This window comes from Roseateles sp. GW821-FHT09H10 (assembly GCF_059415865.1).
On the sequence record NZ_JBWKOB010000005.1, the window covers coordinates 500812 to 556064 of the forward strand.

The window sequence follows — 55253 nt, forward strand, 5'->3', positions numbered from 1 at the left end:
ATTTGGCGGAGTCGACGTCGACGAAATCCACCAGCGTCTTCACGCCCTTCAGGCCGCCGGTGTACTGGGCCATGACGCCGCTGAAGACGACGATGGCGTCGAAGCCCACGCGGGCCGCCGTCTCGTCCACCCAGGCCTGCAGGCCGGCGTCGCGGTAATAGGGCAGGCTCAGGGCCTCGCCGCTCAACAGGCCGCGCAGGCTGAGCAGCTTGGCCGAGCGCGGGCTCAGGCGGGCGGCGTGCATGCTCTTGCACAGGCCCTGCACGCGCGGCAGGTGCTGCTCGTCGTCGGGATCGTCGATGAAGGTGCCCAGATGCACCTCGTGCCGCGCCGCCAGATGCTTGAGCAGATGGTAGGAGCGCACCTTGTCGCCCTTGTTGGGCGGGTAAGGCAGGCGGTGGACGAGGTAGAGGATCTTCAAGCGCGGCCTCAACCCAGGTTCTTGACGATGAAGGGGCCCAGCCAGTTCGCCACGCCGATGGGCAGCTTGCGCCACATCTTGATCATCAGCTGGTACTTGGGGTTGTTCGGGTTGTTCTGGGGAATCGCGTCACGCTTGAACAGCCGGTACTCATAGGACAGCGGCTGCGGCTCGAAGCCCCAGTTCTTCTTGAAGGCATAGGGCCCGGTGCCCTGCTTGCTGCGGCCGTAGTCGAAGACCTTGAGGCCGCGGGCGCAGGCCCGGCGCATCAGCTCCCAGTACTTGAAATCGTTCGCCGCCAGGTCGCGCGCCGCCTCGTCGTCACCGGCGTAATAAGGCAGGCATTCGTCGCGGAAGTAGAAGGTCAGCACGGTGGACAGCGGCTTGCCGTCGGGGGCGGTGACGGTCAGCACCTCGGCGTCGGGGCCGAACTCGTCGAGCAGGGACTGGAAGTATTTCTTCGGCATGGCCGGCGTGCCGTGGCGGTGCACGTTGTCGGCGTAGAGGTCGAAGAAGCGGTCGACGTTGGCGTCGATCTCCGCCCTCAGCTCGTTCTTGATGCCCTTGCGCACCATGGCCCGCTGCTTGCGCGGGATGGCCAGCATGTTGGCCTCCTCGTCGGCCAGGATCTCCTTGCGGAAGGTGACGTAGAGGTCCTGACGCGGCCAGTCGGCGTGGCGGGTGGGGCCGAGGTTGCGGTATTCGAGGTGCTCGGCGCCCTGCCCTCGCGCAATCTTCTCGGCCTCGGCTTCCAGCGCCGCGGCGGCCTCATCGTTCAGCGCGGCGACACCGCCGTAGACGCCGAAAGGCAGGCTGGACACCGAGTGGCCAAACAGCCGGCTCTTGACCTCGGCCAGGGGCAGCACGCCCTCGATGACGCCGTCACGCTCGGCATAGAGGAAAAAGCCCTTGTGGCCGAACACGTTCTCGATGATGCGCAGCCAGCCGCTGCGATGGAAGAAGGTCGACTGGGGGTGAGCGAAGACGAACTCGTCCCAGCGCGCGGACAAGGCTTTGTCTTGCGCGGCCAGGCGCGCAATGCGAAGGGCGTCCGGCATTCAGGCGCTCTGGGGTTCGGCTTGGGCGCCCACGCCACGGCCGAGGAAGATCTCGTCCATCCGGCCCCAGCGGAAATCACCTAGCAGGCGCGCGATGCGGTCGTGGGTGCGCGGGATGTTGACGTAGTGGCGGAAGCGCGTCTTGGCGTTGATGCCAGGGATGCGCGGCTGGTCTGCGTCGATCTCCCAGGGGTGGAAGTAGAAGACCGCCGGTTCGCCGTCAATCTCGTTGACGCGGCGGATCATCCAGCGCGACAGCGCATAGGGCAGCAGGCGGAAATAGCCGCCACCGCTGCTGGGCAGGTTGCGCGAGCCCATGCGCACGGTCGTGACGGGGATCTCGAGCAGGCCCTCGCGCACCGGGTAGGCGAAGCGCGGCGAGTCGGGCATGCCGTAGTGGTCGTGGGCGATGGGGTAGACGCTGGACGAGTAGCGGTAGCCGGCCTCGCGCAGGGTGTCGAAAGCCCAGAGGTTGCCCTTGCCGATGGAGAAGCTCGGGGCGCGATAGCCGACGACGGGCACGCCGCCCAGGTCTTCCAGCATCTTCTTGGCGCGCGTGATGTCGTCCAGGAAGGCGGTCGGGCTGAGGTCGCTGGCGCGCTCGTGGCCGTAGCCGTGGCTGGCCAGTTCATGGCCGCCGGCCACGATGGCCTTGACGACCTGCGGATAGCGTTCGGCGATCCAGCCCAGCGTGAAGAAGGTGGCCTTGACGTTCTTCTCGGCCAGCAGGGCCAGGATGCGCTCGATGTTGCGCTCGACGCGGCACTCCAGGCCGTTCCAGTCCTCGCGCTTGATGTAGGGCGCGAAGGCGGAGACCTGGAAGTAGTCTTCCACGTCGATGCTCATCGCATTGCGCAGGGCCGGGGTCTTGGTGGGCATCAGCATGATCAGGACTCCATCAATGCTGCTTCACGGCATCGACCAGCTTCTGCAGCAGAGCCAGCGTCTGCAGGTTGATGCGCTCCAGGCGCATCATGCTGCGCTCCAGGCGCTGCAACCTGTCGGTGTGGTGGTCGGCGTTCAGCGCCGCGATCTCGGTGGACAGGCCATCGACCTCGGCCACGCTGAGCTTGAGCTTGGACACGTCCAGCGCGCCGGGCGCGCTGTCCAGGGCCCCGGGGCGGCTGTCGGGCAGCTTGGCCGGCACGCTGTCCAGGGGGCTGGCGTCGCTGTGGCGCGGCGTCTCGCTTTCCTGGGCGATGTCGCGCAGCACTTCCTTCACGTCGGCCAGCGTCAGGTGGCTGCGGCCCTGCATGAAGCCCAGCAGCAGCAGGCGGTCGCACAGGCGGTTGATGCGGCGCGGGATGCCGTTGCTGGCCTTGTGGATGGCCGGGAAGGCGTCGTGGTCGAAGGTGGGTTTGCCGGTGGAGCCTGCGCACTTCAAGCGGTGCTCCATGTAGCGCTGGGTCTCGTCCTCGTCCAGCGGGCCGATGTGGCAGGTGGCCGCGACGCGCTGGCGAAACTGCTCCATCTCGGGCTTTTGCAGGATGCCGCGGAACTCGGGCTGGCCGACCAGGAAGGTCTGCAGCAGCGACTGGTTGCTGAACTGGAAGTTGGACAGCATGCGCAACTCCTCGACCGCGCGGGCGGTGAGGTTCTGCGCCTCGTCGACGATGAGCAGGCAGCGTTTGCCCTGGGTGACCTGGTTGACGAAGAAGGCTTCCAGCGTCATCAAGAGCTCGGACTTGGGCGCGTCCTTGACGCGCACGCCGAAGGCCGCGCCCACCATGCGCAGCGTGTCCTCGGCATCGAGCTGCGTCGTCACGACATTGCCGATGACGACATTGCTGCGGTTCAGGCTGTCCAGCAGGCCGCGCAGCAGCGTGGTCTTGCCGGCACCGATCTCGCCGGTGATGACGATGAAGCCGTCGTTGCGCAGCACGCCATAGTCCAGATACGCCTTGGCCCGGCGATGCTGCTTGCTGCCGTAGTAGAAGTTCGGGTCGGGGCTGAGCTGGAAGGGCTTGCTGCTCAGGCCGTAGAAGGCTTCGTACATGTCAGTGGCGCCCGGCCGCCCGCAGCCATTGACGCGCCCCCTCGGGGGGCAGCTGGCAAAGCAAGCGTGGGGGCTCTTTCATTTAGAACTGTTGGGTCAAGTTGGCGTAGGCCGCATTTTCGGTATACGGCGTGACACCTTCAGCGCGGCTGTGGCGCGCGCCGAGCTGCACGTTCAGGCGGGTGCCCAGGCGGTTGTTCCAGTTCGCCAGCAGGCTGGTCAGGTTGGAGCGCCGGTTGGCGGCGTCGCCCGACGTCTCCTGGCGCACCGCGGTCAATGAAATACCGGACACGGGCGTGAGCTGATAGCTCGCCGACAGCGAGAAGGAGCGCTGGTCCACCATCGAATTGCTGGCCAGATCGCCCTGGTTCAGCCCGTTGCCGAGGCGCCTTGTCACGGCGCGGCTGACCGTGGCCGTGATGTTGCTGCGCACCCCCTGCACCATGAAGCTCAGCATCTGGTTGCGCAGATGGCTGGGGCCGGTGGACAGGAAGCCCAGGTTGGCAGGCGCGTCGGGCGACAGGCCCAAGGCCGCCAGGGCGGCCCGCGCCTGCGCGTCGCGCTTCACCGGATCGGGCTCGGACGCGAACATCAGATAGAACAGGTCGTAGTTGGTGCGCACGCCGCCGATGGCGCCGGCATTGCCCACCTGAACGCTGCGGGAGTCCGCGAAGCGCCAGACCGAATTGCGCATGCGGTGCTCGAAAGTCAGGCCGTGGCTGTCGCCATAGGTGTGGCTCTGCCAGCTGCCGCCGATGCGGGTGCGCGGGGTGGGCGTCCATTCGGCGCTCACCCCGCCGGTGAAGCCGTTCTGGTTGTCGCGACCCTGGTAGTCGTTGCGCTCCTCGCCCACGTTGACGCTGGCGAGCCAGTCCGGGTTGGGCCGATAGTTCAGCCCCGCCATCGCCGAGCTGATGCGGTTGGTCGGCGCACTCTTGGGGCGGAACTGCTGCGTGCTGGCCTGCATATACCAGCTCAGCACCCCGGCGCTGAGCTGGGTGATGCGCAGCGTGCCGCCCGTGCCATGGCTGTCGCCGATGGCGCTCTCGCGCACCTCGGTCATCGAGAAGTTGCCGCGCAGATCCACGCTGGCCAGGCCGCCGAGCTGGCCGTGCAGCAGCGGCGAAACCGTCAACATGCCGGTCTCGCGCCGATTCGGATTGGCCAGGGCGGCATCCTGCGTCGGCGTGGACTGCAGGCCGAACGCCGACACGCTCTGCTGGCCGATGCTGGCCTGGACATCCACCAGCAAGGTGCGAGGAACGATCTCGGCATGGCCATTGGCCGTCAGCGCGTTCTGCACCCGCGACCCATAGCTGGTCTTCACATAGGTGACGCCGCTGAGGGAATAGTCCAGCGCGCCGCGCAGCGAACCGCTGTTGCTCACGATGCTGATGCCGGGAGAGATGGTCGTGATGACGGCCCCATCCTTCTCGTTGTCGTTCAGGCGCAGGTTGTCGGTCACCGTGACCGCGACGCCGATACGCGGCTGGATGGCGCCGCGACCGGCGCCGCCCCCTTCGCCCTGTTGGGCCTGGGCCGCCAGCGCACAGAGAGCGAGGGCCAGAGGCAGATGGCGCAGCTCAGGTCTGAGCCGAGTCATTGCTGCCATATCCGTAGCCGTAGCCGTATCCGTATCCGTAGCCATACCCGTAGCCATAGCCACCGGCGGCATTCGGGCTGGCCTGGTTGAGCAGCATCATCTTCACCGGGCAGTTCTCGATGGCGGCCAGGGCCTGCTGGACGGCGCTCTGCGCGGTCTTCTCGGCATGCACGACGATGACGATCTGCCCCATGTGGGAAGCCAGCACCCGCGATTCCGTCGTCAGCAGCAGCGGCGGCGAGTCGAAGATGATGATGCGGTCGGGATAGCGCTTGGCCATGTTGTCCAGCAGATGGCTCATCGAGTCGCTGGCCAGCAGTTCGGTGGCGCGCGGATGCGGCGTGCCGCTGGGCAGGATGGTCAGCTTCTCGACATTGGTGCGCAGCAGCACCTCGGACATGTCGACGCGCTCTTCCAGCACGTCGAGCAGGCCCGGTCCCTGGGGCAGGCCCAGCATGCGCAGCACCGAGGGCCGCGCCACGTCGGCGTCGACCAGCATGACGGTGTTGTCGAGCTCGGCCGCGATGCTGAGCGCCAGATTGATGGAGGTGAAGCTCTTGCCCTCGCCGGCCAGCGCACTGGTCACCATCATCAGGTTGGCGTGGTTGATCGTCGCGGCGCCCTTGCCCATGGCGTTCTTGATCAGGGGACGCTTGATGACGCGGTACTGGTCGCCGGTCTGGGAGCGCGGCGTGTGCGGCATCAGGAAGCCCTGGGCGGCCAGGGCCACGACGTCGAGTTCCACCCGCTTGGAGGACGGATGGTGGCCATCGTCCTGGAGCGTGATGCCGACATGGGGCCGAGGTGCGGCAGCCGGGGGGGCGGCCTCCACGGCGGCTGCGGCCACGACGGGTGCCGCCGGCGGCTCGACAGCGGCAGGCGGCGCGGCCTGCTCGTCGCCCGGCAGGACGACGCCCGCCTGACGCAGTTGCTCGAGCCGCTGGGCTGCTTGTTCAATCAGGCTCGTCATGTCAAACCACCTGCCGGCTCAGTTGCACAGCCAAGACCGTCAGTGCGACGGCAAACATCGCCAACAGCCCACCGGCCCCGGCCGAGAAACGGATCAGATCGACGCGCTGGCGCGCACGGTCCGCCTCCGTGACGAGACGGGTCACGACGCCCAGGATGGGCAGCTCGACACGGGCGCGCAGGTCGTTGGCATCATGGAAGACAGGGCGCAGCTGGCTGGCGGCGAAGGTCGTGAACAGACCCACGCCGAGGGCCGCGGCCATGGCGCCGGCCAGCAGCAGCAGGCGGTTGGGCGCCACCGGCTTGGGATTGGCGCGCGGCGGGTCGATGACGCGGAAGTCGGCCACGCCGGAGGCCACGTCAAGCTCGCCGGAGATGGCGGCCTGCTCGCGGCGCTGCACGAGGTCCTCATAGTTCTTCTTGTGGATCGCATAGTCGCGATTCAGCTGGGCGGCCTCGGCTTCCATCTGCGGCGCCGTCTTCAGCGCCGTCAGGGCCTGCGAATAGCGTCCCTGGTACTCGTCGACGCGCGCGCGCAGGGCGGCCACCTGGACCTCGGTCGTCGCCATGATGCGCACGAGCTCTTGCGTGGCCAGGCTGCCACCGCCCTGGCCGACCGATGCCGTCGGCACGTTCATGGCCGCCTTGCGCAGTTCGGCCTGCTCACGCTTGCGCTGCTCCTCGAGATCCTTGATGAGCTTACGCGTCGCGATGATGTCGGGGTGCTGGTCGGTATAGCGCTGCAGCAGGGCGTCGAGGTTGCGCCGCTGGTCCGCCAGGCGCGCATCGAGTTCGGGCGTGCTGACGACGGCGGTGGATTCCTGCATCAGGCTCTGCGTCGTCGTCTGCGTGCTGCCGCCGCGGGTCTTCTCGGCCTCCAGCTGGGCCTTGGCGGCGTCGCGCGCGTTGACGGCTTCACGGTACTCCAGGCGCGCGCGCTCCAGCTGGGCGCTCAGCTCCGCGATATGAGACGCGGAGTCCTTGCCATCGCCGGCCATGCTGGCCAGGTTCTTGAGGCGGAACTCCTTGAGCCGCGTCTCGGCCTCTTCCAGCTTGGTCTCGTAGGCCTTGATCTGCTCGTTGATGAAGGTCGTGGCCGTGGACGTGCCCTGGCGGGTCTGGCCCAGGCTGGATTCGACAAAGATCGACACCAGGGACTGCACGACGCGCTTGGCCGTTTCCGGATCGCTGTCGCGGTAGCCGAGCATGTAGAGGTTGTCGCGGCCGCTGCTCTGGATGGACAGGTTGCTCGTCACGGTCTCGATGGTCGCCTCCTGCTGGGCCTTGGACTGGTTCTTCAGGTCCAGGTCGGCCATGCGGACGAGCTTCTCGACATTGGGACGGCTGATCAGCGTGCGGCTCAGCATCGTCACCTGCTGCTCGACATTGGGCTGGACGGCCAGCCCGGACATCAGCGGCTTCAGGATGGACTGGGTGTCCACGAAGATGCGGGCGCTGGCCTCGTAACGGTCAGGCAGCACGAAGACCACCACCGCGCCGACGACGCCGGCCACCCAGGCGACGACCAGTCCGACCCAGCGGTACTTCCACATCCGCCGGACGATGATCAGAAGCTGAGCAATCAGCAATTCCATGGGAGACAGTCTCGGTTAAAGCTAAGGCTGGGACGGCGGGCGTGAGCCGCCGGTCCTTCAGGGATCAGAACAGGCTCTGAGGAATGATGAGGATGTCGCCCGGCCGCATCTCGACATTGGCGGACACGTCGCCGCGCTTGATCAGGTCCTTCAGACGCACCGAGTACTGCTTGTTGCCATCGGCCGTGCGCAGGATGGTCGCGCTGTTGCCGGCCGCGAAATCGGTCAGGCCGCCGACGGCGATCATCACGTCCAGCACCGTCATCTTCTGCTTGTAGGGCAGGAACTGCGGCTTGGCCGCCTCGCCGACGACGCGGATTTGCTCGCTGTAGGGGCCGATGAAGTTGGTGACGATGACGGTCACGACGGGGTCGCGAACGTATTTGCCGAGCTGCTTCTCGACCTCGCGGGCCACCTGGACCGAGGTCTTGCCCTGGACGACCATCTCATCCACCAGCGGGGCGGCGATCTTGCCGTCCGGGCGAACCGGCACCGACATCGACAGCTCGGGGTTGCGCCAGACCTGGATGTTCAGGTTGTCGCCAGCGCCGATGACGTAGCTGTAATCATCACTCGCCACAGCCGCTGGCGCCGGAGGAAAGTTCGTGCTGGCGCAGCCCGCCAGCACGCCGACGGCCATGACGGCCAGGGCGCGCGCCCAGAGCCCCGCTCCCCAAACCCGGGACACCTGCTGCGTGCCCCTTGCCGACGTCATTTGCGCATCACGGTTGTAAGAAGCGTTCAAGGCGGGTCCTCTTTGGGTCTGTTCATCGACGGCCCTTGCATTCATTGCAATCGAGAGGAACGGCAAAACCTGCCGTCGCCCCGGGCCAAAGCCTTGGAATGATGCCATAGGCCTACCCCCTGGCTGGCAACCTAAATCGGGGGCCTGCCGGGGCAGGCGCGGACTTTCACACGCTCAGTCGCGGGGGGCTTGAACCAAGTTGTAGCGACCCGGCGCGATCAGATTCTCCGGATCGAATACCGATTTCAACGCCCAGGCCGTGCGCCAGAACGGATCCTGGGCATCCACCACGTCTTCCATCATGTCGGCCCGGGCCCGATACACCTCCAGGCCACGGCTGCGTAAATATTCCCGGAGTGCCCGCGCGCAGGCCTGCGCGTTCGCGGTCGCCGCCGCATCGCTGCGGTCAAACAACAGATTGGCCACCGCCACCAGCGAGGTCGTCGTCTCGATATTCAGGGTGATATAGAGCTCATGGCTGAAACCCGCGGCCACCGATTTCATGCCCTCGACCACGCCGACCACCGCAGCCCCATCGGTTGGCAGCGCGGGGTTGATGAATATCAAGCCGCAGCGCGAGGCGTCCAATTCCCGACCCGGCGATTGCGGCTGGCCATAACGCCAAAGCAGATTGGTGATCGCGGCGTCGGTAGGCCGCCCGTCCGCCAAACCCTGCAAGGGCCGTATGGCGGCAATCGCCGCGGCATTGGCGCGCGCCCAGCCCCAGATATTGCGCAACGGGTCCAGCAAACGAAAACCGGCCGCCAGCTTGGCGTCATCCACCACGGTCAGTTTCGCAATCCCTCCGAGCACCCGCCTGACTTCGGCAATCGCCGCCCTCACCTGGCCGGCACTGCCCGCCACGCCTCCCAGGCTGGTCCATTCATAGGGCGCCACCGTTGCCAGCGCCCGGTCGGCCTCGGCCGCCAGATCCGAGCCCGCCAGGTCGCAGCGCGTTCGCAGGTAGTCGCTGATCCCGGACATCATGCTGGCCCGCGTGCGGGCCTGGTTGCCGACGTGGGTCACGCCACTCATGACACCCAGGCGCTTCAGCAACGCCAGTCCATCCAGGAACTCGCCTAACTTCGAGACATCGCGCAAGGCCAGCGACACCGCCACCGATCGTGCCGGCCGCGGCAGCAGCTTCAGGCAGGCGCTGGTGACGATGCCGTAGTTACCCTGGAAAAACAGGCCGTCCAGCATGGGCCCGAGCCCATAGGGATGGGCGTGCGCCAGCGGCGAATCCTCTCCGAGGCGGCGAAAACCGGTGCGCAGCAGTTCACCACGCCCCGTCACGACCTCCAGCCCGAAAACATCCTCCCGCCGCGGCCCCAGATAGCCCACGCCGCGATCCAGCGCATTGCCGAGGATGCTGGTATCGGGCGACGAGCCCGTCACATTGAAACTCAGCCCCGGGCAGGACCGGCTCAGGAACTCGTGCAACTGCCGCTGCGTCACGCCCGGCTCGATGACGGCCACCGGATTCGCCTCGGAAATCTCCGCCGCGTTCAGGATGCGGTTCATGCCACTCAGGTCGAGCAGCGCCGCGCCGGCCTGTGGCGGCGTGGCCGAACCGTAGCCCCAATTCAACCCGGTCGAGATCGGATAGAGGGCGCGCCGCTGTTGCCGCGCCAGCCTCACGCAGGCCAGCACCTCGTCGACATTCGTGGCATGCCAGCAGTCCAGCTCGCCCCGATCCCAGCCCGTCACATTGGCGGAATTTCGCCGGCTTGCCCCATGTTCACCCTCAGCCATCAGCATCCACCTCCCCATGACACCCGCCCAACCGGGTGTCGGCGGACTTTACAGCGACCACCCGGCGACTCCGAAATGACCGGCAATACGTCACCCAGAAGCACCGCAAGTCATTGTTTTTAAAGGACAACCCTCGACGCGCGGCAAAGCTGGCACGCGACCTGCTTAATACCCATCGTCCGGGGCCGCGCCCCCACCTCTAGCAAGTGAATCAAGGAGATTCAAATGAGCAAGACCCTGAAGACGCTGGTTGCTGCAGCGGCCCTCGCAGTGGCAGGCGTTGCTTCCGCAACCCCCATCGTCGGCATCGCCAACCTGACCATCGGTCAGGTCATCGTCACCAACGGCAACATCGACTGGAACAACGACCCGCTGAACATCGACCCGCCGCCGAACGGCGCCACGTCGACCAGCGGCGACTTCGCCGTCATCAACCTGCGCACCGGCTCTTTCCTGGGCGTTCCGGTCCTGAGCGCCGGCACCATCCGTGACATGGCCAACCCCGTCGTCCTGCCGGGCGAAACGGGCAATGCCTTCGCCATGGGCGTGCTGACGAACTACAGCAACTTCCTGAAGTTCGCCGCCAAGCCGAACTGGATCTTCGACGCCACCTTCCTGGTCCCCGGCCTGGGCGCTTCGCCCTTCACCGTGTCCCAAGTCGGCCCGAACGTCTCCGTCACCATGACCGTCCTGGGCAACGCCTGCGATGACACGTCTGGCGTGGTTGGCGTCTGCGACGCTTCCGACGACAAGACCAAGTGGACCGGCATTTTCAGCGCCCAGTACACCAACACCAACGTGGCTGCCCTGTCGGCAATCATCCTGGGTGGTGGCGCTCTGGACAACAACTCCTGGTCCGGCACCATCGAAGCCAGCCGCATCCCCGAGCCGGCATCGCTGGCCCTGGTTGGCCTGGCCATCGCCGGTCTGGGCGTTGCCAGCCGCCGCCGCGCTGCCAAGTAAATTCTCGGAATCTGGCGCGCAAGCGCCAGCCTGAGCAGAGCGCCCCGCCATGCGGGGCGTTTTTCATTGCGGGTCGGGATTTGTTGGATTGGGCTCCCAGCGCCACAAGGGGCTGCTGTGCAAGCGATGGCTCAGCGAGGGCGTGACGCAGCGCCTGCCGACAGAGCGGCGCCCAGCAGTGTCGCGGCGTCCCGTGCTGGAACGGCATAGCTGATGCCGCTGGGGGCACTGAGCGCGGATTCCCGCGTGCCCTTCACCAGCACCATGCTGACCACGCCGACCACCTCGCCGGACTCCAGATCCAGCACCGGACCACCACTGTTGCCCGGGTAGGCGGTTGCATCCAACTGCAGGACCTCGAAGCTCCCCTCGCGCAACTGCCTGACCGCTCGTTCGCTCAAGCCTTGCGGGCCGGCCGCTGGCGGCACGATGGCCGTGCGCGCCGACACGATGCCGCGGTGAGTGACATGCGAATACCCCAGCACCCCGCCGATCGGGAAGCCGATCAGCGCAATCGCCGTGCCCTCGCGCACCTCGGCAGTCGACAGACGCAAAGCGGGGGCCGCCGGCGCATCGAAGCTCAGCACGGCGAGGTCGCGCGGCTTGTCCATGGCCACCAGCCTGGCACTGCGCAACTGCCATTGCTGCTCGGGCGTCCAGACCTGGATGGCGATACTGCGCTCGCGGTCGATGCGATCGGGCGCCTCGGAGGGAATCACATGCGCATTGGTGATGATGTGGCGCCCGTCCGCGACGACAAAGCCGGTGCCGCGAAAACCAAAGCGCGGGTTGTCCATCAGGCCATAGCTGCCCACCAGCACGACGGAGCGCTTGGCGCGCGCAACCAGATCGGGCAGAGGCTCGGCGCCAAGGCCGCCGGCGCAGCAGGCCAGCGCTGCCGTCGTCACCAGCAGACGGCGACGCTCAGGATTCACAGGTCTCCTGCGACATGCTCGGTTTCCAGCGCGCTGACGGCACGGCGCCAGACCTCATCGGCCTCGTCCACCCGGAAACCATAGAACTCGCCGGTGTCGGCATGGTGATGGCGCATCACCCTGACGTCCAGCGTGGCCTTGTCCTGCACGCCCAGTTCCACCCAGACGGCGCCTTCCGCGCCCACCGGGATGTCCAGCTTGGACTGGGCCTGGAAGCCCGACAGCGAGATCTCGATGACGGTCATCACGATGGATCGCTCGCCGCCCTCGACGCGCACGCGCAGCTCGGCCGGGCAGCGCAGCGAGAAGCGCTGGTGCCGCCGCATCGGATGGAAGCCCGTGAGGGAGCCCCTCATCATGGGCAGAACGGCGCGGAACTCGGGCTGGTCGTAGATGGACCACAGCAAGGCCTTGCGGCGGTCATCCAGCTCCTCGAAGACCTTGCTGCGCTGGTTGAAGAAGTAGTCGAGGATGGGCGGCGTCAGGACCGGATCGTTGGTCGTGAAGTAGCGGCGCTTGGGCAGCTTGATGTGCGGCAGGCGCAGCTGGACGAAATAGTTGTGGAGGTTCTTGCGGTCCTTGCGCTTGCCGTAGACGCGCCGGAAGATCTCCTTCGCCACCGGCAGGTCCAGCGTCGCGCCGACGGCCGGCGCGCCGTTCGCGAAGTCGTAGTTGTCCACGACGGTCTCCTGCAGCCGCTCAAAAAACAGCAGGGACTCGTAGAGCTCGATCTTGTCGGGGTTGACCGCGATGACGAGGTGGCGCGTATCGAAGTACTCGGTGCAGTACTCGTACATGAACTTCATCAGCGGGAACAGGATGGCGCCGCCAGTCTTGCGGAAGTCCGGGTGCACGGCCAGCGCCGAGATCTCGGCGATCTGGCCTTGCTTGGCCCGCACGTCGCTCAGGTCGAAGACGGACTGCAGCGGGAAGCCGAACACCCCCTCGCGGATCATCGACATGGTGCCCACGACACGGCCGTCGTACTTGGCGCACAGCGTCGTCGTCGTCGGCAGCGCGTGGTACATGGTGACACGCAGGCCGGATGGCGACGGCTTCATGAAGCCGCTGGCGACATAGGCGTCGTGCAGGATGCGGAAGCAGTCTTCCAGCTCCTCCTGGGTCTCCGCCACCTTGAGCTCCAGCCGCGGATCGGGCGCGGGATCGCAATCGATCATGGCCCGGTAGATGCTGAAGCGCGTGTGCTGCGGCAGCCAGGAGAATGCCTTGCGCATCGCCTGGTGGAACCGCTTTCGGAAACTCGCTTGCTTGATCTGCATGCCGGTCGATTCTCGGAAGTTGACGGCGCCCTTCAGCCACCGCCGGCCAGGCCCCTCAGAGAGAGGCCAGGAGCTTTTTGACCTCTTCCTGCTGCGTGAAATTGCCACCCAGGGCCGACAGACGCTGCAACTCGGTACGCGCTTCCGTCTTCTGGCCGTTCTTGATCAGGTATTGCGCCAGGTGCAGCCTGTGCATGGGCTGCTCGGGGTTCAATTCCACCGCCCGCTTCTGCAGAGACAGGGCCTTGTCCAGGTGGCCGGTCGCGGCCTGAATCTCCGCCGCAGTATCGATCACGGCCGGGGTGTTCGGGGCGAGCGCCAGCGCTTTCTCGACCATGTCAAGGGCACCCGGCTTGCCGCCGCGGTGCAGCAGCCAGCCCAGGTTGTTCAGCGCGATGGGATTGCCCGGCTGGGCAGCGACGACCTTGCGGTAGCGCAACTCGGCCCGCTCGAAGTCCTGGCGCGCCATGGCCTGGTCGCCCAGGTAGAAATTGAACAGGGCCGAATCACCCTGCTTGGCCAGCACGGCGGCTTCCAGCTTGTCGGCTTCCGCGGCCAGCCCCCCGCTGAGCAGAGCGCGGTGCAGCTTGATCGCCGTGTCTTCGGCAGGCCGCTTGGCATAGCTCGTCCGCAGGGCGGCGATGGCCGCGGGCCATTTGCCCTGGGACGCCAGCAGATCGCCTTCGAAGGTCCAGCCCTGCGGCTCGTCGGGCAGCTGGGTCTGGACGGTCTTGGCCAGTGCCAGGGCTTCGGCGGACTTCCCCGTGCGCGACAGGAGCGTGATCAGGCGCACCTGGGCAGGCAGGTGATCGGGCTTCATCGCCAGCACCTTGCGCAGCTGCACGATGGCCGCCGGGATGTCCTTGCGCGCTTCATGCAGCTCTTCCATGCGCATCAGCGGCTGGACGGCGTTGGGCTGCAGGGTCGCCATCTTGCTGAAGGACTGGGCCGCCTGGTTGTAGTTGCCGGTCGCCGACTCGGCGACGCCCAGGGCCTCGTGCAGGAAGGGGTTGTCCGGGAAACGGCTGACTCCCTCGTTGGCGGCCTGGAGGGCTCCCTTGGCATCGCCGATCTCCAGCAGATGCGAGACCAGGCCAAGGCGGGGGGCCTCGACCTCGGGGAAGCGCCGGATGGCGGCCTCGAGCGCCGTACGCGTCTCGTCGGCCTTGGCGCCGTTGCGGACCTTGGCCGAGATCATGCCCATCAGGGCCTGCACGGACTGCGGGTCCGCAGCCACCACCTTTTCGTAGCGGCCGACAGCCGCGGCCAGCTTGCCTTCCTCGTAGTCCATGGCGGCCAGCGCGGTGGCCGCCGGCAGATAAGCCGCCGAGCGCCGCGCGGCCTCCTCGTAGCCGGCGCGTGCCTTGTCCCGATGCCCGCGCAATTGTTCGATGCGTCCGCGCAGGAAGGCGGCGATCGGCTTGCCCGGCTGCTTCTTCTCGATGCCGTCGACCACGGCCAGCGACTCATCCAGCCGGTTGGCACGCAGATGCGCCATCGCCATGACGACATCGGGCTCCAGGCTGGGGTTGGATTCGGCAAGCACCTTCAGCTCGGCCATGCCCTTCTCGCCGCGGCCCTCGCTGAGGTCGGCCAGGGCCAGCGCCGTGCGGCCGCGCGTGTCGTCCGGGTTGATCTTGACCGACTTGGCATACATACGCTTGGCGGCCTCGCCATTGCCCATCTGCAGATAGGCATCAGCGGCGACGGAATAGACATCCGCGGGGGCGGGGTTGTCGTTGTCCAGCAGCGGCTGCACGAAGCTCAGCGCCTTGCGCGGGTCACCCGCACGCAGCTGGGCGCGCGCCATCAGCACGCGCACCGTGTTCGGCGTGGGGGAGTTGGGCAGGGCCTTGCCCAGGTGGGCGACAGCCTGAGCGTAGCCGCCGCGCTCGTATTCGATCATGCCGGCCAGCTGCAGGAAGCGCGGGTTCTGCGGCGCCACCTTGAGCAGCTGCTGCGACATCTCGAAGGCATTCTTCATGTCGCGCTTCTCGAAGGCCAGCACGGTCTTGAAGTAGCGCCCCTGCAGGCCGCCGGGCTGGACCTTCTCCAGATCGTCGAGCTGCTTCTGCATGCCGTCGAAATCACGCTGGCGCAGCAGCAGCTGGATGACGCCCAGATGTGCGTGCATGTCGGCCTTGTCGAGCTTCAGCGCCTCCCGGTAGGCCGCCATGACGTCGGCAGGCTCACTGCCCGAAGACTGCAGCAGATCCGCCTTGGCGACCCAGGGGCGGCTGGACTCCGGATGGGCCTTCAGCGTCTGCTCGACCTGAGCCAGGGCGCCGGTCTTGTCGCCTGAGACCTGCAGCAGCTGGGCGATCGCCAGCTGTGCCACGACGTTCTTCGGGTCGGCCTTCAAGGCGGCTTCGGCCGCTGCACGCGCCTGGACGAACTTGCCCTTGCTGCCATAGGCGATGGCCAGCGCGGCCTTGAGCTCGGCCTGGCGTTGCGGGACGCGGAGTTCGACATCGGCGTATTCGGCGATGAACTTGTCGTTCTCGCCACGCAGGATCAGCGTGGCGGCCATGACCGGCACCAGTTCGTCGCTGCTGAAACCAGCATCGCGCGCCTTGCTGAGCTCGAGCCAGGCGCCTTGCACGTCGCCCGTTTCAATCAGGGCCTTGCCGAGCAGGAAGCGCGCCTCGAGATTGCTCGAGTCCTTCTGCAGCGCATTCTTGAAGTCGATCGCGGCGGCCTTGTATTCCTTCTTCTCCATGCGCGCCTTGCCGGACGCGACGAGCTGGGGAGCCCCCTCGTCGAAGCATCCCGTCAGCGCGACGGAAGCTGCCAGCAGCACGCCGGCCAGGCGGATCGGCCTCAGGTTGTTGTTCTTCGTCATTTGATCTGCAACCGGTTCATCATGTCGTAAAGGGTCGGGCGGCTGATACCTAACAATTCGGCCGCGCGGACGATGTTGCCATCGGTGCGCGCGAGTGCGGTGATGAGGGCCTGGCGCTCGGCGTTCTCGCGCACGGTGCGCAGGTCCAGCGTCGCGCTGTCGTCGGTCGGCTCGGGCGCTGCCCGCAGGCTCAGGTCGAGCGCCGTGATGCGGTCTTCCTCGCACATGATGACGGCACGCTTGAGCATGTTCTGCAGCTCGCGCACATTGCCGGGCCAGCGATGGACCTCCAGCGCCCGCACGGCATCGTCGGCCAGCGTGGGCACCGGGCGGCGCATCTCGGTCGCGAAGCGGCGCGCGAAGGCGTGGGACAGCAGCACCGGGTCGCCCAGGCGCTCGCGCAGCGGCGGGATCTCGACGACGATCTCGGCGAGGCGGTAAAAGAGGTCTTCGCGGAAACGGCCGTCGGCGATGCGGGCCTTCAGGTCCTGGTGGGTCGCCCCGACGACGCGCACGTCGATCGGGATCTCCTGGCGGCCGCCGACGCGCTCGATGACCCGCTCCTGCAGGAAGCGCAGCAGCTTGGCCTGCAAGGGCATGGGCAGGTCGCCGATCTCGTCGAGCATCAGCGTGCCGCCATTGGCCGTCTCGATCTTGCCCAGCGTGGACTTGGTCGCGCCCGTGAAGGCGCCCTTCTCGTAACCGAAGAGCTCGCTCTCCAGCAGCGTCTCGGGGATGGCCGCGCAATTGATGGCGACGAAGCGGCCCTTGCGCTTGGAGGCGTCGTGCAGGCCCTGGGCCAGCACCTCCTTGCCGGTGCCGCTTTCACCGAGCAGCAGCACGGTGGCGTCGCTCGGCGCCACTTTCTCGATCATGCGGCAGACGCGCTGCATGCCCGGGTCGCGCGTGATCAGGCCGGAGAAGACATCGCTGCTCTGCTGCATCTGCAGGCGGCGGTTCTCCTGCTGCAGCTCGTAGAGGCGGTAGGCGCGCTCGACGGTCAGGCTGAGCACGTCGGGATCGACGGGCTTGGCGAGGAAGTCATAGGCGCCCATGCGGATGGCACGCAGGGCGTTGTCCTGGTCGTTCTGGCCGGTCAGCACGATGACCTTCACGCCGGGGTCGAGCTCGAGCAGCTTCTCCAGGCATTTGAAGCCCTCGGAGACCGAATCGCGGTCGGGCGGCAGGCCCAGGTCCATCGTGACGACGGCGGGGCTGTGGCGGCGGAACTGCAGCACGGCGCTGGCGACGTCATCGGCCGTGACCGATTCGAAGCGGTCCAGCGACCACTTGAGCTGCTTCTGCAGGGCCAGATCGTCCTCGACGATCAGCAGCGTCGCGTGGCGGGGCGTGCTCATTGAACGTCCAGTGCCGTCAAGGGCGCGTCCGCTTGCGCATGGAACAGCGGGAGGAGCAGGGTCACGGTGGTGCCCCGGTTCAATTCACTCTGCACGCTGATCTTGCCTCCCAGTTCCTGTACGTATTGATAGCTCTCGTGGGCGCCTATGCCCATGCCGCTGGCCTTGGTGGTCTGGAACGGCTTGAAGAGTCGATTCTGAATGAAATCCTCGCTCATCCCGCAGCCGCTGTCCTCCACGCGAACGCGGGCCTGGCTGCCCTGGGCATCCAACGTCAGACGGACGAAGCCGCCGGCGGGCGTCGCATCGAAGGCGTTCTGCACCACATGGCCGAGCACACGCTCGACACGCTCGGCATGGCCGCGCGTGCTGACGCCGGGCTGCAGGTCCAGCTCGAGCACCCTGCCCTTGCTGGACGCCGCGGCGGCGAGGCCCTTGGCGATCTGCTCCAGGTCGACGCCGCTGGTCACGCCATGCGGCTTGTCGCCTTCGCGCAGCTGCAGCATCAACTGGCGCATCTTCTCCAGCGAGTTCTCCACGGTGTCCAGCATGTCCTGCTGGAACTCGGGGTTGTCGCGCAGGCGCTTGGCATTCTTCATCATCAGCGACAGCTGGGTGACGATGTTCTTCAGGTCGTGCACGACGAAGGCCGACATGCGGTTGAAGGCGTCGAACTTGCGCGCCTCCAGCAGAGCCTCGGTGGCCTGGGCCTGGTCCAGATAGCCGGATGCCTGGCTGGCGGCCGTGCGCAGCAGGTCGCGCACCTCCCAGTTCAGCTCGACGACCGCGCGCGGCCGCCCCAGCACGGCAAAGCCGATCAGGGCCTCGCGCACCAGCAGGGGCACGAGCAGCCAGCAGCGTGGCTCCTCGGCCAGCCAGGCGGGGAGTTCCAGGCCCGGATAGGCCTCGGGCCGTTCACGGCAGTCATCCAGGTCGACGATCCAGGCACGCTCGCGCCAGAAGCTCGCCAGCGGGCCATCGCGGGCTTCTGTGCCCGCCTGCGCCGGCAGGTTCCAGCGCGCGGCCTGCGTGAAGTCGCCGCCCGCGGCGCGCTGCAGCCACAGCATGCCGCTCGGGCTTTCCACCAGATTCGCCAGCGCCCGCACGACGGTTTCCGCCGTGTGCTGGGCTTCGGCACTGCCGGACAGCAGCTGCGTGAAGCGCAGCCACTCCTCGCGGTAGTCGTAGCGGTAGCTGAAGAAGTTCTTGCTGATGTAGACGCGCAGGCGCGAGCGCATCGAGCCCGAGGCGATCAGCAGCGTCAGCGCCACCAGCGCGACAAAGACCAGGGCCACGGACAGAGCCCGCCCCCACTGGCCGCCGGTGTAGCGCACGTAGTAGCCGACGCCGGCCACCACCAGCAGATAGGCGCCCACCAGCAGCAGGGTCGCCGAGTGGAAGACCGCGGCGCGCGACACATGCAGCTTGCCGAGCCAGTCGGCATGGCGGCGCGAAGCGACATAGAGCAGCGGCACCGCGGCCGCATGGACCAGGGAGCGCACGCTGATGGCATCGCCATCGAAGCGCTGGAACAGCGCGGCCTGCGAGCCGATGAAGAGGTCGAAGACGAAGATGGCGCCCAGGCCCAGGCAGACCGGCTTGGCATTCCAGCGCGCGTCGGCCGTGGCATTGCGCAGCATCTGCTCGACCAGCACCAGGCCGAGCACGGCAAGGCCCAGCGCTGCGAAGGCCTGCGGCCGTGCCAGGGTCTCGGGCGGCACCGTCTCGCCGAGCAGGATCAGCACCAGCTGCACCAGCATCGCGCCCACCACGACGGGGCGCATCCATCCCAGCCCGCCACCCCGGCGCGGCGCCGGCAGCAGCATCAGCATGAAGGTGAACCAGAGCGCGAAACGCAGCAGATCCAGGGTCGGGACGACCCAGGTCGGCAGGCGATCGGACCAATGCCGCGCTCCGTCCACCAGGGCCACGCCCGCCCACACCGAACTGGCCGCCAGGGCCGCCATGAAGACGACGGCGAGCAGGGAGACCGGCAGGTTGCCGCGCCACAGCCGATGCGCGAAATAGAGCGCAAACAGCCCATAGGCCGCGCAACAGATCAGGTCGCCAAGGCTGCTCAAGGACAGAAAGGGTGCGAGCGCCTCAACCATGGCGCCAGGGGCAGAGTCCAGATCGGCAGCGAGAGACATGCGTCATTCAAGCATGCCCCAGGCCATCGGGCATCGGCGCTTACGCCGAAGCGCCGTCGCGCTCAGCGCGCGCCCTTGCCGGTCAGCACCACCGCCACGGTTTCCAGCATGATCAGCAGATCCAGGAAGAGGGAGTGGTTCTTGACGTAGTACAGGTCGTACTGCAGCTTCTCGACCGAGTCTTCGATGGTCGAGCCGTACTCATAGCGCACCTGGGCCCAGCCGGTGACACCCGGCTTCACGCTGTGGCGCACGGCGTAGTACGGAATCTTGCTGATCAGGTCGTCGACGAAGAACTGGCGCTCCGGGCGCGGGCCGACCATGCTCATCTCGCCGACCAGCACATTGAAGAGCTGGGGCAGCTCGTCGATGCGCACCTTGCGGATAAAGCGGCCGACGCGCGTCACGCGGTCGTCGTTCTTGGTGGCCCAGCGCGGCTTGCCATCCTTCTCGGCATCCGTGCGCATGCTGCGGAACTTGATGACGCTGAAGGGCACGCCGTTCAGGCCGACGCGCTCCTGGCGATACAGGACCGGACCGCGCGATTCGAAGACGATGGCCAGGGCCGTGACCAGCATGATGGGCCAGGTCACCGCCAGGATCAGCGCCGCGAAGATCACGTCACAGACGCGCTTGACCGCCGCGCGCAGCATGCCCTGGCTGAAGCCGTCGCCAAACACCAGCCAGCCGGCGTTGACATGCTTGATGTTGATCTGCGCCAGCGTCTTCTCGAAATGGGTGGCGATGTCCACCACGCGCACGCCAGCCAGCTTGCAGTCCAGCAGCTGGCGCAGGGGCATGCTGCCGCCGCGACGCTCGCTGAGGGCCACGACGATCTCGTCCACGTTGTGCTTCAGCGCGGCTTCGGTCAGGTTGGCGCCGTCATTGATGATCTCGCCGCGCGGGACCTCGGGGTTCTCTTCGTTCGGGCCGGCGTAGAAGCCGACGATCTGGGCATGCGGATCAGAGGCGCGCAGCGTATTGCCGACCGTGCGGGCCGCCACGCCGGTACCGAAGATCAGGATGCGGCTGCGCATGCGCGCCTGGGTGCCCGAATGGGCCGCATAGACGCGGTGGACCATCACCGCGGCAACCGCCGCCATGGCCACCAGGGTCAGCAGATCGCGATGGCTGGTGTTGGACGGCACCAGGCTGAAGATGGCATAGGCCAGCGGCAGGCCGAACAGCAGGCCGAAAAGCGCGCGAGCGCAGGACTCGGTGACCGAGCGGTTGTGAACGTGCTGGTAGAAGCCCGTTGCCGAATTGATGACGAACATGCAGCCGGCCAGAGACAGGCCGTGCGAAGCCGCGAAGGGCAGGACGGTCTGCGCCGACTCGCCTTGGCTGAGCACGACGGCGATGACGGCAAAAACAATCAGGCCGAGGTCGAAGAAGACCTGAAGCAAGGTCTGCTTGTGCAGGTAATGGTTGAATATTCGAATCATTTTCATCCCCGATCACTACTACCTGGCGCTTGCCGCATCTGCATTTCGATCAACGAAACTCGAATCAAATATCGATATTCCATTCACCCCAGTGCGGTGGCCGCTGTCGCATCGCCGACTTGACGCCGGCCCGGACCGCGCGTCCCCTGGGGGACCGCCTGGCAGGCCCTGGATTGCCCTTTTGGCCTCACGCCGCAACGGCCATATCCGACCTGCCCTTGATCGCGCCGGCATCATGCCTCTCGCACCCGGGCTTGAAAGCCCCCCGTTTGGAGGGTGCTTGCCCCTTGAATCCGCGTCCTGGGACAGGCTGCCCGCGACGGTCATTTTCACAACGGGCGGCAGTAGAACCGAAAGCCGGCGACAGCACCATGACGACGGCGGCGACGGCCCCTCAAAGCGTGCGAAACGCACACGGCCTGCTTTGAAATTCCGTGAAACCGTTTATCAAGGGTCGAGCGTTCGCAACGGACCCGGTTTACCCCTGCAAATAATGCGGCGAATCCACTGACAGGCAGTATTCACGAAACCGCCGAAACCTGTCGCAGCCGCCCTGCATTTGTCGTCCTGGGTTTGCTCATTCCCAAAAACCGGGCCACAAAAGGAATGAGCCCGCCAGAGGCGGGCCCATGATCGAGAAAGAACGCCCGCCGCGGCGGGCGCTCCCAGCTCAAGACTGGATCAGCGCTTGACCGCGATCTGCTCGCGGGCGCCACCCTTGTAGGTGAACAGCGTCAGGGCGCCGTTCTTGATGTCGCCCTTGTCGTCGAAGGCGATGGTGCCGGTCACGCCCTTGTAGCCGGCGGTCTTGGCCAGCACGGGCAGGTACTTGGCGGGGTCCGCGGAACCAGCCTTGGCCATGGCGGCAGCCATCACGTTGACGGCGTCATACACATAAGGTGCGTAGATCTGGACGTCGACGTTGAACTTGGACTTGAACTTCGCCTTGAAGTCGTCCATGCCCTTCTTGGCTTCGCCTTCGACGCCACCGGCTTCGGCGCAGACGACCTGGCCGTCACCCATGGTGCCGGCAGCCAGCTTGGGCAGTTCGCCCGTGCAGATGCCGTCGCCACCCAGGAACTTGGCTTCGATGCCGAGCTGCTTCATCTGGCGCAGCATCGGGCCGGCCACGGCGTCCATGCCGCCGAAGAAGACGACGTCGGGCTTCTTGCCCTTCAGGGAGGTCAGGATGGCGGTGAAGTCCGTGGCCTTGTCGTTGGTGAACTCACGGCCGACGATCTTGCCGCCCGCGCCCTTGACGCCCTTTTCGAACTCGTCGGCAACGCCCTGGCCGTAAGCGGTACGGTCATCGATGACGGCGATGGACTTGCCCTTCAGGTCCGTGGCGGCGTAGCGGCCCAGCGTACCGCCCAGGTGCACGTCGTCAGCCACGACGCGGAAGGTCGTCTTGTAGCCGTTGCGGGTGAACTTGGGGTTGGTGGCGGACGGCGAGATCTGGGGGATGCCAGCGTCGCTGTAGACCTTGGAGGCCGGGATGGAGGTGCCCGAATTCAGGTGACCCACGACGCCATTGACCTTCGAGTCAACCAGCTTCTGGGCAGCGGCGGTGCCTTGCTTCGGATCGCCGGCGTCGTCTTCGGCCAGCAGTTCGAACTTGGCCTTCTTGCCACCGATCATGACGCCCTTGGCGTTCAGTTCCTCGATGGCCAGGCGGGCGCCCAACTCATTGTCCTTGCCCAGGTGGGCGATGGCGCCGCTGGTCGGGCCGACGTGACCGATCTTGACCACCAGATCCTGAGACATTGCGGCACCGCTGAGCAGCGCTGCCACTGCACCGACCACCACATTCAATTTGACTTGCATGGATCAACTCCGGTTTGAAATGGAAAGGAACAAACAGACTGAGAACTGTTGATTTTTCAACCAATTGAACATACCCCAAATCCGGGGGGCTCTCATTCGGGAAAGCGTGGACGCAGCGTTGTCAACCCGCCGCTGAAAAGTGGTCCAGCCTGGCACCGGCCTGCTGATAGACGCGATAGCGAGCACGCCCGGCTTGAACGCGCTCGGGCGCCTGGCCGATGACCTCCAACACGCGTTCAAATGCAAGCGCGTCCGAGGGCATGTCATCGCGCAGGTTCAGCAGCAGGCCGCGGTGCGGCAGCCGCGCCGCGTCCTCCACCAGAAGGACCTCGCCCGGCGCCGGCGGCGTGGCGCCGTCCCAACGCCGATGCGGGATGAACTCGGTGGCGTCAAAGCTCCACAGCAACTCGTCTAGACGAGTTGCATGGCCGCCCCCCACGCAGACGCCCACCGGCTTGCCCGACGCGAGGGCGCGACGGATCAGACGGCAGGCATAGCCCAGGGGGTCGGCCGCGTCGCTATAAAAGCTGACCTGGACGGTCACTGCTTACTTGGCGTGGCTCAACACGAAGTGCGTCAGCAGGCCCACCGGCCGGCCGGTCGCGCCCTTGGCGGCGCCGCCCTTCCAGGCCGTGCCGGCGATGTCCAGATGGCCCCAGCGGTACTTGCTGGCAAAGCGCTGCAGGAACTTGGCTGCCGTGATGGAGCCGCCCGCACGGCCAGCGATGTTGGGCACGTCGGCGAAATTGCTCTTCAGGCCTTCCGCATATTCGTCATCCAGGGGCATGCGCCAGCAGGGGTCGAGGGCCGCGTCGCCCGCCGCGGTCAGCGAGGCGGCGAGTTCGTCGTCGCTGGCATACATGCCGCTGCGCACGCCGCCCAGGGCGATGACGCAGGCGCCGGTCAGCGTGGCGACGTCGACGACGACGGCCGGCTTGAAGCGTTCGGCATAGGTCAGCGCATCGCACAGGATCAGCCGGCCTTCTGCGTCGGTGTTCAGGATCTCGATGGTCTGGCCCGACATCGACGTGACAACGTCGCCCGGCTTGACGGCACGGCCGCTGGGCATGTTCTCGCAGGCGGCGACGATCATGACGAGGTTGAGCTTGGGCTTGAGTTCGGCCACGGCGCGCAGCGTGCCGATGACGCTGGCGGCGCCGCCCATGTCGAACTTCATCTCGTCCATCTCGGCACCCGGCTTCAGCGAGATGCCACCGGTGTCGAAGGTGATGCCCTTGCCGACGAGGACGATGGGCGCCACGGTCTTGGCGGCGCCTTCGTAGCGGGCCACGATGAAGCGCAGCGGCTCGTCCGAGCCCTGGGCGACGGACAGGAAGCTGCCCATGCCCAGCTTCTCGACGGCCTTCTTGTCCAGCACCTCGACCTTCAGGCCATGCGCCTTGCCCAGGCCCTGCACGACCTCGCCGAGATAGGTCGGCGTGGCGTAGTTGGCGGGGCGGTTGGCGCATTCACGCGCCAGCTCGACGCCGGCGGCGATGGCCTCGCCACGGGCCAGGCCGGCCTTGGCCGCCTTGCCGTCGGCCTTGCCCGTCAGCAGCGCGAGCTTGGCCAGCTTGGAAGCCAGCGGCGCGCTCGGCTTGGTGTGGCGATAGAGGTAGACGGCATCGGTCGCGGTGACCGCCACCTGCTCGGCCAGGGCCTCGGCCAAGCTGGCATCGAAGCCCACGAAGGCCACGGCCGCGCTGACCGCGCCGCGCGACTTGATCTGGCCCAGGCCCGCCGCCAGCGCATTGCGCGCCGCGGCCAGCGTCGTCTTGCCGCTGGCGGCGAGGACGAGGCGAGGCGCCTTCACGCCGTCGGCCTGCGTCAGCGTCAGCGCCTGGCCGCCCTTGAGGGCGAAGTCGCCGAGCTTGATCGCAGCCTGCACATGCTTGGCAACGGCGGCATCCAGACCCTTGGGCAATGCCTCGCCGCCGATCACGACAACCAGGGCGTCCGCACCCACACCCGCGAGCCCATCGAGCTCAGCGGTTTGAATCTTGAAGTCCATAATGACTGGAAGTAGATAGAAGTGCGTTTGATGTTATTCGATTCATCCACGCGGTCGGAGTTGGCCAAGAGCTTCGGGGTCACGCTGGTGGTCATCCTGACCATCATGCTGACGCTGACCGTCATCAAGACCTTGGGCCAGGCCGCAGGCGGCAATGTCGCGCCGCAGGACGTGCTGCTGCTGATGGGCTACACGACCATCGCCCACCTGGCCACCATGCTGATCCTGTCGGTCTTCATCGCCGTCGTCCTCACGCTGGGGCGCTTCTACCGCGAATCGGAGATGACGATCTGGTTCGCGAGTGGCATCCCACTGTCGCGCTTCGTGCGGCCGGTGCTGCGCATGGCCTGGCCCGTGCTGCTGGCCGTCATCGTACTGGAGCTCGTCGTCTGGCCCTGGGGCAACCAGAACAGCGCCGAACTCAAGGACCGCTACCAGAAGCGCAGCGACCTGTCGCGCGTCGCGCCCGGCCAGTTCCAGAGCTCGCGCGACGGCAGCCGCGTCTTCTTCATCGAGCGCGACGGCGACAACGCCGCCACCGGCCGCAATGTCTTCATCCTGGCCAACCAGAACGAGCGCGAATCGGTGACGACGGCCTCGCGCGGCCAGCTCGAGATGGAAGGCGATGACCGCTTCCTCGTGCTCGACCATGGCCAGCGCAACGAGACGCAGCTGAAGACCGGCGAGAAGAGCCTGGCCCGCTTCGAGCAGTACAAGGTCATGACCGACCCCCAGGTGCTGGCCAATGCCAGCCAGCTGCCGCCCAAGGCGACGGCGACGCTGGACCTGCTGCGCCTGCCCACGCCCAAGAACCAGGGTGAACTGGCCTGGCGCTTGGGGCTTATCCTGGGCGCCGTCAACATGGCCCTGCTGGGCGTCGGCCTGGCCGCCTCCAACCCGCGCCGCGCCAACAACTGGAACCTGCTCTTCGCCCTGCTGACCTTCGTCGTCTACTTCAACCTGATCAACGTGTCGGTGTCCTGGGTCGGCAATGGCCGCACCTCGCTGCCGCGCGCCCTGGTCACCCTGCACGGCAGCGCCCTCTTCCTGGCCCTGGCCATCATCTGGCTGCGCGACAACGGCAACCGCTTCTGCCTGCGCCGTCGCACCAAGGTGGCTGCGGCATGAGAACCGTACGCCACCTTTTGTACAAGGACATCGTCGGCTCGGTGCTGCTGGTCGTGATGGCCTTCATGTCGCTGGTCTTCTTCAACGACTTCGTCGAAGAGCTGGAGCGCATGTCGCGCATCGGCGCGGGCGCCGGCAAGGCGGCCCTGCTCGCCGCGATGGAGCTGCCGGGGAACTTCTACACCCTCTTCCCCATCGCCGTGCTGATCGGCACCATCATTGCGCTGGCCCGCATGGCGCAGAACAGCGAGTTCACCATCCTGCGCACCGGCGGCCTGGGCCCGGCGCGGGCGCTGGGGCTGCTGGCCCGGCTGGCGGCCGTGTTCGCGGTGCTGACCTTCGCCGTCGGCGACTACGTGGCGCCGCAGTTCGAGCGCCAGGGCGACAACCTGCGCGCCAGCTTCAGCCGCGACGCCAACCCGGCCAAGCGCGGCGCCTGGCTGAAGGACCACCAGAAGATCGACGGCCAGGACCGCAGCTATTCGGTCAAGGTCGGCCGCGTCGGCAGCGGCGGCGACCTGGAAGACGTGCGCATCTTCGAGTTCGACGCCGAGGGCCGGCTGATGTCGCGCACCGAGGCGGAGAAGGTCGACGTCGACGGCCAGGGCACATGGCATCTGCAGGACGTGCGGCGCACGATCTGGAACCCCGGCACGGCGACGGCCAGCGGCAGCGTCGGCGACGTCGTCGTCAGCGAGCAGAAGATGGACAAGCTGGCCTGGCAGAGCTCGCTGCACGCCGGCGTCATCGCCGCGGCCGTGCTGCCGGCCATGTCCATGTCGACGCTGGAGCTCTGGCGCTACACCGAGCATCTGTCGGCCCAGGAGCAATCGGCCCAGGCCCACAACATCCAGTTCTGGCGCAAGGCCTTCTATCCCTTCGCCTGCTTCGTGATGGTGGCCCTGGCCCTGCCCTTCGCCTATCTGCATGGCCGCTCGGGCGGCATCAGCATCAAGGTCTTCGGCGGCATCATGCTGGGCATCAGCTTCGTGCTGCTGAACAACGTGGCCGGCCACCTGGGCCTGCTGAAGAACTGGACGCCCTGGGTCGTCGCGGCCACGCCCAGCCTGCTCTATATGGGGCTGTCGATGGCGGCCTTCACCTGGCTGGTGAGATACCGGTGACGTCATCGATGCCCCCACGCTCGCTTTGCTCACTGCCCCCCGCGGGGGCTTCAGCGCCCTTCGGGCGGCCGTGCGGTCGCTGATGGATGGGCTGCTGCTCTTCGCCCACGGTGCCCGCGACCCGGCCTGGGCTCGGCCTTTCGAGACCATTGCCGAGCGGCTGCGCGCGGCCCGGCCCGGCACGCCGCTGGCCATGGCCTATCTCGAATTCATGTCGCCCGGCATCGAGGAGGCGGCCGAAAAGCTGGTGAGCGCGGGCTGCACGCGCGTACACGTGCTGCCCCTCTTCCTCGGCACCGGCGGCCATGTGCGGCGCGACATCCCGCCGCTGCTCGACAAGCTGCGCGAACGCCATGCCGTCGACTGGGTGCTGCATGCGCCCCTCGGCGAGCAGGAAGCCGTGCTCAACGCCATCAGCCTCGCCTGCCTGGGTGTCCTCGAATGAACCTGCATCAATTCCGATTCGTCCAGGAAGCCGCCCGCCGCAACCTCAACCTGACCGAGACGGCCAAGGCCCTGTTCACGTCCCAGCCCGGCGTCTCCAAGGCCATCCTGGAGCTGGAGGAGGAGCTGGGCGTCGACATCTTCTCCCGCCACGGCAAGCGGCTGCGCCGCATCACCGAGCCCGGCCAGCAGGTGCTGGCCTGCATCGAGATCATCCTGCGCGAGGTCGGCAACCTGAAGCGCATCGGCGAGGAGTATTCGCGCCAGGACAGCGGCACCTTCTCGATCGCGACGACCCACACCCAGGCCCGCTATGTGCTGCCGGCGCCGGTGGCCCAGCTGCGCAAGAACCTGCCGCAGCTGCGCATCAGCCTGCACCAGGGCAGCCCCGACCAGGTCGCCAAGATGCTGCTGGACGAGACCGCCGACCTGGGCCTGGCCACCGAATCCCTGGCCCAGTACCCGGAGCTGGTCACCCTGCCCTGCTATGAATGGCAGCACGTCATGGTCGTGCCGCGCGACCATCCGCTGGCCGCGGCCGAGCGCATCAACCTCGACCAGCTCGCCGCCGAGCCGCTGGTGTCCTACCACCCCAGCTTCACCGGCCGCACCCGCATCGACAAGGCTTTCGCCTCGCGCCACCTGACGCCCAATATCGTCCTCGAGGCCATCGATTCCGACGTCATCAAGACCTATGTGCGCTTAGGCATGGGCGTGGGCATCGTGGCCGAGATGGCCATGCGCGAGGAGCCGGCCGGCAGCGATCTCGTCGCCAAGCCGCTGGGCGCCCTGCTGGGCAGCAATGTGACGCGCATCGCCTTCAAGCGCGGCGCCTATCTGCGCAACTACGTCTATGCCTTCGCCGAGCTGCTGTCGGACCGCCTCAGCCGCAGGCTCATCGAGAAGGCCATGAGCGGCGACGCCGACGACTTCGGGATCTAGAGCCGGCTGTTGCCGAAACCGGAGTCGATCGGCAGCATCAGGTCGACCTCCTCGCCACGCAGGCCGGCCTCGAACAGATCGCGCGACACGCTGTACAGCGTCAGCAGGTCGCGGTAGGCGGACAGCTCGAAGCTCGTGACGCCGGGACCGCCGCCGCGGGACAGCAGGTCCTTCAGCATCTGCATGGCCGTGGCCGGGTCGGACCAGACCACCTGCAGGTGAGCGATGACGCTGGGGCTGGCGTCCAGGCCGCGCCCGCGCGCCAGGCTCTGCGACCAATGCGGCGCCAGCACGCGAAAGCGCTGCTCGAACTGCTTGACGAGCTCGGCGAACACCTCGGGCTCGCCGCGCTGCTGGCAGAGCTCCATCAGCATCAGATAGGGCATGGCCCCGGCATTGCCGCGCGCCAGCCGCGTGGCCAGCAGGTCGGCGGCCGCCTCGTGCTGGCCGAGCAGCTGCAGGAAGTCGACCTGCTGCTGCAGGTCCAGCAACTCGTCGGCCACGGTCAGCTCGTTGGACGGCACCGGCGCAGCGGCCGTGGGGGCCGGTATGCGCTGGGTTGCCTGCATGTCCATCGGCGGCGGGGCGACGGCCGGCGGCGGCGGTGACGCCAGAGGCGCCGGTGGCCAGGCCATGGGCCGGGGCTGGGGCCGCGTGACCTGGTGCTGGCCCTCGTCGGGCAGGGCCGCCGCGAGGCTGGCCACGGGCGGCGCCATGCCGGGCGAGGACTGCTGAGGCGGCACCGGCGGCGCTGCGGCCCCCTCGGCGGCGTGCAGTGCGCGCCAATAGGCCAGTTCGCGGCGCGCACGGTCATCGCGCCAGCGGCTGCCGTAGAAGGCCGCGGCGCCGGCCAGCAGGCTCAGCCCCAGGGTCAGCACCCAGGTCATGGGATCGCGATAGGGCGAGGCCCGCGCCCCGGTGACAGCGGCAGGCGGCGGCGCCTCGACGGGCGCGGAAGCTCGCGGTATCGCCGCGGCCGCAGCTGCCGATGCTGCGGCGGCTTCGGCCTGCAGCCGCGCCTCCAGTTCGGCTCGCAACTGGGCGACGGTCTGTTCGAGCTGGCTGATCTGGGCCTCGAGCTCGGGGGTCATCTCGAGTTCGGCGGCGCTGGCGGCGGGCTGAACCGGCCGCGGCGCCTCGGCCACCAGCACCTCGGGACGCTCCATCACCAGGCGCGGGCCGGTGGCGCGCGGCTTGGCGCGGGGCTTGGGCCGCACGGCCGGGGCCGCTGCGGGCGAGGCCTCGGCCACCAAGCGCGGGGACGGCGCCGCCACGGGTGCGGCGACGGGCGCGGGCGGTGGCACGGGAGCTGCGCCGCCCTGCGGGTCGATGAAGGCGTTGAACTCGCGCGTCAGCCGCAGCGGACAGCCCAGGGCCAGCGTGATGCGCAGGGCCGGCTCGTCGATGCGCGCCAGGCTCTGCAGGCGGATGCGCTGCTGGCCGGGTTCACCCTCGACGCGCATTTGCAACAGGCCGGCCGGCACACGCGCATCGCCGGCCGAGACCTCGCCGCGCACGCAGGAGTCGGTGAGCTGCTCACCGTCGGCCAGCGTCAACGGGATGCTGGCGTCCAGCGGCTTGCCCAGCGTGGAATGGATTTGCGGTCGCCCCAGGCCCAGGGCCTGGGCGTCTGGCGCCAGGCCGAGCAGCAGTGCCAAAGCGGGGGTGAGGGCACCCAGCAAAGTCGGGCGCAAGGCCGGAATGGGCATTGACTGCGGGCGGCTATCGATTCGGTTGAACGAGGGGTGGGGACAGCGCGGACCACTCTAGCATGGGGGGCACCCCGCAACGAGCCGATTCCCGGGCGGCACAATGGGCTCAGCCATGAACGCACTCAGCCTCACCCCCGCCGAACGCCAGCAGATCGACCAGGGCGCCTGGTTCTCCAAGCTCTCCGAGCCCCTGCGCAACGACATCCTGCAGCGCGCCTTCGTGCGCCGCCTGCCCGACGAGACCATGCTGTCCCACCGCGGCGAGCCGGCCGAGGAATGGTCGGCCGTCGCCAAGGGCGCCGTGCGCGTCAGCTCGGTGTCGCTGGCTGGCAAGCAGATCTCGCTGACCTATGTCGAGCCCGGCACCTGGTTCGGCGACATCGCCCTCTTCGACGGCCTGCCCCGCACCCACGACGCCTATGCCCATGGCGAGACGACGCTGCTGAGCGTGCGCAAGGCCGACTTCCGCGCCCTGCTGCAGACGCATTCCGAGCTCTACGACGCCCTGCTGCGCCTGAACTGCCGCCGCCTGCGCCTGATGTTCGACATGATCGAGGACCTCAACACCCGCCCCCTGGCCGCCCGCCTGGCCAAGCAGGTGCTGCTGCTGGCGCGCTCCTACGGCGTGCAGGAGGGCGACGAGATCCGCATCGGCCTGCAACTGGCCCAGGAAGACCTGGCCCAGCTGCTCGGCGCCTCGCGCCAGCGCGTCAACCAGGAGCTGAAGGCCTTCGAGCGCGAAGGTGCGGTGCGCGTGGAGCCGACTCGCCTGGTGGTGCTCAGCCGCGAGAAGCTGCTGGCCGCCGCTGCTCGCTGACGCTGGCGCGACACGGCAGCCGGCCGACGCCTCTCAGAATGGAAAGTTCGCGCCCTACAAGACTACGCACCCAGCGACGACCTCCATGGAAGCATTCACCGGCACCCGCCCCCTCGCCAAGCCTCTGGACACTCCAGCCCTCGAGGCCTGGCTGTCCGCCCATGTCGACGGGTTCAAGGGACCGCTCGAGATCGAGCAGTTCAAGGGTGGCCAGTCCAACCCGACCTATCTGCTGAAGACGCCGGGCGCGCAATACGTGATGCGCAGCAAGCCCGGCCCCGTGGCCAAGCTGTTGCCCTCGGCCCACGCCATCGAACGCGAGTTCCAGGTCATGGGCGCCCTGGCGGGCACCGACGTGCCCGTGCCGGCCATGCATGCGCTGTGCGAGGACGAGGCCATCATCGGCCGCGCCTTCTACATCATGTCCTTCATGCCCGGCCGCGTGCTGTGGGACCAGACCCTGCCCGGCATGGGCAATGCCGACCGCGCGGCCCACTACGACGAGATGAACCGCGTCATCGCGGCTTTGCACCAGGTCGACTTCAAGGCCCGCGGCCTGGAGGCCTATGGCAAGCCCGGCAACTACTTCGAGCGCCAGATCGGGCGCTGGAGCAAGCAATACCTGGCCTCGGTCACCGAGCCGAATCCAGCCATGGACTCACTGCTCGAGTGGCTGCCCGCCCACATCCCGGCCTCGGCGCGCGATGAGAGCGAGGTCGGCATCGTGCACGGCGACTACCGCATGGACAACGTCGTCTTCCACCCGACCGAGGCGCGCGTCATCGCCGTGCTGGATTGGGAGCTGTCCACGCTGGGCCATCCGCTGGCCGACTTCAGCTACCACTGCATGAGCTGGCACATCCCCACCTCGGGCGCCGCCCGCGGCCTGGGCGGCCAGGACCTGGCGGCCCTGGGCATCCCGAGCGAGCGCGAGTATGTGCAGCGCTACTGCGAGCGCACCGGCCGCGCCGATGTGGGCGCCGTCATGGCCGACTGGAATTTCTACATGGCCTACAACATGTTCCGCATCGCGGCCATCGTGCAAGGCATCGCCAAGCGCGTCGTGGACGGCACAGCCTCCAGCACGCAAGCGAGAGAAACCGCCAAGAGCGCCAAGCCGCTCGCCGACCTGGCCTGGAGCTTTGCTCAGAAAGCCTAGGTCACGTCGCCGGGACGCGTCGAGGGCGTCCAGGCAATCGACGTCGTCGTCGGCCAGGCGCCGCCTTCCGACAAGCGGCCGCTGACCCGCTGCGCCTCGCGTGCGGCGGTCTCGAGCAGCTTCACGAGGGCCTGCACCCGCGGCAGGTCGGCCTCGCTCATCTCCGTGCGCAGATAGAGGTTGCCGCGCATGCACATCAGCACGAAGGGATGCCCCTCGGGCAGCAGGTCCTGGCTGGCCTGCACCAAGGCCTCGCCGAGTTCACCCTCGATCCAGGCCGAGCTGAGGTCCTTGGTGACGCCGACGACGCCATAGCGCTGGCGCAGGATCTGCGAACTCGCGTTGTTGAACTTGGGGAACATGACCAGCCAGCGCATCTCTTCCGGCGTGTCGGTGTCGACGCGGGTCTTGAGCGTGTCGGTGTAGGCCTCGAAGACGGCCCGCTCCAGGTTCTCCATCAGTGCCCGGCACACCACCATCATCTGCAGGTCGTGGTGCAGGCCCATCTCGCAGCGCATGCGCAGTTCAAACCCCGGCAGATAGCTGCGCTGGGAGACGCCCCACTCGACCCGCAAGGGCCCCGGCAGGGCCTTGGGCTGCTCGATCATGAAACCCAGGCCGTCGCGCGTCTGCGTGAACTCGGCGCTGCGCGCCGCCGCCCAATCCTCGATGGGACGCCAGCGCGCTGCGTTGGCCCGCGTCACGAGCCAGTGCTTGACTTGCTTTACCACCATGAGTCGTGTGGAAGTCTGAGAATGGGGCCTGCTTGCTAGGCACACCGCATGGAGGCGACGAATGATCGAAGTGTATTCATGGCCCACGCCCAACGGCCACAAGGTGCACATCATGCTGGAGGAGTGCCGCCTCGCCTACCGGGTGCATCCCGTGGACATCGGCGCCGGTGAGCAGTTCGCACCGAACTTCCTGGCCATCAGCCCCAACAACAAGATCCCGGCCCTCACCGACCCCGACGGGCCCGAGGGCCAACCCATCTCGCTGTTCGAGAGCGGCGCCATCCTGCTCTATCTCGCCGGCAAGACGGGCAAGCTGCTGCCCACTGACGTGCATGGCAAATACGAGGTGCTGCAGTGGCTGATGTTCCAGATGGGCGGCGTCGGGCCCATGCTGGGCCAGGCCCATCACTTCCGCATCTACGCGCCCGAGAAGATCACCTACGCCATCGACCGCTACACCAACGAGGCCAGGCGCCTCTACAGCGTCATCAACAAGCGGCTGGCCCACGCCACCTATCTCGGGGGGAAGGAGTACAGCATCGCCGACATCGCCGTCTTCCCCTGGCTGCGCTCCTGGAAGAACCAGGGCGTCGAGATGAGCGACTACCCGCACCTGAAGGGCTGGTTCGACGAGATCGCCAAGCGGCCGGCCGTGCAGCGCGGTGTCGAGGTGCTGGCCGGCGCGCGCAAGCCGCTGACGGACGACAAGGCGCGCGAGGTGCTGTTCGGCAAGCGGCAGCTCGAGCAGCGCTGAGGCCCCGAATCAGGGGCGATCCGCCGTCCACTGGCCGATGCGCAGGACGACGAACTCGGCGGGCTTCAGCATCGCGGCGCCCACCATCGCCACGAGCCGCCCTTGGTCGAGATCCTGCTGCGTCATCACGGAACGGTCGCAGCGCACGAAGAAGGCTTGCTCAGGCTTGTCGCCCAGCAGCGCGCCGCGCCGCCATTCGGCCTGCAGGAAGTCGTCGATCGCCGCGCGCACCGCTGCCCACAGCGCCTCGCCATTCGGTTCGAACACGGCCCATTGCGTGCCGCGGTCGATGGAATGCGCCAGGTAGGCGAAGTAGCGCTGCAGGTTCAGATACTTCCATTCCGGGTCCGAACTGAGGGTGCGCGCGCCCCAGACGCGCAGGCCCCGGCCCTCGAATCGGCGCAGGCAGTTGATGCCGAGGGGATTCAAGGCCTCCTGCTCGGCGCTGCCGAGCTCCCGCTCGAAGCCGGTCACGCCGCGCAGCACCTCGTTGGCCGGGGCCTTCCAGACACCGCGCTCGGCGTCCACCCGCGCGCAGATGCCCGCCACGAAGGCCGAAGGCGGCAGGTTCAGGGTCCGGCCATCGACGGGGTGGGCCACCGTCACCCAGGGGTAGTAGAGCGCCGCTTGCCGGCTGTCCAGGCCACGCCGGAAGTCCCCCACCTCGGCCGGCGACGAGCCCGGCGGCGGGTCCAGCAGGGCGATGCGATGGCGCATCTGCTCGGCATGGGCCAGCAGCGCCGCATGGACGGCGGCGACGTCGGCACCGCGCTCCAAGCCGCCCGCGCCCGGCGCCGCGACGAGAGCCACGTCCACCGCGGCCAGCGCCTGCAGGCCGCCGGGCGGATCGTCCTGGCCCGGATAGGCCTGCGGCGTCGGCGGCAGGCCGTCGTTCCCGCCCGCCAGCTGCACCGCGACGCTCGGGCCACGCTCCAGCTTCAGCCGCCAGGCCTGCCGCATGTCGCCGCCGGCCGCCGGCAGCTCGGCCCGCTGCAGCCGCAGCTTCATGCCTGCCATCAGGTCGCGCAGGAGGTCCAGCCCGTCGGCGCGGCCATCGGCCAGCAGCCTCACCGGCCCGGCCGCCAGCGCCGGATCGAGCGGCAGCCCGGTCCAGGACGCCAGAGCGCGCCCGTCCTGCGTCAGCACCTCGAGGTCGAGGGTCAACCGCTGCAGGCTTTGCGCCGCTGGCGTGCTGCCCTCGACACGCCAGACACCGTCTTCGCCGAGCCGTGCGACACCCAGGGGCAGGTCCTGGGGCGTCCGCACCGGCTCCATGGCCGCGACCGACGCGACCCAGACCACATCGCCATCCAGCAGCCCCTCCCAGCCAAGCAACGCGGCGCCCAGCCGGAGGCCGAGGCGGACCTGCAGATTGCCCATCGCGCCGGGATGGCAGGCCAGCAGGCGCACGCTGCCCACGGCGCAGCGCGCATGGCCGTCGCCATGGGGCGGATCTCCCGACGGAGTCATTGCCGGATCGCCCGGTGTGCCGCCCGAGAGCGGCTGGAACACGCGGCTGACGAAGAGCCGGCGCCCGCCCTGCTCGAAGAAGGCGCGCGCCGCATGCCAAAGGTAGTTGCTGACCGCAGCGCCGCCCTGGCTGCCGAAGTCGAGGTCCCGGCCATCGCCATGGACGCGCTCGAAATCGGCCAGGCTGGTCAGCAGCGCCGGCACGCCCGCCACCGGCCCATAGCGGCAGGGCCCGGCAAAACCGGCCGTGGAGGTGTCCACGCCCTCGATGGCCTTGGCGCGGAAGGACTGCTCCTCGATGAAGACGCCGGGCGCCAGGTACTCGGGCATGCGTGACTCCTAGCCCTTGCTGACGACCAGCCACTGCGGCGGGTTGAGCCGGGTCGCGGCGATCAGCGTCAGCGAGCCCCTGGCCCTCAGCACCTGGCGCCCGGCGCCTTCGACGCCGCTCACCTGCACGTCCCCGGCCCCCTCCACCAACTTGACCACGATGACACGTCCTTCACTGATGCCACCGGTCCGCAGATCGGGAAGCGCCAGGATGCCGTTGCCGCCACCCGCGAAGACGATGACGTGGTCATCGTCCCTGACGCTGAACTGCGCGCCCGCGCTCACGTAGCGGATGCCCCAGCGCCCGGTATCGGCCGCCGCGGGCTGAGGCGCGGCCGTCTGCACCAGTTCACCGCTGCTGGCATCCCAGCCCACCAGCGCCGGCGTCGTCCGCTGCGGCAGCGCGGCAAGGCTCAGCTGCTGGAAGCGCGGCGCGGCCCCCTGGTGCAGGGGCTGCACGGTGCCCAGGGTGACGACATTCCCGTTCGTCACCGCGGTCAGGCTGGACGGGCTGCTGGCGCTGCCCGCCGCGACAACCTGCGTGGCGCCCCCACCGGCCGGCGTGGCATCGATGCTGAGCTCGAGGCCGCCGCGCGCCGGCTTCAGGTTGACGCGCGTGCCGCTGCCGTTCACCAGCCTGGCCAGCGCATAGTCGCCGCCGCGCGGTGTCGCGCCCTTCACACCGATCAGCAGCTGCATCTCGGCGGGGCGCACGCCCAGCCCCGTGCTGCCGTCCTCGATGCGCAGCGGCGCCTTCTGGCCCGGCGCATAGACGAAGGGCGGTGGTGCGCCCGCGGCCAGCGCGGCCTCGTCGCCATCCCAGGGCCGGGCGGCAATGACAGCGCCCTGCCCGCTGGTGGCGAGCAGGCTGTTCAGCGGCCCGCTCAGCGAGACGCCCGCGAAGCGCGGGCTGGCGCCGGGGCCGATGTCCTGCACGGTGTCGATGCGGATGTCGGGCGCCGCCCCCGCGCTGTCGACGAGGATGTTGGGCGAAGCGCCGGTGGGCTTGGGCAGTGTCGCGCCGACGAGGGCGCCGACCTCGTCCGGGTTGCGCCCGGACAGCGCCCATTCCTGCAGCAGGCGCAGATGCAGCAGCTGCGGCCGGCCCAGCTGGCGCACCGCGCGCTCGCCGTTGGCGTCGGCCTTGGCATCGACGGCCGCGAGCAGCAGCGCCCGCTCGGCCGCGGCCTGCGCCGCCGGCACCGGGCCATGACGGGCCATCAAGCCGCCGCGCAGCAGCCGCGCCCAGACCTCGAAGGCGGCCGCGTAATAGCTCGCCGTCTCGGCGCGCGGGATCTGCAGCGTCCGCGGCGGCGCCGGCAGCGGCGGTGTCGCGGCAGCGGGCATGGCGGGCGTGGGCGCATGCGGATCACCCCAGGCCTGGGTGATGGCCTCCTTCAAGCCACGTTCGACATCGGCCTGGAAGCCGGCCAGGCCCTGGCCCCGCGCTGCCTTGGCGACGACGCGGATGCCGCGTATCCAGGCCACGACGGCCCGCAGCGCCAGGTCCTCGCTGGCATCGGGGGGCGTCCAGCAGAAATCGAGGGCGAAGCCGTCGACGATGCGGGTGTGGATGACCCGCTCGCCCAGATCATGGGCGGCGTCCACGGCAACGGGGACCGGCGACGCGCACTGATGCGCGAAGCGCAGCAGCACATGGACCGTCGACTTGCCGGCGTTGGCGGGATCGCGCGCCAGTTCGGCCTCCAGCCAAGCCTGCAGATTGGCACATTGCTCGACGGCAACGCCGAGCAGGCGACCGTCTGGCATCAACGCCAGGCCGGGCGCCACGCGCACCTGCTGGCCTTCGCCGGCAGCCGGCGCCGGCGCCGTCACGTCCAGCCCGGTGATGACGCCATAGCCCACGGTCTCGCGCAGCGCGCGCTCGTCGCGACCGGTCAGATAGGCCTGCTCCTGGCGGAAATCGTCGGTGCCCAGCAGCATGCCGTTCGCATAGCTCACGCGCTGCAGCGGATCGAGCGTGACGGGGGCGAAGTTGGCACCGGTGCAGCAACCCATGTCTGTCTCCCTGAAGTTGCGCCGATCAAACCCCGGCGCCTGGCGTGATGCAAGCGGGTGCACCCGCGGCCATGCGGCGGTGCATCCTCAAGCGGCATGCCTCAGGCGCTGTGCGGCAGCAGGCGCAGTTCGCGATGTGCCGGCGGCAGGCCGCGGCTGGCGAGAACGAGGGGCTCATGCACGGCCATGACGCCGGGCAAGAAGGGCGCATGTCCCTCGATGTCGGCCAAGGCGATCGCGCCGGGCTGGTCGGCAAAGGCCAGCACATCGGGCGCGCCCAGGCCGATGGAGGCTGCGCCGAAGGCCGGGTCGGCAAAGACCTGCAAGGCCGTGGCCCCGGCGCTGCCCGCGCGCGGCGGCGACAGGTGCAGGGCCAGGCGCCCCTCGGCGTCACAGGCACCCTCATGCATGCGTCCCTCAGCATCGACCAGGCACACGCGGGCCCACGCGGCCGGCTCGCCATCGTCCTGCCAGGTCAGCAGGCCATAGACGCTGCAGACGCCGGACGGGGGGCGGCGCGTCGGCGCGCTGAGCAGGCCGACGCGCATCATGCGCACGCCTCCCAGCACGCGGTCGCTGAGGATCTGCCCCACCGGCCGGGCCGGCAGCGGCCAGGGCAGGGTCAGGGGCTGGAAACGTTGCAGCTCGTCGCGCACCAGCACGTCGGCACAGGCGGCCTGCTGCGGCTGGCGCCAGCGCTCGGGCAGGTCCGGCCATACATGCAGGCCCGAAGGCGTGACGATGGAGCGGCCGAGCAGCCGGCCTCCGCCACGCTGCACCAGGCTGCAACGCAGCCCCGTCGTGATGAGGTCGCCGCTGCTCAGGTCGACAAAGACCAGCGCCGTGCTCACCAGCAGCCGCGGGTGCTCCAGCGTCGGCTCGCGCCGTGTCGTGACAACAGCCATGGCCCATCCTAGGAAGGAGGCCCTGTAACAGTCACCCTGCTTGTTAGGGGCGCACGCCCGGCGCCTGCATCGCCATGCCGGCGGAGCGGCGCGCCAGATACACCTCCAGGGCCAGCAGCTCGGCGCTGTCCCAGTCCCACACCGTCGCGCGCACGCCGCTCAGGCAGCCGCGCAGGCGGCGCTGCAGGCTGCCCAGGGACTGCCATTCCAGGCGGTAGACGGGATAGTCATCGACATGGCCCTGGGGAATCAGGCTGCCGCCCAGGCGCAGCCCGGCGCGCTCGTCATGGCACTGGGCGCAGGACAGGTTGAGGGCGCCGATGCGGGTCCTATAGAGCTGCCGGCCGCGGCTGGCGGCGGCATCCAGTTCGGGGCCGCGTGGGGGTGCGAGCGGCAGGCCACGCGACTGCTGGGCGACGAGGGCCGTCAGCGCCAGCAGCGGCTCGGCCTCGGGCGCCCAGGCTGGCTGCTGCTGGCGGTGCACGCGGCAGCGCTGGATGCGGCCGGGCAGGTCGACAAGCCCTTGGTCCCAGGCCGGGTAGCGGGCCGCCGCACCGCGCAGCTTTTCGGGCTCGCCGTGGCAGCTGGCGCAGGACTTCGCACCCTGCCCCCACAGCTCGCGCCCCAGAGCCAGGGCGAGCTGGGCGGGATGCTGGGCGTCGTCGGCCTGCAGCGTGCGCAGGGCCGGGCTCATGGTGTCGCGGCCGGAACGGCGCTCGTCCGCATGGGCCACCAGCGCGACGACGAGCAGCAGCCAGGCCCTCATGCGACGCTCAGCGGGCGCGTCTCGCGATGCTCGAAGCCGTTGTCGCCACGCCAGACGAAGCTCAGTTCGCCCGGCTTGTCCGTGCGCATCCAGAACGCGAGATAGGGGTTGGCCGAGATGGCGGCATACAGGTCGGCGGCGAAGACGAGTTCGCCGTCCAGGCGGCACTCGAAGCGGCGCACCAGGTCGCGCGCCAGGCGCGAGCCGTCGTCGCTGGTGCGGTAGCCGGTCTCCATCGCATGGGCCACGGTGGCGCGCACCTCGAAGGGCTCGCCGGCCTTGATGGCCGTGGGCAAGTTGATGACGGCCCGCGTTGCCATCAGACCCTACCGAAGACAGCTTGCATTCCGGGCGTCGTCCCCGCGGGGGACCGACCAGGTCCGCGCGCGTCCAGCGCTGCGGGAATGGGCGAGGGCCAGCAGATTCACATCAGGGCTCCACGCAGGCTGCGAGGGTCACGATGACCTCCACACCTGCCTGCCAGCGGCGCCCGTCGGCTGCCTTGGCCACGGCGACGATGCGCTGGCTGCGCGCCAGCCGCATGCGGGTGCTGAACTCGGGCCGGGCAATGGCTGCGCCGAAACCAGCGTGCACGACTTCAGGCTCGGGGTTCAGCGACGTGAAGAGGGCCAGGCCCACGACCGGCTCGCTGGCGGCGACACGCACCGGCACCGCATTGCCGTTCTCCACCAGCTCGGCAATGTCGATCTTCAGCACGCCAGGCTTGGGCTCGCTGCCGGCCCAGGCCAGGATGGCCGCGCGCATGGCTTCGTCGGTCGCCTGCGCCTCGGGCAGCAGGGCCAGTGCGGACGCGCCGACGATGAACTCGCGCCGCCTCATGTCCTGCCCAGCGTGCCCAGATACGCCACGATGTCGTCGAGCTGCTGCTCGGTCAGCGCCGCCCTGCCCGCCCAGGCCGGCGCCACGTCGCGCAGGCCTTCGGTCGAACGGAAGGGCGGCATGACGGTGGCCGGGTTGAAGCGGCGCATGTCGGCGATGCGGTCCCGCATCCCCTTGGCATTCAGCCGTGCCGCGATGGCATCCAGCGGCGGCGCCAGATTGCCCTGGTTGGCATCGCCCGCACTGTTCAGCGCATGGCAGAGCAGGCACAGGCTCTGCGTGCGGTCGGCCACCAGGGCGCGGCCACGCTCCACGTCCGCGGCCTGGGCATTGGCCGCGAACGCAAGAGCGAGCAAAACGCGCATCAGGCCAGCTTGTGCTTGCTCAAGGGCAGGTCGCGGATGCGCTTGCCCGTGGCCGCGAAGATCGCGTTCAGCACCGCCGGCGCGGCGACCGCGATCGTCGGTTCGCCGACCCCGCCCCAAAAGCCGCCCGAGGGCATGCAGATCGTCTCGACCGCCGGCATGTGCTCCATCTTCAGTACCGGGTAGGTGTCGAAGTTCTGCTGCTCGACGCGGCCGTCCTTGACCGTGATCTCGCCGAACAGCGCCGCCGACAGGCCGTAGACGAAGCTGCCCTCGACCTGGGCCGCGATCTGCTGCGGGTTGACGGCATGGCCGGGGTCGGTGGCGGCGACGATGCGGTGGATCTTGAGCTCGCCCTTCTTGTTCACCGACACCTCGGCGCAGGCCGCCACATAGCTGCCAAAGCCCATGATCTGGGCCAGGCCCAGATGCCGCCCCTTGGGCCGCGGCTTGCCCCAGCCGGCCTTGGCCGCCACGGCGTTCAGCACGGCCAGGTGCTTGGGCGAATTGGCCAGCAGCTCGCGGCGCAGCTCCAGCGGGTCGCGCTTGGCGGCATGGGCCACCTCGTCAAGGAAGCACTCCATGTAGACGGCGTTCTGGTTCAGGTTCACACCGCGCCAGAAGCCCGGCGGCACCGTCGGATTGCGCATCGCATGGTCGATGAGCAGGTGGGGGACGGCATAGCCCAGCGCGCCTTCAGCGCCGCCGGCGCTCAGGCCCTGGAAGACGACCGGGTCCTTCCCGTCCTTGATGTTCTGCGGAAAGATGCCCGCGATGATGCTCTGGCCCGAGATGCGCATGTGCAGGGCCGTCAGCTTGCCCGCCGCGTCCAGGCCCGCCGTCAGCTTGCACTGGGTGACCGGGTGGTAGCGGCCATGCAGCATGTCCTCCTCGCGGCTCCAGATCAGCTTGACCGGCGTGCCAGGCAGCTCCTTGGCGATGGCCACCGCCTGGCGCACCCAGTCGTGCACGGCGCCGCGCCGGCCGAAGCCGCCGCCCAGGTGCAACTTGTAGACCTCGCACTGCGCCGGCGGCAGGCCGGAGGATTCGGATGCGGCGGCCAGGGCCGCCTCGCCGTTCTGCGTCGGCGTCCAGACCTCGCAGCGCTCCGGCGTCCACCTGGCGGTGGCGTTCATCACCTCCATCGTGGCGTGGTTCTGGTGGGGATAGCTGTAGACGGCCTCGACCTTCTTCGCCGCGCTGGCGAGTGCGGCTTTGACATCGCCCTGGCTGCTGCCGACGGCGGCCTCGGGCGCATCCAGTGCCGCCTTCAGGATGGCGGCGGTGCCGGCGCTGTTCTGCGACACGTTGGCGCCCTCGTCCCAGACGATGGGCAGGGCCTCCAGCGCCGTCTTGGCCCGCCACCAGGTATCGGCCACGACGGCCACGGCCGTGTCGCCCACCTTGACGACCTTCTTCACGCCCGGCCGGCCCTCGATGGCCGCGGCGTCGAAGCTCTTGAGCTTGCCGCCGAAGACCGGGCAGTCCTTGATGGCCGCGTTCAGCATGCCCGGCAGCGTCAGGTCCATGCCATAGACCTGGGAGCCGTCGAGCTTGGGTTTGGTGTCCAGGCGCTTGATGGGCCGGCCGGCCAGCTTCCAGTCCTTGGCGTCTTTCAGCTGGATGTCGGCCGGCGCGGCCAGCTTGGCGGCCTCGGCGGCGAGCTGGCCATAGCTCAGCTTCTTGCCGGCATGAGTGACCCAGCCGGAGGTCGTCGCGCATTCCACCACCGACACCTGCCACTGATTGGCCGCGGCCTGGATCAGCAGGGCCCGGGCCAGCGCCCCGCCCTTGCGCACGTACTCGTGCGATTCGCGCACGCCGCGGCTGCCGCCCGTGCTCATGCTGCCCCAGGCGCGGCTGCGCGCCAGGTTCTGGCCGGGTGTCGGGTACTCGGTCCTGACCTTGGCCCAGTCGCATTCCAGTTCCTCGGCAACCAGCTGGGCCAGGCCGGTCAGCGTGCCCTGCCCCATCTCCGAGCGGGCGATGCGGATGATGACGCTCTCGTCGGGCAGGATCTGCACCCAGGCATTCAACTCCGGCATGGCGGCGCCCGCCTGGGCAAGACCCGGCACATGGAAGCCCACCATCAGGCCGCCAGCGGCCGCCGAAGTGGTGTGCAGGAAGGATCGACGCGAAAGGACGGCGCTCATGCCTGGCCTCCCTCGATGACGATGGGAATCTGCTTGCGCTGCACCTGGCCGGCGGCCAGATGGATGGCCGCCCGCACGCGGTTGTAGGTGCCACAGCGGCAGATATTGGTCATGGCCGCGTCGATGTCGGCGTCCGTGGGCTTGGGTTTGCTCTTCAGCAGGGCCGCGGCGGCCATCAGCATGCCGCTCTGGCAGAAGCCGCACTGCGGCACGTCCAGCGCGTCCCAGGCCTTCTGCAGCGGGTGCGAGGCGTTCGGCGCCAGGCCCTCGATGGTGGTGATCTTCTGCGCCGTCGTCAGCGCCGAGGCCGGCATCACGCAGCTGCGCACCGGCGCGCCGTCGATGTGGACCGTGCAGGCGCCGCACTGGGCCACGCCGCAGCCGTACTTGGTGCCCGTGAGGCTGAGCTGCTCGCGCAGCACCCACAGCAGGGGCGTGTCGGCTTCCGCCTCGAACTGCACCCGCTTGCCATTGACCGTCAATTCCGCCATGCCTGCCGCTCCCGCTCCGCCACCCTTGGCGGGCGCGGGCAGCCTAGCAGCATCGGCGGCTTCCTGTCTCGCACTCCTAAGATGCCCGACATGGCCCGCCTCCTGATCCCCCTGCCCGCCGAGGACTACGACCCTTCCGAGGCGGCCATCCCCTGGCAGCTGCTGACGGCGCGCGGCCACGCCATCCAGTTCGCAACGCCCGACGGCCGGCCGGCCCAGGCCGACCCGCGCATGCTGAGCGGCGACGGCCTGGGCGTCTGGAAGGGCGTGCTGCGGGCGGACGCCAACGCCCGCGAGGCCCATGCGGCCATGGTGAAAAGCGCGGCCTTCCTGCAGCCGCTGAGTTATGACGCCATCGGCGACAGCGCCGTCGACGCCCTGCTGCTGCCCGGCGGCCACGCGCCTGGCATGAAGCCCTATCTCGAATCCGCGCGGTTGCAGGCTCTCATCGCGGCCCAGTTCGCAGCCGACAAGCCGGTCGCCGCCGTCTGCCATGGCGTGCTGCTGGTGGCGCGTTCGAAACGCGCCGACGGCCTGTCGGTGCTGCACGGCCGGCGCACCACCGGCCTGACCCGACAGCAGGAGATGACGGCCTGGCTGATGACGGCCGCCTGGCTGGGCAGCTACTACCGCACCTACGCCACGCCACTGCAGACCGAAGTCCAGTCCCTGCTGGCGCGGCCACAGGACTTCGACGTCGGCCCGCCACCGCTGCTGCGCGACGACCCCGGGCATCTCGGCCGAGGCTTTGCGCTGCGCGATGGCAACTACCTCAGCGCCCGCTGGCCGGGTGATGCCCACACCTTCGCGCTGGCTCTCGCTGGCATGCTCGAAGCCTGATCAGTCCAGCCGCGCAAAGCGCAGCTCGACGCGCAGCCCCTGGCCATCGGCGCCGCGCGACAGGCGCAGCGCGGCCCCATGGCGGTCCGCCACCGCCTTGACGATGGCCAGGCCCAGGCCGCTGCCGGCCTGCATCTGATCGGGCACACGGAAGAAGCGGTCGAAGACACGCTCGTGCAGGTTCTCGGGGATGCCGGGTCCGGCGTCCTCCACCCACAGCAGCACCTCGGCCTCTTGATCGATCAGGCCCAGCTCCACGCGAGAGCCAGCCGGCGAATACTTGATCGCGTTCTCGACCAGGTTGTCGACCAATGAGATCAGGCCTTCGCTCTCACCGGCGATCAGGCCTTCGGTATGCGCGCGCAGTTCGAGCTCGATGCGGCTCTCGCGCGCCAGGCCGCTGAGTGCCGCCAGCCTCTCCTGCACCAGCTCGGCCAGGGCGAGGCGCTGCCGCGCGCCCTGCGGCCTTGCGGCATCGCTGCGCATCAGCCCCAGCAACTGGGCCACCAGGCGGCTGGTGCGCGCATTGCTGCGCACCAGCCCGTCCAGCAGTTCCTGGTCGCGCGGGTCGTTGCGGTGGCTGCGCAGGGCCTCGACATTGATGCGCATGGCCGCCAGCGGCGTACGCATCTCGTGGGCGGCGTCGGCAATGAAACTGCGCTCGCGCTCCACGCTGGCCGCCACGCGCGCCAACAACTGGTTCACGGCCCTGGACAGCGGTTGCAGCTCGCGATAGCCGCTGCCGAACTGCAGCGGCGCCAGATCGTCGGGCCCACGCGCCGCGATTTCGGCGGAGAAGCGCCGCCAGGGCCGCAGCGCCAGGCGCACCGAAGCCCAGGCCGGCAGCACCAGGAAGGGCAGGCTGATCAGCAGCGGCAGGACCAGGATGCCGCGCGAGCCCAGCGCAAAGATGATCTTCATCGTGTGGCCCGAGCGGATCAGCGTGACGCGGGCGTCGGACACCTCGGAGGTCTGGCTGTAGGTGCGCCAGGGCGTGCCGTCAACCTCCAGCTTCTCCAGCTGGCGGTCCTTCAGCGTGCGCAACACACCGGGTTCCCCCGGCGACGCATAGACCAGCCTGTCGCCCTTCCACACCACCAGGGTCTGACGCAGGGCCGGGTCGTCCTCCTCGTTGCTCTCGCGGCGCTGGAAGACGTCGATGCGCCGCAAGGCCTCGGCCAGCTTGTCGGGCTGGTCGGCCAGCGCATCGACGATGGCCAGGATCATGTCCGCCCGCGGGCCGGCCAGGCGGGGCTCGAGGATCTCGTCATAGCGTGCCGTATCGTGGATCAGGTAGGCGCAGGCCGCGCCCCAGAGCAGCAGCACCAGGGCCATCTGGGCCAGCACCAGGCGCCCCACCAGCGACGAGAACAGCAGCCTGCGCAGGCGGGCCCACATCAGCTCGCCTCCCCGGAGGCATCGACGCGGTCGATGACATAGCCGACACCGCGCACCGTGCGGATATAGCCCGGCCCGATCTTGCGGCGCAGATTGGAGATGTGCACGTCCAGCACATTGCTCTCGTTGCTGGCGCCGCCGGGCAGCACCTGCTCCTCCAACATGCGGCGCGTCAGCACGCGGTCGGCGCGCTTCATCAGCAGGCTCAGCAGATCGAACTCGCTGCGCGACAGCTCGGCCACCTTGCCGTCGACGGTGACCCGCATCGTCGCCGTGTGCAGGGCCAGCTTGCGCACCTCCAGCGTCTCGCCGGCCATGCCGTAGCTGCGCCGCGCCAGTGCGCGCACCCGCGACACCAGCTCAGCCAGGGCGAAGGGCTTGACGAGGTAGTCGTCGGCCCCACGGTCCAGGCCAGCGAGACGGTCGGCCAGCGCGTCGCGCGCCGTCAGGATGAGGACGGGCGTCGTCTCGCCCTCGCGGCGCAGCCGTGCCAGCAGCGTCAGGCCGTCGCCATCGGGCAGGCCCAGGTCCAGCAGCACCAGGTCGAAGGGCCGGCTGTCCAGTGCCTGCAGGGCATCGCCCAGGCGCCGCACCCACTGCAGCGCCAGGCCCTGGTCTTCCAGCGCGATGCGCACGCCATTGCCCAGCTCGAGATCGTCTTCAACCAACAGGATGTTCATGCCAGGAATTGGAGCGGCGCTACATGAAGAAAGCCTGAAGCGGCGGGCGAATGGTGCCCGTTCATCAAGCCTTCAGAAAGGCTTTGGCTTCGGTTCATCTGCGATTTCGACACTGCATCAGCGCCGAAACACAGCTCGGCCGCCGGCACCGGATGCGAAGCACTGGACGCCCGGCCAACCTCAATCCGCTTCGGAAACTCCAAGGAAAACTGTTCCATGAACCGCCATCAAATCGCCGCCGCTTCCCTGCTCAGCATGCTCGCCGTCTCGTCGGCTTGGGCCAGCAACACCGACACCGCCAAGCAGGAATCCGGCCCCTATGTCGGCGCCGCCCTCGGCCGCACCACCTTCTCGGCCAAGAACCTCGGCCTGCCCAAGACCGGCAGCGACGAATCCGCCCAGGCCAGCAAGGTCTACGGCGGCTATCGCTTCAGCGACCGCCTGGGTGTCGAGGCCGGCTATGTGCGCCTGGGCTCGACCGTCCAGACCCTGACCGTTGGCAACGCCGCGGTGTCGCAGACGGTCAAGGCCCGCAGCCTCTACGTCGCCGCCACCAGCCGCCTGCCGCTGTCGACCGACTTCGCGCTGACCGGCAAGGCCGGCGTCTCCTTCGGCAAGGCCAGCGGCGCCAATCTGCTGCCCGCAGCGGCCGACATGACGGGCTCCAAGCGCGCCTTCATGTGGGGCATCGGCGCCGAGTACCAGCTGACGAAGGCTGTCGCCCTGACGGCCGACTTCGACCACTTCGGCCAGGTGTCCGACAAGGTGCGCGCCAACCTCTTCAGCGCCGGCGTCCGCTATCGCTTCTGAGGCTTCAGGGCAGCAGCCCGGCCTCGCGCAGCATGCCGTTGAACCGCTCCGGCGCCTCCAGCGAGGGCAGATGGGCCAGGCCCGTCAGCGTCCAGCAGCGCGCGCCGGGCAGGCGCTCGGCCATGGCCTGGCAGCGCTGCACGAGGTGGGGCAGATCGAGATCGCCCCAGACCAGGCGCACCGGCCCGGCCAGCTGTTCCAGGCGAGGCCAGGCCGGCGCCGCTGTCTCGGCCTCGCCCGGCGACGGCGAGCGCAGCGCGATGCCGTTCATGTCGAGGAACAGGGCGCGGGCCGTGCCGCCCACGCGCCCCTCGGCCTGCCCCGGCCCGTCCAGCCACAGCCGCGCTTCCAGGCGGTTGACCTCGTCGACATCCCCGGCCGCGTCCGCCGCTTCGGTGGCGGCGTCCAGTGCCTGGCTGGCCGCGTCCAGCACCGGCGCCGGCGCGCCCGTGACCGCCGGCGCCACCAGCGTCAGGCCGGCCACGCGCTCGGGCCAGGCCAGCGCGAAATCGATGGCGATGCGCCCGCCCTGAGAGCAGCCGATCAGCTCGACGCGATCCAGGCCGAGGGTGTCGAGCACCGCGCGCAGGTCCGCCATCCAGGCATGCGGCCGGGCCGCACCTATGCGGGTCTGGCCAAAGCCGCGCCTGTCCATGCGCAGGGCCGAACGCCCGCCGGCGGCCGCCTGCATCGCGCCGTCCCACAGGCGGCCATCGGCGACGCCGGCATGCAGGAAGACGAGCGGGGGCCGGCCATCGACCTGCGGGCGGTACTCGACCGCCAACTCGGCGCCGTCAACGGCAATCCAGTGCGTGACCTGCATGGCGGGACCTCAGAGATGCTGCAGCCAGCCACGCCCCGCCAGGCAGCGCTGCTGCGCCGCCAACGCCTCGGCCGAAGCCTTGATGCGCCGGTTCTCGGCATTGGTCGTGCAACTGGGGCCGGAGATGCAGCCGGCCACATGCGGATCCGTCAGCTGCTGGATGCGCATCGCGCGCTCGGCCTCCCGATAGCAGTCGGCCGTGTCGGCTTCCAGATCCGCCGCGGCATTGCGGGTGTTGACCCATCGAGGCGCGGCGCAGGCGGTCAGCGCGATACAGGTCAGCAGCAGCAGGTTTCTCATGGGGAGCGGGGCCATCGGATGGCGCGCATCCTAGCGTCCCAACCGATGGCCCCAGAGCGGCCGCCGGGGCCCGCTCAGCGCGGATGTTCGCTGCCGCTGGCGGCCTGCAGGCCCATCGCCGCCGCATGGCCGACGGGCTCGCCAAAGGCGGCCGCCAGCCTGGCCCCGAACATGGGGTTGGCGGCTATGGCCATCAGCACCCGGCCCTGCTGGTCGACGGCGCTGATCTGGTGGGCATGGGTATCGAACGCCCATCGGGCCACCGGGGTGAACTGGCTGAACATCATTGCAAACCTCCTTCGCTGCGTGCGCGGACGCGTTGGAAACGGCAGTACTCGCGCGTCCAGCCCTCGTGGGCCTTGGCGTCGATGACGGTGCGCCACTGCAGATGCGCGGCTTCGGCGACGTCGGCACAGGCCGGCGCGATCGGCCCCACCACATAGCCGGCGCAGGCGCCGCCCGTCAGGCCGGTGGCCGGGCAGGGGGTCGAGCGCCGGAACTCCGCCACGGCTGAGGCGGAGCGCTGCGGCTTCGCGCCGGCGAGCGGCGCGATCACCAGCAGTGCTGCCCCGGCAAGGGCGGCGGCCACCGCCACGGCGGTCATCGTCGGCGCCTTCACAGCACCACCCGACGCACGTCAATTTCGGTGTCCTCCCAGGCCACGATGTCGGGCTTGGGAAGCGCGACAAGGCCCCGGAACAGGCGCGCCTCGGTTTCCTGCGACGCGGCCTCGTGCAGCCCCCGCACCCGGCGCAGCGTGGCGCGGATCTGGTGGACCGAGTCCTGGGCAAAGGCGTGGAAGGGAATCTGCATGGCGGGCTCCGTTGTCGATAACGACAGTCTCGGCAGCCGGCGCTCGAGCGGGAATCGCCCTTAGTGAGGCCCGCGGGGGGATGGGGCCAGGGCCCTCCCCCGCCATATCCCTCCAAAGGGGGATGGCAAAAAAATGCCCCGGCCATCGGCCGGGGCAATTCGCCAGACGCCTGCGAGGCAGAACCAGCGGCCTGCTCAGGGAGGGAGAAGCAGACGAGGGCAACGTTAGCGCGGCGCTGGCATCGGCGCTGTAGGACGGCGCCGCGCCATGGAGAAACATGCGCTAACAGATGGCACGCCTTGCAACCGGTACCCCGTGAGAAATCTCATGCCATGAATGCGACCGGTGTATCGGTCTGTGAGACTCCCCCCATTTGAGGGGGGACCTTCCTAGACTGCGCCGCTCGCGCGTTGGGCGCGGAAAAAGGATGCAGTCCATGGTCCCTGTCATGCAAGCGCGGCACAGCGCCTCATCGAACACCTTCGCGGGTGCTGCCGCACTGGCTTTGAACAGCGATTTCGGCGCGCTGGATGGCGATGCCCTCGGCCTCGTCGAGCGTCGCTATGGCGATCGGGGCCTCACCGTCACCCGCGAGCGCTACAGCAGCCGCAACCAGGACGGCGACATCGTCTGCACGGCCCGTGACGGCGAAGCCATCGTCGGTACCCTGTCCGTGCGCTTCGACGGCAAGGGCGGCCTGCATGCCGACCAGCTGTTCCAGGCCGAGCTGGACGAATGGCGCGCCGCCGGCATCACGCTTTGCGAGTTCGGCGGCCTGGCCGTGGACAAGCATTCCCATGACCCCAAGCGCGTGCTGGCCCAGATCTTCCACCTCGGCTATCTGCACGCCCACCGCCGCGCCCGCGTCGAGCGCCTGGTCATCGAGGTGAATCCGCGCCATGTCGGCTTCTATCGCCGCTGCCTGGGTCTGGTGCCCTACACCGCCGCACGGCACAACCCGCGTGTCGATGCACCGGCCGTGCTGATGAGCATCGACTTCGCCACCATCCGCGACCAGATCGCGCTGTGGGGCGGCTATCCCGATTCCGTCGCATCCGCGCGCAGCCTCTACCCGCTGGCCTGGGACGAGGCCACCGAGGCCATGATGCTGGCTCGCCTGCCCTGAGCGGGCGGGTCATTCCACCGGCAGCAGGCCCAGGAAGCGATCCAGCATGTGGAAGTGGTCGTCGAAGAAGCGCTCTTCCATCGCTGCCAACTCACCCAGCGGCACCCAGCGCGCCTGAGCCGCGTCGTCGGCGCCCTGCACTTCGGGCAGCTCGCGATCGCCCAGGTCGAAGTGATGGGCATGCGTGATGGTGCGGCCGCGCTGGCTGCGGTCGGGGTGGTCGAAGACGGCCACGCCCAGCAGGGCCCGTTGCAAGGTTTCGGGCAGCAGGCGCAGCCCGGTCTCCTCCTCCAGCTCGCGCACGGCTGACTGGTAGAGCGTGTCGCGCGGCTCGACAAAGCCGCCGGGCAAGGCCCACAGGCCCTGGCCGGGGTCCTGGGCGCGCTGGATCAGCAGCACATGGCCCGCGCATTGCAGCACCAGGTCGACGGTGACGAAGACCGGTGCATAGGGTGCGGCCGCCCAGGCCTGGCGGTAGCGCTTGAGCATGGCCCATTCGCGGCGCAGCGCTGCGAGGTAGGGCAGATGCGCCCAGGCCTGCATGAAGCTGCGCGTGCCCGGCGGCACCTGGTCGACCCAACTCGCCAGCACACCGTCCAGGCCCTCAGCATCGGCCTCGAACAGCGCCGCGCGCAGGTCGGTGGCATCCACGCGATGCTGGCGCGGCAGGCTGAGCAGCTTCCACGGCGAGAAGCGGCGCAGATAGTCGCTGGTGGCGTCCTTGAAATGGCCGACCAGCGTGACATCGCCAGTCCCCACGCGCTGCTCGACCGCCTTGCGCACGGCCTGCACCCAGCGGGTCTCGTCGTAGAGGTCGCGCAGCGGCACGATCTCGACGCGCTCGCGCTCGGCTTCGGTCAGCGCCAGCTTCAGCATCTCGGCGCGCTCGGCCCAGCTGAAGGGATGGCGCGGCGAGCGCGCCTGGTGAGCCGAGCCCAGCATGACGATGACGCGCGGCGCCTCGGCGAGGGCGGCACGCAGCAGGGCCAGGTGCCCGTTGTGGACGGGCTGGAAGCGGCCGATGACGACGGCAAACTTGTTCATGACAACACGCTCGGAAAAACGGCGGCGATGGGCATCTGCCTTCCTTGACCAAAAGCCCGCGCACGCAGCCGGATCAGTGGCGGCGCCTGGCGACGCTTGTATTCGCTGCGCTGGATCATGCGGGCGATCTTCTCGATGAGCGCCCTGCCCTCGGCCGTCTCGCGCAGCGCGGCCATGCGGGCTTCGGCGGTGTCGCGCTCCCCGGGGGCCAGGCGGTCGCCTTCGATGAGGATCTTGAGCATTTCGTCCAGCACCGGATAGGGCGGCAGGCTGTCGATGTCGCGCTGGCCCGGGGCCAGTTCGGCCGACGGCTCCTTGTCGATGATGGCCATCGGGATGAGCTCGCGGCCGGCCGCCTCGTTCAGATGGCGGCACAGCGCAAAGACCTCGGTCTTGTAGAGGTCGCCGATCAGCCCCAGGCCGCCATTGGTGTCGCCGTACAGCGTGCAGTAGCCGACCGAGACCTCGCTCTTGTTGCCGGTGGTCAGCAGCAGATGGCCGTTGGCATTGGAGTAGGCCATCAGGATGGTGCCGCGCACGCGGGCCTGCAGGTTCTCCAGCGTCAGGCCCTGCATGGGCGTGCTGAAGCTGTCGGCGAACTGGACCTTCAGCGCCTCCACGGCGCCGTGGATGGGGTGGTTGAGCAACTGGATGCCGAGCTTGCGGCACAGCGCTTCGGAATCACTCACCGAGCCGCTGGACGAGAAGCTGGACGGCATGGTGATGCCGACCACATTGTCTGCACCCAACGCTTCCGTTGCGAGGGCCAGCGTCAGGGCGCTGTCGATACCGCCCGAGCTGCCGACCACCGCCTTGGTGAAGCCGCAGCGGCGCGCGTAGTCGCGCAGGCCGAGCACGATCTGGGCGCGGTAGAAAGCCATGGCGCTCAGGCCGGCTGGCTCCGGCCGCGCTGGGCGGCTGCCGTCAACCTCGACAAAGCGGCCATCGACAAAACCCAGGGTGCGCACGCATTCGACGAATCGCTCCGCCTCGAAGACGACGCCCTCATCGGGCTCGACGGCAAAACTGGCGCCGTCGTAGACGAGCTGGTCATGCCCGCCGACATGGTTGATGTAGAGGATGGGCAGGCCGTTGCGCCTCGACGCCGCGGCGAAGACCTGATGGCGCTGCTCGCGTTTGCCGATATTGCTGGGGCTGGCGTTGATGCTGATGACGAGGTCAGGCGCCACGTCGCGCAGGCGCTCGAAGGGGTTGACGCCGTAATCGGCGCCCTCGTCGTTCCAGCCGTCCTCGCAGATCAGCAGGCCGACCTGGGCGCTGCCGATGCGCAGCACCCTGGCCACGTCGGCGCCGGGCTCGAAGTGGCGGCGCTCGTCGAAGATGTTGTAGGTGGGCAGCAGCTGCTTGGCATAGCGCAGCAGCTGCTCGCCATTCTTCAACACGATCAGCCCGTTCTCCAGCTTCTTGCCAGGGCCTTCGCGGGTCAGCGGCGCGCCGAACACCCAGGTGAGGCCGGGCAGCTCGCGCGAGGCGATGCGCAGCGACTCCAGGCCGGCTTCGGTCTGGCGCAGGAAGGCGGGCTCGTCCAGCAGGTCGCCCGGGTAGTAGCCACTGACGGCCAGTTCGGGGAAGACGACCAGCTCCGAACCCGCCCAGGCCGCCTGGCGCGCCGCGGCCAGCATGCGGGCCACGTTGCCGTTGACGTCACCCACCGTCAGGTTGAGCTGGGCGAGGGTGATCTTCATCATGACTTGATGCCGAAGACCTGGCGCAGATAGGCCAGGAAGGTCTCGTCGTCGCAGAGGGTCTTGCCGGGGCTGTCGCTGAGCTTGGCCACGGGCTGGCCGTTGGCATGGGTCAGCTTCATGACGATGTTCAGCGGCGTCAGCCCCAGATCGTTGCTCAGGTGGGTGCCGATGCCGAAGCCGAGCTGCACGCGGTCGGCGAAGTGGCGGTAGAGCTCGATGGCCTTGGTCACCGTCAAGCCGTCGCTGAAGACCAGCCGCTTGGTGTGCGGGTCGATGCGCAGCTTGGCGTAATGGGCCAGGGCCTTCTCGCCCCAGACGACCGGGTCGCCGCTGTCGTGGCGCAGGCCGTCGAAGAGCTTGGCGAAGTAGAGGTCGAAGTCGGCCAGGAAGGCGTCCATGCCGACGACGTCGGTCAGGGCCGTGCCGAGGTCTCCGCGGTATTCCTGCACCCAGTCTTCCAGCGCGGCCTTCTGGTGATCGCGCAGGCGCACCGTGCCCAGGGCCTGGTAGGTCTGCAGGTATTCATGGGCCATGGTGCCGATGGGCACCAGGCCCAGCTCCTTGGCCAGCAGCACATTGGAGCTGCCCTTGAAATGCCGGGGCAAGGCGTCGCGCAGCTGGGTCACCACCTCGCGCTGCCAGGCACCCGAGAAGCGGCGGCGCAGGCCGAAGTCGAACAGGTCGAAAGGATGGCGCTGCGGCAGCACCTCGGCCGAAAAGGCCTGCAGCGCGGCGATCTTGGCGTCCAGCCGGCGCTGGCCCTCCGCGCGCACGGCGGGTGTGTCCAGGCGGCGGAAGTAGAGCTCGTTGACGATGGCCAGCACCGGGATCTCGAAGCCCATCACATGCACCTGCGGGCCGCGGGCGACGATGTTGAGCTTTTCGCCCTCGGTCGTCACTTCGACGAAATCGCGCTGGAACTTGAAGATGCGCAGGAAGTCGACGAAGTCGCTCTTGATGAAGCGCAGGCCCTTCACATAGGCCAGCTCGTCGGCGCGGAAGCTCAAGGCGCACAAGGCCTCTAGTTCGCGCTCGACGTCGGCCTTCAGTTCGGCCAGCGGATAGCCCGGCTGGTTGCGGCAGACGAAGCGGTACTCGGCCTGGGTCTGCGGGTGGCGATGCAGCAGGGTCTGCCACATCGTGAACTTGTAGAGGTCGGTGTCCAGCAGGCTGGTGATGACGGGAGTGCTCATGCGGTCGTCTCTCAAATCTCGGTGCTGGTGGTCAGCTGCAGGCCCTTTGCCCGCATCGCGGCCAGGAACTCGGCCTGCTGGGCCTCGAAGCCTGCCACAGCGCTGATGCAATCTGTCAGCAGCACCAGCTTGTTGAGCTGCTTCGATGGCAGATGGGCGGCCAGATGCTCGACGGTGGCTCGCACGCAGTGGCTGCCGGCCTCGCCGGCGATGAGGATGCAGTCGAAGCGGTCCAGCGCGGCGAGCAGGGCCTGGTTGAGCTCGGTGCCCTCGTCGGCCGGGTCGGGCACTTCGGCCTGCAGGGCGCTGTAGTGCTCGGTCCAGGGGTTCTCGCCCTTGGTGACGACTTCCACCGAGCGGCCCTCGGCATCGGCCCAGGCGTCCAGCGCCGCTTGCAGGCCGGCATGCACGCCATGGCCCCAGCTGCCCATCTGGCAGTGCACGGGCCAGACCATCAGCGTGTAGCGGCCGGTGGCTTCCAGTGCATCCAGATAGGCCAGCACGCGGTCGAGCTGGGCGGCGTCGCGCGGCGCGTATTCACCCGCACGCACCTGGGCGGCCGTGATGGGCGTGAAGGGGCCGGGCGCGCGGCCGCTGGCCTGCTCCACCCAGAAGCCGGGGTGGGCGATGTCGATGCGGTGGTGGGAGTCCAGCGTCACCGTGATGGCGCCGAGCTGGCCACGCAGGCGCTTCACCAGGCCGGCGGCGCGCTGCATGTCTTCATGGGCGCCGGTCACGGGCAGCGCGGGGCGGATGAGGTCGCCACTCACGGGCGAGCGCGGCAGCCAGTCCGCGGGCAGGTCACAGAAGTCGTTCTGCGGGTCGATCAGCAACAGATGCGTGTTCATGGCATTCCTCTTGTGTTGTGGTCCCATGATACGCCCACTTAAATTAATGGCGCAACTAAGTAATTGCAAGTAAACCCATGGGTGGCGCGAACGCTTATGCTTGCTTCGGTGAATGATTCAACGAACTCATCGACCGACCACCGCCTCATCTGCACGGTCGACATCGTGCTGCTGACGCTGCGGGATGCGCAACTGCAGGTGATGCTGCTCAAGCGCGATCGCGAGCCCTTCGAAGGCGCCCTCGCCCTGCCCGGCGGCTATGTGCATGCGGATGAGGATCAGGCCTGCGAGGATGCCGCCCAGCGCGTGCTGTTGCAAAAGACGGGGCTGCAAAGCCCTTACCTGGAGCAACTCGCCACCTTCAGCGGCCCGGCCCGCGACCCGCGCGGCTGGAGCGTATCGGTGGCCTATTTCGCGCTGGTGGCCACGCCCGAAGCCAGCCAGCCTGGCCAGCACTGGCTGCCGGTAGACCATCTGCCGCAGCTGCCCTTCGACCATGGCCGCATCGTCGCCACGGCCGCCGAGCGCGTGCGCAGCAAGGCCCAGTACTCGTCATTGCCGGTGC

General features: G+C 68.5%; 53 protein-coding genes (2 of these 53 only partly in view). 12 read left to right on the top strand and 41 right to left on the bottom strand.

Translation table 11 applies throughout. From position 1 onward, the window contains the following. The 9 genes from AC07OY_RS23455 to AC07OY_RS23495 form a co-directional block, all read right to left on the bottom strand. Window positions 1-421: the 5' portion of a TIGR03087 family PEP-CTERM/XrtA system glycosyltransferase gene (locus AC07OY_RS23455; RefSeq protein ID WP_495044986.1), read on the bottom strand. Its footprint begins 773 nt before the window's first position; only the first 421 of its 1194 coding nucleotides appear in the window; it begins with the start codon at window positions 419-421; its stop codon lies off the left edge, out of view. A gap of 8 nt (window positions 422-429) precedes the next feature. Further along, complete coding sequence (locus AC07OY_RS23460; RefSeq protein ID WP_495044987.1) at window positions 430-1479, bottom strand: FemAB family XrtA/PEP-CTERM system-associated protein; 1050 nt, start codon at window positions 1477-1479, stop codon at window positions 430-432. Beyond that, window positions 1480-2364, bottom strand: a complete 885-nt coding sequence (locus AC07OY_RS23465; RefSeq protein WP_495044988.1) for an XrtA system polysaccharide deacetylase — start codon at window positions 2362-2364, stop codon at window positions 1480-1482. A 13-nt stretch (window positions 2365-2377) separates the two neighbouring features. After that, complete coding sequence (locus AC07OY_RS23470) at window positions 2378-3475, bottom strand: XrtA/PEP-CTERM system-associated ATPase (protein WP_495044989.1); 1098 nt, start codon at window positions 3473-3475, stop codon at window positions 2378-2380. 82 nt (window positions 3476-3557) lie between these two features. Further along, window positions 3558-5078, bottom strand: coding sequence for a TIGR03016 family PEP-CTERM system-associated outer membrane protein (locus AC07OY_RS23475; RefSeq protein WP_495044990.1), 1521 nt, complete (start codon window positions 5076-5078; stop codon window positions 3558-3560). Beyond that, window positions 5059-6048 carry an XrtA-associated tyrosine autokinase gene (locus AC07OY_RS23480; protein WP_495044991.1) on the bottom strand — a complete coding sequence of 330 codons (990 nt, stop codon included), beginning with the start codon at window positions 6046-6048 and terminating at the stop codon, window positions 5059-5061. The genes AC07OY_RS23475 and AC07OY_RS23480 overlap by 20 nt, the downstream gene beginning before the upstream one ends. A gap of 1 nt (window position 6049) precedes the next feature. Further along, on the bottom strand, window positions 6050-7642 hold the full coding sequence (locus AC07OY_RS23485) for an XrtA system polysaccharide chain length determinant (RefSeq protein WP_495044992.1): 1593 nt from the start codon (window positions 7640-7642) through the stop codon (window positions 6050-6052). A 64-nt stretch (window positions 7643-7706) separates the two neighbouring features. After that, window positions 7707-8282: an XrtA/PEP-CTERM system exopolysaccharide export protein gene (locus AC07OY_RS23490; RefSeq protein WP_495045059.1), complete on the bottom strand. Its 576-nt coding sequence runs from the start codon at window positions 8280-8282 to the stop codon at window positions 7707-7709. Window positions 8283-8561: 279 nt separating this feature from the next. Next, window positions 8562-10148 (bottom strand): FAD-binding oxidoreductase, encoded by a 1587-nt coding sequence (locus AC07OY_RS23495; RefSeq protein ID WP_495044993.1) that lies wholly within the window; start codon window positions 10146-10148, stop codon window positions 8562-8564. Window positions 10149-10367: 219 nt separating this feature from the next. On the opposite strand from AC07OY_RS23495, the gene AC07OY_RS23500 reads away from it, so the two are divergent. Next, a complete protein-coding gene (locus AC07OY_RS23500) occupies window positions 10368-11105 on the top strand; it encodes a PEP-CTERM sorting domain-containing protein (RefSeq protein WP_495044994.1) in 738 nt (245 codons plus the stop codon). Between the two features lie 131 nt (window positions 11106-11236). Here the strand turns inward: AC07OY_RS23500 and AC07OY_RS23505 are convergent, their stop codons facing one another. The 9 genes from AC07OY_RS23505 to AC07OY_RS23545 all read right to left on the bottom strand — a co-directional run bounded on the left by AC07OY_RS23505 (window position 11237) and on the right by AC07OY_RS23545 (window position 24950). After that, window positions 11237-12040 carry a trypsin-like peptidase domain-containing protein gene (locus AC07OY_RS23505; RefSeq protein WP_495044995.1) on the bottom strand — a complete coding sequence of 268 codons (804 nt, stop codon included), beginning with the start codon at window positions 12038-12040 and terminating at the stop codon, window positions 11237-11239. After that, window positions 12037-13275 carry a PilZ domain-containing protein gene (locus tag AC07OY_RS23510; RefSeq protein WP_495044996.1) on the bottom strand — a complete coding sequence of 413 codons (1239 nt, stop codon included), beginning with the start codon at window positions 13273-13275 and terminating at the stop codon, window positions 12037-12039. Before AC07OY_RS23510 ends, AC07OY_RS23505 begins: the two co-directional genes overlap by 4 nt. 100 nt (window positions 13276-13375) lie before the next feature. After that, window positions 13376-16162 (bottom strand): XrtA/PEP-CTERM system TPR-repeat protein PrsT, encoded by a 2787-nt coding sequence (gene prsT / locus AC07OY_RS23515; protein WP_495044997.1) that lies wholly within the window; start codon window positions 16160-16162, stop codon window positions 13376-13378. Next, window positions 16159-17520, bottom strand: coding sequence for a PEP-CTERM-box response regulator transcription factor (gene prsR, locus AC07OY_RS23520; protein ID WP_495044998.1), 1362 nt, complete (start codon window positions 17518-17520; stop codon window positions 16159-16161). Before prsR ends, prsT begins: the two co-directional genes overlap by 4 nt. Beyond that, complete coding sequence (gene prsK, locus AC07OY_RS23525) at window positions 17517-19601, bottom strand: XrtA/PEP-CTERM system histidine kinase PrsK (protein WP_495044999.1); 2085 nt, start codon at window positions 19599-19601, stop codon at window positions 17517-17519. Before prsK ends, prsR begins: the two co-directional genes overlap by 4 nt. Before the next feature lie 131 nt (window positions 19602-19732). Continuing rightward, window positions 19733-21115 carry a TIGR03013 family XrtA/PEP-CTERM system glycosyltransferase gene (locus AC07OY_RS23530; RefSeq protein WP_495045000.1) on the bottom strand — a complete coding sequence of 461 codons (1383 nt, stop codon included), beginning with the start codon at window positions 21113-21115 and terminating at the stop codon, window positions 19733-19735. 681 nt (window positions 21116-21796) lie between these two features. After that, window positions 21797-22939, bottom strand: coding sequence for a branched-chain amino acid ABC transporter substrate-binding protein (locus AC07OY_RS23535; protein ID WP_119041987.1), 1143 nt, complete (start codon window positions 22937-22939; stop codon window positions 21797-21799). Window positions 22940-23060: 121 nt separating this feature from the next. Next, window positions 23061-23483, bottom strand: a complete 423-nt coding sequence (locus AC07OY_RS23540) for a DNA polymerase III subunit chi (protein WP_495045001.1) — start codon at window positions 23481-23483, stop codon at window positions 23061-23063. A gap of 3 nt (window positions 23484-23486) precedes the next feature. Further along, window positions 23487-24950: a leucyl aminopeptidase gene (locus tag AC07OY_RS23545; protein ID WP_495045002.1), complete on the bottom strand. Its 1464-nt coding sequence runs from the start codon at window positions 24948-24950 to the stop codon at window positions 23487-23489. A gap of 30 nt (window positions 24951-24980) precedes the next feature. On the opposite strand from AC07OY_RS23545, the gene lptF reads away from it, so the two are divergent. From lptF to AC07OY_RS23565, 4 genes are all read left to right on the top strand, one after another. Then, window positions 24981-26078, top strand: coding sequence for an LPS export ABC transporter permease LptF (lptF, locus tag AC07OY_RS23550; protein ID WP_495045003.1), 1098 nt, complete (start codon window positions 24981-24983; stop codon window positions 26076-26078). Further along, window positions 26075-27202 carry an LPS export ABC transporter permease LptG gene (lptG, locus tag AC07OY_RS23555; protein ID WP_495045004.1) on the top strand — a complete coding sequence of 376 codons (1128 nt, stop codon included), beginning with the start codon at window positions 26075-26077 and terminating at the stop codon, window positions 27200-27202. The genes lptF and lptG overlap by 4 nt, the downstream gene beginning before the upstream one ends. An 82-nt stretch (window positions 27203-27284) precedes the next feature. Next, window positions 27285-27647 carry a sirohydrochlorin chelatase gene (locus AC07OY_RS23560; RefSeq protein ID WP_495045005.1) on the top strand — a complete coding sequence of 121 codons (363 nt, stop codon included), beginning with the start codon at window positions 27285-27287 and terminating at the stop codon, window positions 27645-27647. Next, on the top strand, window positions 27644-28588 hold the full coding sequence (locus tag AC07OY_RS23565; RefSeq protein WP_495045006.1) for a CysB family HTH-type transcriptional regulator: 945 nt from the start codon (window positions 27644-27646) through the stop codon (window positions 28586-28588). The genes AC07OY_RS23560 and AC07OY_RS23565 overlap by 4 nt, the downstream gene beginning before the upstream one ends. Here the strand turns inward: AC07OY_RS23565 and AC07OY_RS23570 are convergent. Next, window positions 28585-30246 (bottom strand): type IV pilus assembly protein FimV, encoded by a 1662-nt coding sequence (locus AC07OY_RS23570; protein ID WP_495045007.1) that lies wholly within the window; start codon window positions 30244-30246, stop codon window positions 28585-28587. The two genes, AC07OY_RS23565 and AC07OY_RS23570, sit on opposite strands and share 4 nt — an antisense overlap. 166 nt (window positions 30247-30412) lie before the next feature. On the opposite strand from AC07OY_RS23570, the gene AC07OY_RS23575 reads away from it, so the two are divergent. After that, the gene (locus tag AC07OY_RS23575; protein WP_495045008.1) at window positions 30413-31117 is read left to right on the top strand and encodes a Crp/Fnr family transcriptional regulator; all 705 of its coding nucleotides are present in this window, start codon (window positions 30413-30415) and stop codon (window positions 31115-31117) included. 85 nt (window positions 31118-31202) lie between these two features. Beyond that, window positions 31203-32276, top strand: coding sequence for a phosphotransferase (locus tag AC07OY_RS23580; RefSeq protein WP_495045009.1), 1074 nt, complete (start codon window positions 31203-31205; stop codon window positions 32274-32276). Here the strand turns inward: AC07OY_RS23580 and AC07OY_RS23585 are convergent. Next, window positions 32273-33010, bottom strand: coding sequence for a hypothetical protein (locus AC07OY_RS23585; RefSeq protein ID WP_495045010.1), 738 nt, complete (start codon window positions 33008-33010; stop codon window positions 32273-32275). The genes AC07OY_RS23580 and AC07OY_RS23585 overlap by 4 nt on opposite strands. Window positions 33011-33071: 61 nt before the next feature. Between AC07OY_RS23585 and AC07OY_RS23590 the strand changes: the two genes are divergently transcribed. Continuing rightward, complete coding sequence (locus AC07OY_RS23590) at window positions 33072-33764, top strand: glutathione binding-like protein (RefSeq protein WP_495045011.1); 693 nt, start codon at window positions 33072-33074, stop codon at window positions 33762-33764. A gap of 9 nt (window positions 33765-33773) precedes the next feature. Here the strand turns inward: AC07OY_RS23590 and AC07OY_RS23595 are convergent, their stop codons facing one another. The 9 genes from AC07OY_RS23595 to AC07OY_RS23635 form a co-directional block, all read right to left on the bottom strand. Continuing rightward, window positions 33774-35564, bottom strand: coding sequence for a phage tail sheath family protein (locus AC07OY_RS23595; protein ID WP_495045012.1), 1791 nt, complete (start codon window positions 35562-35564; stop codon window positions 33774-33776). A gap of 9 nt (window positions 35565-35573) precedes the next feature. After that, complete coding sequence (locus AC07OY_RS23600) at window positions 35574-37583, bottom strand: hypothetical protein (protein ID WP_495045013.1); 2010 nt, start codon at window positions 37581-37583, stop codon at window positions 35574-35576. A 101-nt stretch (window positions 37584-37684) separates the two neighbouring features. Further along, the gene (locus AC07OY_RS23605) at window positions 37685-38488 is read right to left on the bottom strand and encodes a hypothetical protein (RefSeq protein WP_495045014.1); all 804 of its coding nucleotides are present in this window, start codon (window positions 38486-38488) and stop codon (window positions 37685-37687) included. 43 nt (window positions 38489-38531) lie between these two features. After that, entirely contained in the window at window positions 38532-39254 is a 723-nt protein-coding gene (gene soxA, locus AC07OY_RS23610) for a sulfur oxidation c-type cytochrome SoxA (RefSeq protein WP_495045015.1), read from the bottom strand. Continuing rightward, window positions 39251-39574, bottom strand: coding sequence for a thiosulfate oxidation carrier complex protein SoxZ (locus AC07OY_RS23615; RefSeq protein ID WP_495045016.1), 324 nt, complete (start codon window positions 39572-39574; stop codon window positions 39251-39253). The genes soxA and AC07OY_RS23615 overlap by 4 nt, the downstream gene beginning before the upstream one ends. A gap of 109 nt (window positions 39575-39683) precedes the next feature. After that, window positions 39684-40094 (bottom strand): thiosulfate oxidation carrier protein SoxY, encoded by a 411-nt coding sequence (locus tag AC07OY_RS23620; RefSeq protein WP_495045017.1) that lies wholly within the window; start codon window positions 40092-40094, stop codon window positions 39684-39686. After that, window positions 40091-40459 (bottom strand): sulfur oxidation c-type cytochrome SoxX, encoded by a 369-nt coding sequence (soxX, locus tag AC07OY_RS23625; RefSeq protein ID WP_495045018.1) that lies wholly within the window; start codon window positions 40457-40459, stop codon window positions 40091-40093. Before soxX ends, AC07OY_RS23620 begins: the two co-directional genes overlap by 4 nt. After that, window positions 40459-42612 (bottom strand): xanthine dehydrogenase family protein molybdopterin-binding subunit, encoded by a 2154-nt coding sequence (locus AC07OY_RS23630; protein ID WP_495045019.1) that lies wholly within the window; start codon window positions 42610-42612, stop codon window positions 40459-40461. Before AC07OY_RS23630 ends, soxX begins: the two co-directional genes overlap by 1 nt. Continuing rightward, entirely contained in the window at window positions 42609-43103 is a 495-nt protein-coding gene (locus AC07OY_RS23635; RefSeq protein WP_495045020.1) for a (2Fe-2S)-binding protein, read from the bottom strand. The genes AC07OY_RS23630 and AC07OY_RS23635 overlap by 4 nt, the downstream gene beginning before the upstream one ends. A 90-nt stretch (window positions 43104-43193) precedes the next feature. Between AC07OY_RS23635 and AC07OY_RS23640 the strand changes: the two genes are divergently transcribed. Then, window positions 43194-43943 carry a type 1 glutamine amidotransferase domain-containing protein gene (locus tag AC07OY_RS23640; protein ID WP_495045021.1) on the top strand — a complete coding sequence of 250 codons (750 nt, stop codon included), beginning with the start codon at window positions 43194-43196 and terminating at the stop codon, window positions 43941-43943. On the opposite strand, the gene AC07OY_RS23645 is transcribed toward AC07OY_RS23640, so the two are convergent. Genes AC07OY_RS23645 through AC07OY_RS23655 form a run of 3 tightly spaced genes read right to left on the bottom strand, consistent with a single transcriptional unit; the run spans window position 43944 to window position 46239 of the window. Then, complete coding sequence (locus tag AC07OY_RS23645; protein WP_495045022.1) at window positions 43944-45341, bottom strand: ATP-binding protein; 1398 nt, start codon at window positions 45339-45341, stop codon at window positions 43944-43946. Beyond that, window positions 45341-46021 carry a response regulator gene (locus AC07OY_RS23650; RefSeq protein ID WP_495045023.1) on the bottom strand — a complete coding sequence of 227 codons (681 nt, stop codon included), beginning with the start codon at window positions 46019-46021 and terminating at the stop codon, window positions 45341-45343. The genes AC07OY_RS23645 and AC07OY_RS23650 overlap by 1 nt, the downstream gene beginning before the upstream one ends. Then, entirely contained in the window at window positions 46018-46239 is a 222-nt protein-coding gene (locus tag AC07OY_RS23655; protein WP_495045024.1) for a hypothetical protein, read from the bottom strand. Before AC07OY_RS23655 ends, AC07OY_RS23650 begins: the two co-directional genes overlap by 4 nt. Between AC07OY_RS23655 and AC07OY_RS23660 the strand changes: the two genes are divergently transcribed. Next, window positions 46238-46831, top strand: a complete 594-nt coding sequence (locus AC07OY_RS23660; protein WP_495045025.1) for a porin family protein — start codon at window positions 46238-46240, stop codon at window positions 46829-46831. The two genes, AC07OY_RS23655 and AC07OY_RS23660, sit on opposite strands and share 2 nt — an antisense overlap. 4 nt (window positions 46832-46835) lie before the next feature. On the opposite strand, the gene AC07OY_RS23665 is transcribed toward AC07OY_RS23660, so the two are convergent. The 5 genes from AC07OY_RS23665 to AC07OY_RS23685 form a co-directional block, all read right to left on the bottom strand. Continuing rightward, window positions 46836-47654, bottom strand: a complete 819-nt coding sequence (locus AC07OY_RS23665) for an alpha/beta fold hydrolase (protein WP_495045026.1) — start codon at window positions 47652-47654, stop codon at window positions 46836-46838. A gap of 9 nt (window positions 47655-47663) precedes the next feature. After that, a complete protein-coding gene (locus AC07OY_RS23670; RefSeq protein WP_495045027.1) occupies window positions 47664-47954 on the bottom strand; it encodes a hypothetical protein in 291 nt (96 codons plus the stop codon). Window positions 47955-48028: 74 nt separating this feature from the next. Next, entirely contained in the window at window positions 48029-48241 is a 213-nt protein-coding gene (locus AC07OY_RS23675; protein WP_495045028.1) for a hypothetical protein, read from the bottom strand. Next, window positions 48238-48558, bottom strand: coding sequence for a hypothetical protein (locus tag AC07OY_RS23680; RefSeq protein ID WP_495045029.1), 321 nt, complete (start codon window positions 48556-48558; stop codon window positions 48238-48240). The genes AC07OY_RS23675 and AC07OY_RS23680 overlap by 4 nt, the downstream gene beginning before the upstream one ends. A gap of 11 nt (window positions 48559-48569) precedes the next feature. Further along, on the bottom strand, window positions 48570-48767 hold the full coding sequence (locus AC07OY_RS23685) for a hypothetical protein (protein WP_495045030.1): 198 nt from the start codon (window positions 48765-48767) through the stop codon (window positions 48570-48572). A 437-nt stretch (window positions 48768-49204) separates the two neighbouring features. On the opposite strand from AC07OY_RS23685, the gene AC07OY_RS23690 reads away from it, so the two are divergent. Next, complete coding sequence (locus tag AC07OY_RS23690) at window positions 49205-49894, top strand: N-acyl amino acid synthase FeeM domain-containing protein (RefSeq protein ID WP_495045031.1); 690 nt, start codon at window positions 49205-49207, stop codon at window positions 49892-49894. Between the two features lie 9 nt (window positions 49895-49903). On the opposite strand, the gene AC07OY_RS23695 is transcribed toward AC07OY_RS23690, so the two are convergent. From AC07OY_RS23695 to AC07OY_RS23710, 4 genes are read right to left on the bottom strand one after another with little or no spacing between them, the layout of a single operon-like run. Next, window positions 49904-50938 carry a bifunctional nicotinamide-nucleotide adenylyltransferase/Nudix hydroxylase gene (locus AC07OY_RS23695; protein WP_495045032.1) on the bottom strand — a complete coding sequence of 345 codons (1035 nt, stop codon included), beginning with the start codon at window positions 50936-50938 and terminating at the stop codon, window positions 49904-49906. Beyond that, complete coding sequence (locus tag AC07OY_RS23700) at window positions 50935-52647, bottom strand: NAD+ synthase (protein WP_495045033.1); 1713 nt, start codon at window positions 52645-52647, stop codon at window positions 50935-50937. The genes AC07OY_RS23695 and AC07OY_RS23700 overlap by 4 nt, the downstream gene beginning before the upstream one ends. Continuing rightward, window positions 52644-53840 carry a nicotinate phosphoribosyltransferase gene (gene pncB / locus AC07OY_RS23705; RefSeq protein ID WP_495045034.1) on the bottom strand — a complete coding sequence of 399 codons (1197 nt, stop codon included), beginning with the start codon at window positions 53838-53840 and terminating at the stop codon, window positions 52644-52646. Before pncB ends, AC07OY_RS23700 begins: the two co-directional genes overlap by 4 nt. An 11-nt stretch (window positions 53841-53851) precedes the next feature. After that, the gene (locus AC07OY_RS23710) at window positions 53852-54688 is read right to left on the bottom strand and encodes a cysteine hydrolase family protein (protein ID WP_495045035.1); all 837 of its coding nucleotides are present in this window, start codon (window positions 54686-54688) and stop codon (window positions 53852-53854) included. Between the two features lie 108 nt (window positions 54689-54796). Here AC07OY_RS23710 and AC07OY_RS23715 point away from each other — a divergent pair, with 108 nt between their 5' ends. Then, on the top strand, window positions 54797-55253 hold the 5' portion of the coding sequence (locus AC07OY_RS23715) for an NUDIX hydrolase (protein ID WP_495045036.1). The gene runs 233 nt beyond the window's last position; only the first 457 of its 690 coding nucleotides appear in the window; the start codon lies at window positions 54797-54799; the stop codon falls past the right edge of the window.

Excerpts from the sequence above, each read along its gene's own strand:
- AC07OY_RS23605 (WP_495045014.1), bottom strand. The coding sequence starts at position 38,488 with ATGGCTGTTGTCACGACACGGCGCGAGCCGACGCTGGAGCACCCGCGG.
- AC07OY_RS23590 (WP_495045011.1), top strand. The coding sequence starts at position 33,072 with ATGATCGAAGTGTATTCATGGCCCACGCCCAACGGCCACAAGGTGCAC.
- AC07OY_RS23475 (WP_495044990.1), bottom strand. The coding sequence starts at position 5,078 with ATGACTCGGCTCAGACCTGAGCTGCGCCATCTGCCTCTGGCCCTCGCT.
- lptF (WP_495045003.1), top strand. The coding sequence starts at position 24,981 with ATGTTATTCGATTCATCCACGCGGTCGGAGTTGGCCAAGAGCTTCGGG.
- AC07OY_RS23675 (WP_495045028.1), bottom strand. The coding sequence starts at position 48,241 with ATGATGTTCAGCCAGTTCACCCCGGTGGCCCGATGGGCGTTCGATACC.
- AC07OY_RS23655 (WP_495045024.1), bottom strand. The coding sequence starts at position 46,239 with ATGGAACAGTTTTCCTTGGAGTTTCCGAAGCGGATTGAGGTTGGCCGG.
- AC07OY_RS23615 (WP_495045016.1), bottom strand. The coding sequence starts at position 39,574 with ATGGCAACGCGGGCCGTCATCAACTTGCCCACGGCCATCAAGGCCGGC.
- AC07OY_RS23470 (WP_495044989.1), bottom strand. The coding sequence starts at position 3,475 with ATGTACGAAGCCTTCTACGGCCTGAGCAGCAAGCCCTTCCAGCTCAGC.
- soxX (WP_495045018.1), bottom strand. The coding sequence starts at position 40,459 with ATGCGCGTTTTGCTCGCTCTTGCGTTCGCGGCCAATGCCCAGGCCGCG.
- AC07OY_RS23565 (WP_495045006.1), top strand. The coding sequence starts at position 27,644 with ATGAACCTGCATCAATTCCGATTCGTCCAGGAAGCCGCCCGCCGCAAC.
- AC07OY_RS23580 (WP_495045009.1), top strand. The coding sequence starts at position 31,203 with ATGGAAGCATTCACCGGCACCCGCCCCCTCGCCAAGCCTCTGGACACT.
- AC07OY_RS23500 (WP_495044994.1), top strand. The coding sequence starts at position 10,368 with ATGAGCAAGACCCTGAAGACGCTGGTTGCTGCAGCGGCCCTCGCAGTG.
- AC07OY_RS23495 (WP_495044993.1), bottom strand. The coding sequence starts at position 10,148 with ATGCTGATGGCTGAGGGTGAACATGGGGCAAGCCGGCGAAATTCCGCC.
- AC07OY_RS23640 (WP_495045021.1), top strand. The coding sequence starts at position 43,194 with ATGGCCCGCCTCCTGATCCCCCTGCCCGCCGAGGACTACGACCCTTCC.
- AC07OY_RS23690 (WP_495045031.1), top strand. The coding sequence starts at position 49,205 with ATGGTCCCTGTCATGCAAGCGCGGCACAGCGCCTCATCGAACACCTTC.
- AC07OY_RS23630 (WP_495045019.1), bottom strand. The coding sequence starts at position 42,612 with ATGAGCGCCGTCCTTTCGCGTCGATCCTTCCTGCACACCACTTCGGCG.
- prsT (WP_495044997.1), bottom strand. The coding sequence starts at position 16,162 with ATGACGAAGAACAACAACCTGAGGCCGATCCGCCTGGCCGGCGTGCTG.
- AC07OY_RS23660 (WP_495045025.1), top strand. The coding sequence starts at position 46,238 with ATGAACCGCCATCAAATCGCCGCCGCTTCCCTGCTCAGCATGCTCGCC.
- AC07OY_RS23560 (WP_495045005.1), top strand. The coding sequence starts at position 27,285 with ATGGATGGGCTGCTGCTCTTCGCCCACGGTGCCCGCGACCCGGCCTGG.
- AC07OY_RS23695 (WP_495045032.1), bottom strand. The coding sequence starts at position 50,938 with ATGAACAAGTTTGCCGTCGTCATCGGCCGCTTCCAGCCCGTCCACAAC.
- AC07OY_RS23480 (WP_495044991.1), bottom strand. The coding sequence starts at position 6,048 with ATGACGAGCCTGATTGAACAAGCAGCCCAGCGGCTCGAGCAACTGCGT.
- pncB (WP_495045034.1), bottom strand. The coding sequence starts at position 53,840 with ATGAGCACTCCCGTCATCACCAGCCTGCTGGACACCGACCTCTACAAG.
- AC07OY_RS23665 (WP_495045026.1), bottom strand. The coding sequence starts at position 47,654 with ATGCAGGTCACGCACTGGATTGCCGTTGACGGCGCCGAGTTGGCGGTC.
- AC07OY_RS23490 (WP_495045059.1), bottom strand. The coding sequence starts at position 8,282 with ATGGCCGTCGGCGTGCTGGCGGGCTGCGCCAGCACGAACTTTCCTCCG.
- AC07OY_RS23485 (WP_495044992.1), bottom strand. The coding sequence starts at position 7,642 with ATGGAATTGCTGATTGCTCAGCTTCTGATCATCGTCCGGCGGATGTGG.
- AC07OY_RS23535 (WP_119041987.1), bottom strand. The coding sequence starts at position 22,939 with ATGCAAGTCAAATTGAATGTGGTGGTCGGTGCAGTGGCAGCGCTGCTC.
- AC07OY_RS23545 (WP_495045002.1), bottom strand. The coding sequence starts at position 24,950 with ATGGACTTCAAGATTCAAACCGCTGAGCTCGATGGGCTCGCGGGTGTG.
- AC07OY_RS23685 (WP_495045030.1), bottom strand. The coding sequence starts at position 48,767 with ATGCAGATTCCCTTCCACGCCTTTGCCCAGGACTCGGTCCACCAGATC.
- AC07OY_RS23670 (WP_495045027.1), bottom strand. The coding sequence starts at position 47,954 with ATGAGAAACCTGCTGCTGCTGACCTGTATCGCGCTGACCGCCTGCGCC.
- AC07OY_RS23530 (WP_495045000.1), bottom strand. The coding sequence starts at position 21,115 with ATGATTCGAATATTCAACCATTACCTGCACAAGCAGACCTTGCTTCAG.
- AC07OY_RS23710 (WP_495045035.1), bottom strand. The coding sequence starts at position 54,688 with ATGAACACGCATCTGTTGCTGATCGACCCGCAGAACGACTTCTGTGAC.
- AC07OY_RS23600 (WP_495045013.1), bottom strand. The coding sequence starts at position 37,583 with ATGGGTTGCTGCACCGGTGCCAACTTCGCCCCCGTCACGCTCGATCCG.
- AC07OY_RS23680 (WP_495045029.1), bottom strand. The coding sequence starts at position 48,558 with ATGACCGCCGTGGCGGTGGCCGCCGCCCTTGCCGGGGCAGCACTGCTG.
- AC07OY_RS23650 (WP_495045023.1), bottom strand. The coding sequence starts at position 46,021 with ATGAACATCCTGTTGGTTGAAGACGATCTCGAGCTGGGCAATGGCGTG.
- prsR (WP_495044998.1), bottom strand. The coding sequence starts at position 17,520 with ATGAGCACGCCCCGCCACGCGACGCTGCTGATCGTCGAGGACGATCTG.
- AC07OY_RS23595 (WP_495045012.1), bottom strand. The coding sequence starts at position 35,564 with ATGCCCGAGTACCTGGCGCCCGGCGTCTTCATCGAGGAGCAGTCCTTC.
- AC07OY_RS23700 (WP_495045033.1), bottom strand. The coding sequence starts at position 52,647 with ATGATGAAGATCACCCTCGCCCAGCTCAACCTGACGGTGGGTGACGTC.
- AC07OY_RS23465 (WP_495044988.1), bottom strand. The coding sequence starts at position 2,364 with ATGCTGATGCCCACCAAGACCCCGGCCCTGCGCAATGCGATGAGCATC.
- AC07OY_RS23635 (WP_495045020.1), bottom strand. The coding sequence starts at position 43,103 with ATGGCGGAATTGACGGTCAATGGCAAGCGGGTGCAGTTCGAGGCGGAA.
- AC07OY_RS23620 (WP_495045017.1), bottom strand. The coding sequence starts at position 40,094 with ATGAGGCGGCGCGAGTTCATCGTCGGCGCGTCCGCACTGGCCCTGCTG.
- soxA (WP_495045015.1), bottom strand. The coding sequence starts at position 39,254 with ATGAGGGCCTGGCTGCTGCTCGTCGTCGCGCTGGTGGCCCATGCGGAC.
- AC07OY_RS23510 (WP_495044996.1), bottom strand. The coding sequence starts at position 13,275 with ATGCGCAAGGCATTCTCCTGGCTGCCGCAGCACACGCGCTTCAGCATC.
- AC07OY_RS23460 (WP_495044987.1), bottom strand. The coding sequence starts at position 1,479 with ATGCCGGACGCCCTTCGCATTGCGCGCCTGGCCGCGCAAGACAAAGCC.
- AC07OY_RS23585 (WP_495045010.1), bottom strand. The coding sequence starts at position 33,010 with ATGGTGGTAAAGCAAGTCAAGCACTGGCTCGTGACGCGGGCCAACGCA.
- lptG (WP_495045004.1), top strand. The coding sequence starts at position 26,075 with ATGAGAACCGTACGCCACCTTTTGTACAAGGACATCGTCGGCTCGGTG.
- AC07OY_RS23575 (WP_495045008.1), top strand. The coding sequence starts at position 30,413 with ATGAACGCACTCAGCCTCACCCCCGCCGAACGCCAGCAGATCGACCAG.
- AC07OY_RS23645 (WP_495045022.1), bottom strand. The coding sequence starts at position 45,341 with ATGTGGGCCCGCCTGCGCAGGCTGCTGTTCTCGTCGCTGGTGGGGCGC.